The sequence below is a fragment of the Nostoc foliaceum FACHB-393 genome (assembly GCF_014698505.1).
GTDB classification, from domain to species: domain Bacteria; phylum Cyanobacteriota; class Cyanobacteriia; order Cyanobacteriales; family Nostocaceae; genus Nostoc; species Nostoc foliaceum_A.
This window is the reverse complement of record NZ_JACJTD010000039.1, coordinates 1-57,671: the sequence shown is the minus strand read 5'-3', so window position 1 is coordinate 57,671 and position 57,671 is coordinate 1. Positions and strand designations below refer to the sequence as shown.

The 57,671-nt window shown below is 42.8% G+C and carries 46 protein-coding genes and 1 rRNA gene (1 of these 47 running past the window's edge); 28 read left to right on the top strand and 19 right to left on the bottom strand.

The annotated features are described in order from the left end of the window. The 5 genes from H6G92_RS25865 to H6G92_RS25845 form a co-directional block, all read left to right on the top strand. Positions 1-1,143, top strand: the 3' portion of a protein-coding gene (locus tag H6G92_RS25865) for a PAS domain-containing sensor histidine kinase (RefSeq protein WP_190897165.1). Its footprint begins 207 nt before the window's first position; only the last 1,143 of its 1,350 coding nucleotides appear in the window; its start codon lies beyond the left edge, outside the window; it ends in the stop codon at positions 1,141-1,143. Between the two features lie 315 nt (positions 1,144-1,458). After that, positions 1,459-1,896, top strand: a complete 438-nt coding sequence (locus H6G92_RS25860) for an RrF2 family transcriptional regulator (RefSeq protein WP_190897163.1) — start codon at positions 1,459-1,461, stop codon at positions 1,894-1,896. Between the two features lie 30 nt (positions 1,897-1,926). Continuing rightward, a complete protein-coding gene (locus tag H6G92_RS25855) occupies positions 1,927-2,319 on the top strand; it encodes a pentapeptide repeat-containing protein (protein ID WP_190897161.1) in 393 nt (130 codons plus the stop codon). A gap of 97 nt (positions 2,320-2,416) precedes the next feature. Beyond that, the gene (locus tag H6G92_RS25850) at positions 2,417-2,902 is read left to right on the top strand and encodes a DUF2243 domain-containing protein (RefSeq protein ID WP_190897159.1); all 486 of its coding nucleotides are present in this window, start codon (positions 2,417-2,419) and stop codon (positions 2,900-2,902) included. A gap of 58 nt (positions 2,903-2,960) precedes the next feature. After that, complete coding sequence (locus tag H6G92_RS25845) at positions 2,961-3,569, top strand: DUF4129 domain-containing protein (RefSeq protein WP_190897156.1); 609 nt, start codon at positions 2,961-2,963, stop codon at positions 3,567-3,569. Positions 3,570-3,736: 167 nt separating this feature from the next. On the opposite strand, the gene H6G92_RS25840 is transcribed toward H6G92_RS25845, so the two are convergent. Next, complete coding sequence (locus tag H6G92_RS25840; protein ID WP_190897155.1) at positions 3,737-5,020, bottom strand: aspartate aminotransferase family protein; 1,284 nt, start codon at positions 5,018-5,020, stop codon at positions 3,737-3,739. A 128-nt stretch (positions 5,021-5,148) separates the two neighbouring features. Here H6G92_RS25840 and H6G92_RS25835 point away from each other — a divergent pair, with 128 nt between their 5' ends. Then, positions 5,149-5,319, top strand: a complete 171-nt coding sequence (locus H6G92_RS25835; RefSeq protein ID WP_206758846.1) for a hypothetical protein — start codon at positions 5,149-5,151, stop codon at positions 5,317-5,319. Between the two features lie 281 nt (positions 5,320-5,600). On the opposite strand, the gene H6G92_RS25830 is transcribed toward H6G92_RS25835, so the two are convergent. After that, positions 5,601-7,388, bottom strand: coding sequence for an ABC transporter substrate-binding protein (locus H6G92_RS25830; protein ID WP_190897151.1), 1,788 nt, complete (start codon positions 7,386-7,388; stop codon positions 5,601-5,603). Positions 7,389-7,847: 459 nt separating this feature from the next. On the opposite strand from H6G92_RS25830, the gene H6G92_RS25825 reads away from it, so the two are divergent. Beyond that, positions 7,848-8,864, top strand: coding sequence for a potassium channel family protein (locus tag H6G92_RS25825; RefSeq protein WP_190897149.1), 1,017 nt, complete (start codon positions 7,848-7,850; stop codon positions 8,862-8,864). Positions 8,865-9,161: 297 nt separating this feature from the next. Here H6G92_RS25825 and H6G92_RS25820 read toward each other — a convergent pair whose 3' ends face one another. After that, on the bottom strand, positions 9,162-10,178 hold the full coding sequence (locus H6G92_RS25820) for a heme-dependent oxidative N-demethylase family protein (RefSeq protein ID WP_390625491.1): 1,017 nt from the start codon (positions 10,176-10,178) through the stop codon (positions 9,162-9,164). A 97-nt stretch (positions 10,179-10,275) separates the two neighbouring features. Further along, positions 10,276-10,833, bottom strand: coding sequence for a methylmalonic aciduria and homocystinuria type D protein (locus H6G92_RS25815; RefSeq protein ID WP_190897147.1), 558 nt, complete (start codon positions 10,831-10,833; stop codon positions 10,276-10,278). 288 nt (positions 10,834-11,121) lie between these two features. On the opposite strand from H6G92_RS25815, the gene H6G92_RS25810 reads away from it, so the two are divergent. Beyond that, the gene (locus H6G92_RS25810) at positions 11,122-11,313 is read left to right on the top strand and encodes a hypothetical protein (RefSeq protein WP_190897145.1); all 192 of its coding nucleotides are present in this window, start codon (positions 11,122-11,124) and stop codon (positions 11,311-11,313) included. Here the strand turns inward: H6G92_RS25810 and H6G92_RS25805 are convergent. The 3 genes from H6G92_RS25805 to rsmH all read right to left on the bottom strand — a co-directional run bounded on the left by H6G92_RS25805 (position 11,310) and on the right by rsmH (position 13,286). Then, the gene (locus tag H6G92_RS25805) at positions 11,310-11,516 is read right to left on the bottom strand and encodes a glycogen debranching protein (RefSeq protein ID WP_190897143.1); all 207 of its coding nucleotides are present in this window, start codon (positions 11,514-11,516) and stop codon (positions 11,310-11,312) included. The genes H6G92_RS25810 and H6G92_RS25805 overlap by 4 nt on opposite strands. A 144-nt stretch (positions 11,517-11,660) precedes the next feature. Then, positions 11,661-12,314 carry a MotA/TolQ/ExbB proton channel family protein gene (locus H6G92_RS25800; RefSeq protein ID WP_190897141.1) on the bottom strand — a complete coding sequence of 218 codons (654 nt, stop codon included), beginning with the start codon at positions 12,312-12,314 and terminating at the stop codon, positions 11,661-11,663. A 75-nt stretch (positions 12,315-12,389) separates the two neighbouring features. Next, on the bottom strand, positions 12,390-13,286 hold the full coding sequence (gene rsmH / locus H6G92_RS25795) for a 16S rRNA (cytosine(1402)-N(4))-methyltransferase RsmH (RefSeq protein WP_190897139.1): 897 nt from the start codon (positions 13,284-13,286) through the stop codon (positions 12,390-12,392). Positions 13,287-13,701: 415 nt separating this feature from the next. Here rsmH and H6G92_RS25790 point away from each other — a divergent pair, with 415 nt between their 5' ends. The 3 genes from H6G92_RS25790 (at position 13,702) to H6G92_RS25780 (ending at position 19,462) form a co-directional block, all read left to right on the top strand. Further along, positions 13,702-14,886, top strand: a complete 1,185-nt coding sequence (locus H6G92_RS25790; protein ID WP_012411270.1) for an NAD(P)H-quinone oxidoreductase subunit H — start codon at positions 13,702-13,704, stop codon at positions 14,884-14,886. 219 nt (positions 14,887-15,105) lie between these two features. Then, complete coding sequence (locus H6G92_RS25785; protein ID WP_190897137.1) at positions 15,106-18,570, top strand: helicase-related protein; 3,465 nt, start codon at positions 15,106-15,108, stop codon at positions 18,568-18,570. Between the two features lie 331 nt (positions 18,571-18,901). After that, positions 18,902-19,462: a Uma2 family endonuclease gene (locus H6G92_RS25780; protein ID WP_190897135.1), complete on the top strand. Its 561-nt coding sequence runs from the start codon at positions 18,902-18,904 to the stop codon at positions 19,460-19,462. A 67-nt stretch (positions 19,463-19,529) separates the two neighbouring features. On the opposite strand, the gene H6G92_RS25775 is transcribed toward H6G92_RS25780, so the two are convergent. Beyond that, on the bottom strand, positions 19,530-20,483 hold the full coding sequence (locus H6G92_RS25775; RefSeq protein ID WP_190897182.1) for a DUF4351 domain-containing protein: 954 nt from the start codon (positions 20,481-20,483) through the stop codon (positions 19,530-19,532). 717 nt (positions 20,484-21,200) lie between these two features. On the opposite strand from H6G92_RS25775, the gene H6G92_RS25765 reads away from it, so the two are divergent. The 5 genes from H6G92_RS25765 to H6G92_RS25745 all read left to right on the top strand — a co-directional run bounded on the left by H6G92_RS25765 (position 21,201) and on the right by H6G92_RS25745 (position 29,157). Next, positions 21,201-24,713 carry an Eco57I restriction-modification methylase domain-containing protein gene (locus H6G92_RS25765; RefSeq protein WP_190897131.1) on the top strand — a complete coding sequence of 1,171 codons (3,513 nt, stop codon included), beginning with the start codon at positions 21,201-21,203 and terminating at the stop codon, positions 24,711-24,713. Positions 24,714-25,272: 559 nt separating this feature from the next. After that, complete coding sequence (locus H6G92_RS25760) at positions 25,273-25,809, top strand: GAF domain-containing protein (protein WP_190897129.1); 537 nt, start codon at positions 25,273-25,275, stop codon at positions 25,807-25,809. Between the two features lie 309 nt (positions 25,810-26,118). Further along, complete coding sequence (locus H6G92_RS25755) at positions 26,119-26,508, top strand: VOC family protein (RefSeq protein WP_190897126.1); 390 nt, start codon at positions 26,119-26,121, stop codon at positions 26,506-26,508. Between the two features lie 139 nt (positions 26,509-26,647). Further along, positions 26,648-27,886 (top strand): class I SAM-dependent methyltransferase, encoded by a 1,239-nt coding sequence (locus H6G92_RS25750; RefSeq protein WP_190897124.1) that lies wholly within the window; start codon positions 26,648-26,650, stop codon positions 27,884-27,886. Between the two features lie 392 nt (positions 27,887-28,278). Then, positions 28,279-29,157 carry an NAD(P)-dependent oxidoreductase gene (locus H6G92_RS25745; protein WP_190897122.1) on the top strand — a complete coding sequence of 293 codons (879 nt, stop codon included), beginning with the start codon at positions 28,279-28,281 and terminating at the stop codon, positions 29,155-29,157. 274 nt (positions 29,158-29,431) lie between these two features. On the opposite strand, the gene H6G92_RS25740 is transcribed toward H6G92_RS25745, so the two are convergent. Together H6G92_RS25740 and hslO are read right to left on the bottom strand one after the other, a co-directional pair. Next, positions 29,432-31,519, bottom strand: coding sequence for a chromosome segregation ATPase (locus H6G92_RS25740; protein WP_190897120.1), 2,088 nt, complete (start codon positions 31,517-31,519; stop codon positions 29,432-29,434). Between the two features lie 154 nt (positions 31,520-31,673). Beyond that, a complete protein-coding gene (gene hslO, locus H6G92_RS25735) occupies positions 31,674-32,579 on the bottom strand; it encodes an Hsp33 family molecular chaperone HslO (RefSeq protein WP_190897118.1) in 906 nt (301 codons plus the stop codon). 140 nt (positions 32,580-32,719) lie between these two features. Between hslO and H6G92_RS25730 the strand changes: the two genes are divergently transcribed. After that, a complete protein-coding gene (locus tag H6G92_RS25730; RefSeq protein WP_190897116.1) occupies positions 32,720-33,106 on the top strand; it encodes a hypothetical protein in 387 nt (128 codons plus the stop codon). 193 nt (positions 33,107-33,299) lie between these two features. Here the strand turns inward: H6G92_RS25730 and H6G92_RS25725 are convergent, their stop codons facing one another. Both H6G92_RS25725 and hisD read right to left on the bottom strand, forming a co-directional pair. Continuing rightward, complete coding sequence (locus H6G92_RS25725; RefSeq protein WP_190897114.1) at positions 33,300-33,725, bottom strand: universal stress protein; 426 nt, start codon at positions 33,723-33,725, stop codon at positions 33,300-33,302. Between the two features lie 448 nt (positions 33,726-34,173). After that, positions 34,174-35,475, bottom strand: coding sequence for a histidinol dehydrogenase (gene hisD / locus H6G92_RS25720; protein ID WP_190897112.1), 1,302 nt, complete (start codon positions 35,473-35,475; stop codon positions 34,174-34,176). Positions 35,476-36,216: 741 nt separating this feature from the next. On the opposite strand from hisD, the gene rpsT reads away from it, so the two are divergent. The 6 genes from rpsT (at position 36,217) to H6G92_RS25690 (ending at position 47,850) form a co-directional block, all read left to right on the top strand. Further along, a complete protein-coding gene (rpsT, locus tag H6G92_RS25715) occupies positions 36,217-36,516 on the top strand; it encodes a 30S ribosomal protein S20 (RefSeq protein WP_190897110.1) in 300 nt (99 codons plus the stop codon). 140 nt (positions 36,517-36,656) lie between these two features. After that, entirely contained in the window at positions 36,657-36,824 is a 168-nt protein-coding gene (locus tag H6G92_RS25710) for a hypothetical protein (protein WP_190897108.1), read from the top strand. Between the two features lie 46 nt (positions 36,825-36,870). After that, positions 36,871-37,656 (top strand): TatD family hydrolase, encoded by a 786-nt coding sequence (locus H6G92_RS25705; RefSeq protein ID WP_190897180.1) that lies wholly within the window; start codon positions 36,871-36,873, stop codon positions 37,654-37,656. A 747-nt stretch (positions 37,657-38,403) separates the two neighbouring features. Then, complete coding sequence (gene rpoB / locus H6G92_RS25700) at positions 38,404-41,703, top strand: DNA-directed RNA polymerase subunit beta (protein WP_190897106.1); 3,300 nt, start codon at positions 38,404-38,406, stop codon at positions 41,701-41,703. A gap of 129 nt (positions 41,704-41,832) precedes the next feature. Continuing rightward, positions 41,833-43,710, top strand: a complete 1,878-nt coding sequence (locus H6G92_RS41230) for a DNA-directed RNA polymerase subunit gamma (RefSeq protein ID WP_118169620.1) — start codon at positions 41,833-41,835, stop codon at positions 43,708-43,710. Positions 43,711-43,800: 90 nt separating this feature from the next. Continuing rightward, positions 43,801-47,850, top strand: a complete 4,050-nt coding sequence (locus H6G92_RS25690; protein ID WP_190897104.1) for a DNA-directed RNA polymerase subunit beta'' — start codon at positions 43,801-43,803, stop codon at positions 47,848-47,850. 146 nt (positions 47,851-47,996) lie between these two features. Here the strand turns inward: H6G92_RS25690 and H6G92_RS25685 are convergent, their stop codons facing one another. Then, a complete protein-coding gene (locus H6G92_RS25685; RefSeq protein WP_190897102.1) occupies positions 47,997-48,551 on the bottom strand; it encodes a Uma2 family endonuclease in 555 nt (184 codons plus the stop codon). Between the two features lie 322 nt (positions 48,552-48,873). On the opposite strand from H6G92_RS25685, the gene H6G92_RS25680 reads away from it, so the two are divergent. Next, positions 48,874-50,208 (top strand): hypothetical protein, encoded by a 1,335-nt coding sequence (locus H6G92_RS25680; protein WP_190897100.1) that lies wholly within the window; start codon positions 48,874-48,876, stop codon positions 50,206-50,208. 150 nt (positions 50,209-50,358) lie between these two features. Here the strand turns inward: H6G92_RS25680 and H6G92_RS25675 are convergent, their stop codons facing one another. From H6G92_RS25675 to H6G92_RS25665, 3 genes are all read right to left on the bottom strand, one after another. Beyond that, positions 50,359-50,796 carry a response regulator gene (locus H6G92_RS25675; protein WP_190897098.1) on the bottom strand — a complete coding sequence of 146 codons (438 nt, stop codon included), beginning with the start codon at positions 50,794-50,796 and terminating at the stop codon, positions 50,359-50,361. 230 nt (positions 50,797-51,026) lie between these two features. Beyond that, the gene (locus tag H6G92_RS25670) at positions 51,027-52,415 is read right to left on the bottom strand and encodes a DUF3370 domain-containing protein (RefSeq protein WP_190897178.1); all 1,389 of its coding nucleotides are present in this window, start codon (positions 52,413-52,415) and stop codon (positions 51,027-51,029) included. A gap of 31 nt (positions 52,416-52,446) precedes the next feature. Next, the gene (locus H6G92_RS25665) at positions 52,447-52,689 is read right to left on the bottom strand and encodes a hypothetical protein (RefSeq protein ID WP_190897096.1); all 243 of its coding nucleotides are present in this window, start codon (positions 52,687-52,689) and stop codon (positions 52,447-52,449) included. Positions 52,690-53,172: 483 nt separating this feature from the next. On the opposite strand from H6G92_RS25665, the gene hisH reads away from it, so the two are divergent. Further along, positions 53,173-53,808, top strand: coding sequence for an imidazole glycerol phosphate synthase subunit HisH (hisH, locus tag H6G92_RS25660; RefSeq protein ID WP_190897094.1), 636 nt, complete (start codon positions 53,173-53,175; stop codon positions 53,806-53,808). Between the two features lie 94 nt (positions 53,809-53,902). Next, positions 53,903-54,448, top strand: coding sequence for a 16S rRNA (guanine(966)-N(2))-methyltransferase RsmD (rsmD, locus tag H6G92_RS25655; protein ID WP_190897092.1), 546 nt, complete (start codon positions 53,903-53,905; stop codon positions 54,446-54,448). 113 nt (positions 54,449-54,561) lie between these two features. Here rsmD and petG read toward each other — a convergent pair whose 3' ends face one another. Further along, the gene (gene petG / locus H6G92_RS39715; RefSeq protein ID WP_063721252.1) at positions 54,562-54,675 is read right to left on the bottom strand and encodes a cytochrome b6-f complex subunit V; all 114 of its coding nucleotides are present in this window, start codon (positions 54,673-54,675) and stop codon (positions 54,562-54,564) included. A gap of 210 nt (positions 54,676-54,885) precedes the next feature. On the opposite strand from petG, the gene H6G92_RS25645 reads away from it, so the two are divergent. After that, on the top strand, positions 54,886-55,260 hold the full coding sequence (locus tag H6G92_RS25645; RefSeq protein ID WP_190897090.1) for a c-type cytochrome: 375 nt from the start codon (positions 54,886-54,888) through the stop codon (positions 55,258-55,260). A gap of 917 nt (positions 55,261-56,177) precedes the next feature. Continuing rightward, a complete protein-coding gene (locus tag H6G92_RS25640) occupies positions 56,178-56,951 on the top strand; it encodes a peptidylprolyl isomerase (protein WP_190897088.1) in 774 nt (257 codons plus the stop codon). A 138-nt stretch (positions 56,952-57,089) separates the two neighbouring features. Here H6G92_RS25640 and H6G92_RS25635 read toward each other — a convergent pair whose 3' ends face one another. Together H6G92_RS25635 and rrf are read right to left on the bottom strand one after the other, a co-directional pair. Beyond that, the gene (locus H6G92_RS25635; RefSeq protein WP_190897086.1) at positions 57,090-57,353 is read right to left on the bottom strand and encodes a helix-turn-helix domain-containing protein; all 264 of its coding nucleotides are present in this window, start codon (positions 57,351-57,353) and stop codon (positions 57,090-57,092) included. A gap of 215 nt (positions 57,354-57,568) precedes the next feature. Further along, positions 57,569-57,671 (bottom strand): 5S ribosomal RNA (rrf, locus tag H6G92_RS41375); the annotation flags it as partial.

Here is a 57,671-nt window from a genome sequence, read left to right as displayed (position 1 = left end):
GACTTGGTAGCACAACGTCAACGCTACCAGGAATTATTTGAGGAAGTACCAGACGCTTATTTTGTGACTACTACAAAAGGAGTAATTCAGGAAGCTAACTCAGCCGCCACCACTCTACTAAACATTTCCAAGAGTTTCCTGTTGGGCGAACTCTTAGAGATTTATGTGGTTGAGAAAGAAATAATTGCTTTTCATCTGAAACTAACTCATCTGCGTGATCGTGCCGAAATCCCAGACTGGAAAATGCAAGAATGGGAAGTAAACCTGCGACCACGTGACAGAACGCCAATTATTGCTGCGGTTAAGGTGGTTGCTATCCGTAATCAACAAGGTAACTTAGTCGGTTTGCGCTGGATATTGCGGGACATTAGCGAAAGCAAGCGAACCCAAGCCAAACTGCAATGGGCAGAACAGGCGATGCGCCAAGCGCTTGCCAAAGAAAGGGAGTTTAGTGAACTTAAATCCCGCTTGCTCACCATCACCTCCCATGAGTTTCGTACCCCTTTGGCTACTATCCACTCTTCTGCGGAACTACTAGAATATTATCGCCATCTATGGAGCGACGAGCGACAACAGACCCACCTGCGTCGCATTCAAACATCAGTTATGCACATGACTCAGTTGTTGAATGATGTATTGGTGCTGAGTCAGGATGAAACAGGCAAGCTAGAGTTTAGTCCAACACCCTTGAATTTGGTGGAGTTTTGCCGCGATCTCTTAGAAGAATTACAACAGAGCGATCGCTCACAACATGCGATCGCTTTTAGCAGTGAGTGCCAATGCACACAAGCTAACTTAGACGCTAAACTACTAAGGCAAATCTTGAGTAATTTATTCTCGAATTGTCTAAAATACTCTCCCATTGGTAGCACAGTTAAGTTTTCTGTCACCACTGCCAACGATCAAGCTATATTCCAAACTCAAGACTCTGGTATTGGTATTCCCCCTTGTGATATTGAATACATCTTTGAACCCTTCCATCGCGCTAGTAATGCAGGTAATACCCCAGGAATGGGATTAGGGATGTCCATCGTCAAGCAGGCTGTAGATTTACATGGCGGTGAAATTTTTGTCGAAAGTGCGATCGGTGCAGGAACTACCTTTACAGTCATCCTGCCATTTTCGATACATTTCCATGCATAAAGAAGACAGGAGGGCGGGGTTTTATACCCTTGTTCCCAAATCTTGGAGACGCTGTGCGAACGGTCACAGGCTTCAGGTCTGGAAGCAGCATTCCCTTCTGCCCCCAGCAATAACTGCCCTCTGCCTTTCCTGAGAATCAATAACTTTTATTTATTGAATTAAAAATAAAAAATAATTGCTGCTATGTTCAAAGGTCTTTAAAGTAGAGTTAGCCGGTCAATAATAAGTTGATTGTAAAGTTTTTCTTAACAATAGCTTAGGGAAACAAACTCAAGGACTTTGTATATTTAAGTGTGAGTTTAAAATATTACGCCTGTGGTCATCTCTAACAAATCAGAATACGCACTTCTAGCCCTGTTAGAGTTAGCAACCTGCTACCCTAACGGAGAAGCCCTGCAAATTCGAGAAATAGCGGTCTTACAAGACATACCAAACCGATATTTGGAACAACTTCTGGCAACACTAAGACGTGGAGGTTTAATTAAGAGTATACGCGGAGCCAAAGGTGGCTATGTTCTGGCACGAGATCCTGGAAAGATTACAGTGTTGGATGCTTTTAGCTGTATGGAAGGATCAGATATTGTTGTATCTGATTGTGAGCCTACTCCCAACACAGTAGAAGGTGAGCTAATTCAGGAAGTCTGGCAGGAAGCACGTCAGGCTGCTAACTCCGTTTTAGAAAAATATACACTCCAAGACCTTTGCGAACGAAGATCAATGCGAAAGCAGAAGGAACTCATGTATTACATTTAGGATGAAAGTAATAATCTGTGAGGCTGTTATATGCCTGAAGTCAACTCTCAACAGCCCATAAATAGTGCCGCTACTCTTGTAGAGAGTTATGCAGCAGGAAAACGGGACTTTAGTAAAGCAGAACTGGGTAATGCTGATTTGCAAGGCATTAACTTGAAAGGTTCTGACCTCAGTTATGCTGACTTGAGTGAAGCTAATTTGAGTGGCGCTAATTTAAGGGGAACTGACCTCAGCTTTGCCGATCTGGGTCAAGCTAATCTGAAGGATGCCGATCTCAGGGGAGCATTGTTAATGTCAGCTAATCTCCGCCAAGCCGATCTCAAAGGAGCGAACCTGGAAAAAGCAGACTACGATCGCAGCACCCATTTTCCCCAAGATTTCGACCCAGCCAAAGCGGGTATGCAGATTAAATTTAAAGATTGATTAAATTAAATTGAACGATCGTACTTGCCTCAAGATAGAAGATATTTCTCCTAAAAGAGTTGTATTTTGGTAAAAAAGCCTATCTATGAGGTTGACAATGGAGGCGAAAAGTGAAACTCCCAACCGACGCGCACCACTAATTACTGCTGGAATTTTTCTTGGTGTGGGTCTTGGAGGGTTTATTGATGGAATTTTACTGCATCAGCTCCTCCAGTGGCATCACATGCTCAGTAACATTCGACCTCTGAACAACACGGCGAATATAGATTTGAACATGGTATGGGATGGATTATTTCATACCTTGGATTGGGTATTCACCGTGATAGGAGTTGTCTTACTATGGCGTGCTGGAGGGCGTGATGATGTCCCTTGGTCATCACAGACCTTTATAGGGTCAATACTGATTGGGACTGGGTTGTTTGACTTGGTTGAAGGTTTAATTGACCACCAAATTCTCGGTATCCATCATGTGAAACCAGGGCCAAATGAGTTAGCTTGGGATCTGGGATTTCTTGCATTCGGTGCGCTACTTGTTGTTACCGGCTGGATAATGATAAAAAAGTCAAGAGTCATTAGTCATTAGTCATTGGATATAAGTTATTCCCCCTTCTCCCCTTGTCCCCAGTTCCCCACTCCCCCCTATGCCTACAGATACTTTTGAAAAAACTAGCTGGAGTTGGCAGTTGTCTCAATTCCAACAACAAGTGGGAGAATGGTGGGAATACCAGTTTTACCGCTTTGAACGAGTTCTGCCAGAATTGCCTACTGGATGGTCGATTAGCCCAAGGCTTGGTGAGTTGCTAAAATTCCTGTTTTGGCTGGTAGTAGGCTTATTTATAGCTTGGGTGGGTTGGCGATTATGGCGAGAATTCAGTCCTTATCTATATTCTTGGCTGAATAGAAGTGGCAATCTCACTGATTTTCGCGTAAAAGCTGGCTCCAGTGAGGCATCCGTAACCCTTTTGTTGGAGCGATCGCAACAATTTTACCGTCAAGGTAACTACCGTGAGGCTTGCCGTTGTATTTATTTAGCGATGTTGCAGCAGTTGCATCAAAACGCTATCGCACCCCACAAACTCAGCCGCACAGATGGAGAATATCTGCAATTGCTGCGATCGTCTGTGACTCCCATACAGCCTTATGAAACTTTAATTACTACTCACGAGCAATTATGTTTTGGTAATGCCGAGATTTTGCCAGACAATTATGAGCAGTGTCGGCAAGCCTATCGGGAAATTTCTCCAGAATGAAGAGAACGTGGGGACGCGGGGATAAGGATACTCAACGCATATATACTTTAAAAAATCAATAATTTTAGTGAAACTTAATATAAAACTAAGAAAAAGCGAGAGATAAGCATAAACACTTATCCTCGCTTTTTGATTACCTAAGCTGTGAGAGTTGCGATTTTGATTACCTAAGCTGTGAGAGTTGCGATCGCCTGATCCACAGCTTCCAAGGCAGTGTTTACTTCCGCTTCTGTGACAATTAGCGGTGGTACAAACCGGATTACTTTTGGCCCGGCTGGTACAAGTAATACGCCCTCGTTGATGGCAGCATTGACGACATCGGCTGCGGTTAGCGCAATGTCGGCTCGCAACTCCAAACCGTTGATTAAACCCCAACCCCGAACTTCACTAATGTGTTGAGGATATTTCGCTGCGATCGCTCTCAATCCAGATCGCAATTGTTCACCCCTATCTTGCACATTCTGCAAAATATTTTCCCGTTCCAATGTCTGGCAGACACTGAGTGCCACACCACACACAAAAGGATTTCCGCCAAAGGTGCTGGCGTGTTCCCCTGGTTGAAAAACATCACAGAATTTCTTGCTCATCATTGCACCGATGGGGATACCGCCACCTAAGCCTTTGGCACTGGTGAAAATATCCGGTTCAACGCCGAGATATTCGTAAGCCCATAATTTGCCACTGCGCCCCATACCAACTTGCACTTCGTCGAAAATCAACAAAACGCCAGTTTCGTCGCAAATCTGCCGGAGCTTTTTGAAGTAGGCAACATCTCCCGGACGCACACCGCCTTCTCCCTGCAATGGCTCAATCAGAATTGCTGCTACACGGTAATCGCCTTCATCTAACTCGCTAATCGCCACTTCCACAGCGTTAATATCGTTGTAATTTACGTAGTGGAAACCAGGAACTAAAGGATCAAAATACTTTTGATACTTCGGTTGTGCAGTGGCAGTAATTGTTGCCAAAGTCCGTCCGTGGAAACTGGCATTGGCGGTTAAAATAATCGGTTTTTCAATGTCTAATACTGTGTGGGCATATTTCCGCGCCAGTTTAATTGCGGCTTCGTTAGCTTCAGCTCCAGAATTGCAGAAAAATACGCGATCGGCACAGGAATGATCAACGAGCCATTTTGCTAATTCACCTTGTTCAGGAATGTAGTACAAATTAGAGACATGGTGCAGCTTCTGGATTTGACGTGTTACCGCTTCTACCATAACTGGGTGGGCGTGTCCCAAAGTACAAGTGGCAATTCCCGCTACAAAGTCCAGATATTCACGCCCCTGTGTATCCCAAACCCGGCATCCAGTACCCCGTTCTAGGGCTAAGGGAAACCGGCCGTAGGTAGACATGACAGCTTCATTAAAGCTATCTGCATCAAAGGGGCTAGATGCTACAGACCCTGAATCTGGGGGGATGGTGGCTTGGTCAACGAGAGTTTGTAGGCTCACTACCGCTCCTCCTGAGAGTTTTTCATCATATAGTTATTTACTAGTTTCCTAGAAATCCCTAAAAATTACTTTTTATTTAGCACAACTCGTACTTCTTCTTAAGCTAACGCTTATATAAGCTCAAAGGCATGGCGGTGGTGAAAAAAACTTTGTACTCAACACTTGAGCAAGAGGATGAGCGACAGGCAATTTGCATAGGCGCAGCCCGTCCTCGTTATCCTGACAATTCAGCGGCATCTGGAAAACCTCACTTCTATTTCTCTCTCCTAAAAAAAGCTACGGTGTACACACAAGTCTAATAACCTAGCCCTACAACGTTTTGATCCCCCCTAACCCCCCTTTTTTAAGGGGGGAATAGATTCAAAGTCCTCCTTTTTAAGGAGGATTTAGGAGGATCTACAACGATTTTGGTTTTGTACAGAGATGTGTGTACACCGTAGCCTAAAAAAAGAGAGACTTTGAATTTCCCCCTTCCCGCATCGAGAAGGGGGTTAGGGGGTTAGGTTAATCGTTACCTTTTCCACATAACGTGAAAAGTCAGCCTCGTTATCAAGGGTGATCTATACGAATTATGAATTAGTTATTTTTCTGTGATTTTCAGTTCATCAATATTCCAAAAAGTCGGCCCCAAGGCAGAAAACTTGATGGGATTGACACGTTCACGCACTGCCTGAAATGAGATTGGATTCACAAGGCAGAATATCGGTAACTGTTCAGCAACGATTTGCTGAAATCTGTCATAAATCGCCTTGCGCTTGCTCTGGTCTAGTTCTTTGACTCCTGCGTCAAAAAGACTGTCAATTTCTCTCTCCCATTCAGAAACTACCCATCCTTGGAGTGGGGGTTTTCCTGGTGGAGCACCTTGGTTGAACTGATGAAATGAGCCTTGACTAGTCCAAAATAAAGATAGAAGATTAGGTTCAACATCTGCACCGGGAACACCAAACGCACCTACATAACAATCCCAATCTCGACGAGAGAGCAGCTTTTGCAATACTACGTTAAAACTGACTACCTGCATATCTGCTTTGATCCCAATTTGACTGAGGTCTTGTTGGATTTGAACTGCGGCATCGATTCTTGATTGATCTTCCGATTTCACCAAGAGATTGAATTGCACCCGATTTCCATCTTGGTCTAACAGTTCTTTTTGGGAGTTGTACCTAAACCCAGCCTCTAACAACATCTGCCTAGTTTTCTGGGGATTATAATCATAAATTTTTAGCCCTGCTGCTGGGGACAAGTAATAGGGACTTTGAACAGCAATTGGCGAATGTTGGATTTCCCCTAAACCGCGATAGATATTAGTTTTCATGCGGTTGCGATCAATGGCATAAGCGACTGCTTGCCTAAAAACTAAGTTATTAAACCATCGAGATTTAATTGGATCTATAAAAGGCTTACCTTTGCGATCGCGACCTTGGTTAAGATTGAAACCCACAAAGCTAAAACCCGCAGTAGTTCCACCATTGTAAATAATGTATTTGCCTCGCTTTTCCTCTTTCTTGAGTAACCCAAATACTGCTGGTGTCACATTTAAATTATCCAGTTCCCCTGAGCGAAATCTGAGTAACTGATTTTCGGTAGAAGCAATAATTTGCCAGACAATACGTTCAATATAAGGCTGAGGATTTTTTTGAATATCTTTGCGCCAGTAATAGGGGTTGCGTCGTAAAATCACCCGTTCAGAAGGAGTATAGCTTTCTATTTTGTAAGGCCCATTGGAGATGATTTTTTGCGGATCAGTATTGGTTCCCCACATTGAAAGAAACTGAGGATTACCATTGGCATCATTGGATAATACAGAAGAACGCAAGGCATGAGCGGGCAAAATTGCTAGTCTTTCGGCGTATCTCAAAAAAGGGGCAAAAGGTTCCACAAAAGTAAACTCAACTCGCAGATCATCTAGTTTCTGCACTGATGGGAAAGTTTCTGTGTTACCAATACGTAAAAAATCTCTATATAAAGTGGGAATTTTTTTATTAAGATAAATATCTTTATAAGTAAAGACTACATCATCTGCCGTGAGAGGTTCACCATCTGACCATTTTAACCCTGTTTTTAATGTAAAAACAATTCGCTTTTGATCGGCAGATATTGACCAAGATTCTGCTAGTCCAGGCTCCAACTTTGTAGTAATAACATTCTCATCGATCAATCCCTTGTAAATTAAAGGAAAAACACTGTAGGGAGAGTCATTAATGGCATAGTTAAAAGTAGTTGGATCACTTAGCGAAACTAAAACTAATTGAGCTACCTGAGATGCTTTGCTTTTCATCTGTGTCGGGTGACAGCTTGTGAGCAAGAAACAACAAGATAGCAGCAAACCAACTACCAAATTCAGAGGTCGAACAACAGCAGCGATCATCTCTAGTTATCTACCTTACAGCTACTATCTACACAGTACAGTATGGTGATTGAGCAGTTAATAGCTGGGGCGATGCCAGCGGCGGGCAAGGCCTACGCACTGGGCAGTGTTTTCAGATGGTTTTACCAAGGCTGTTTTGGGGCAGCCATAAGGTAGTTTTAGTCTCAATACTGTTCGGTTAAGGCAAGAGACGCGATAAATCGCCGTCTCTACAATAATCAGTCTTTCGTCTTGACGGCGATTTATCGCGTCTTTGTAATGATTTAACGTAACTATTTCATTAATTTTACGTTGCGTAACTTAGTTTGATTTCTTCTTGCCCAGTTATTTAGTTTCAATATACTAAAAAGGACGAATGGTATAAAGTTAGTAGAAAACTAGAAAAATTAGGTTAAAAGTACTATTGTTACGTCATTTTCAACACTTGAGCAAAAATATAAACGTATCCAAAAGGAGTTAATGGCTGGGGCGATCGCTCTTGGCGGTGTTTTCTTCATTGGCACTTTGTGGTACTCGTTAGTGGAAGGCTGGTCATGGGAAGATGCAGCTTACATGACAGTCATTACCTTAGCCACTGTGGGATATAGTGAGACGCACCCACTGGGTAGCCGAGGACGATTGTTTACAATTGCCCTGATTTTGTTGGGTGTAATGAATATCGGTTACATTGTCAACAGATTTACAGAAGCGATTATTCAAGGCTACTTTCAAGAAGGAATTCGGCTACAGCAACAGAGGCGGTTAATGGAATCCCTAACAGAACACTACATCATTTGTGGATTTAGCCGGACTGGTCGTCAAATTGCCAAGGAATTTCGGGCAGAAGGTGTACCTTTTGTGGTGATTGATTCAGACATGGAATCTATACAAAGGGCGCAGATGGAAGGTTACACAGCATACCAAGGTGACGCTACCCTAGATGACACACTTCTGAAAGTTGGCGTTGAACGGGCGATTTGTATCGTTGCAGCCCTTCCTTCAGATGCGGAAAATTTATATATTGTTTTATCAGCAAAAACTCTGAATACAGGAATTCGGGCGATCGCCCGCGCAAGTACAGAAGAAGCTTTGCAGAAGTTACAACGCGGTGGCGCAGATGAAGTGATTTCTCCCTATATTACTGGTGGAAAGCGGATGGCTGCTGCGGCACTCAGACCCCAAGTGTTGGACTTTGTAGATGGGATTTTGACAGGTGCAGACCGCCAATTGTATATGGAAGAATTTTTACTTGACCCGGCTTTTTGCCCCTTTGTGGGTCAGAGTCTGCAAAAAGCGAGATTGCGATCGCAATCTGGGGCATTAGTTCTGGCAATTCGCCGCGTTGATGGGACTTTAATCGGTGGCCCCACTGGTGATACGGTTCTAATGTCGGGAGATCGGCTAATTGGTATGGGTACAGCTGAACAGTTGCGTAGTCTGAACCAAATTCTCGGCCCGATTAATTCCAAGCAACTACGGCGACCGAAAAATAGCTGATATTAGGGACTTCCAAATAAAAAAATATACCATCGCTATAGAGGCAGGGGGCAGGGGGCAGGGAGCAGGGGGAGGGATAGTCGTAGTGAAGTCCAGAAATTGGATAATTTAAGTTCTGGAAGTCCCTTATTTTTCCTTATTGACAGCCGAATCTCTGCAAATAGCATTTAATAGTTTATTTCATGTCCGCTTAATTAGTTATTATTCAGGGCATCTATGCAAAAATCTTAAAACTCTCTTTCCCCCTGCTCCCTGCCCCCTGCGGTCTTAATGATAAGTCTTTTACCGGACATGATATTAAGCCTCCTCTAGCCACTGCAAAATACTAGCCTTGCTCTCTACCAAACCTTTGTATACTAAAGCTTCTGGTGCCATAGACTGAATTGCAGCATACAGCTTAGACCTTAACACTGGGTTTTTTCTCACTACACCACAATCTCTAAAGTAAGTACGAATAGTAAAAAGTGCAGCTTCATACTCCGGTAGTCCCCAAATTACTTGGCGCTCAATTCGCAGATAAAGCTGGGGATGCTGTGGATCAAAGCTTCTACCTTGCCATTTACTAACTGACACACCAGGCGGCGGTTCGGGATGGTGGTTAAGGCGGGTGTCGGTACTCAAGCCCCAAGCAAAGCGCACCATTGGTTTGTGGGTAATCATTGTATTAGCGATCGCACTTGCACGCCGATTAATTTTTTCCATACCAGCCACAGGTGCATGTATCGTAGCGAAATCTCTACCAATTTTTTCCTCAGCTGACCAGTGATTGGGATAGCAGAGATGAACTGCACTCAGCCAGTTCCTACCATCAGCAGATCGGCAGATAATTGTCAGGTCTTCTTGTACCTGTGCTGCAAGTGCATCAAGAGTAGAGGCGTAAGCTGGAAAAACTGGACTACTTTGAACTTGCTGTAATTGCCAATTTGCATCTAGGTAAAAAGTTTCTCCGGTCAGCTGGCTGTGAAATTTCAGGATGTTATCTATTGACTTTTGACAGTTAAAATGCTGGGGGTGTTCTTGGGTGAGGCGATTAATTATTAAACGAGCGATCGCACCTGCTACAGTCTGAGAATAATTGCAGGTTTGATAGTACTTGTTCAACCGTTCCGCACGGGATAAAAGTTTAATCTGACGGTAGTGGGTAAAATCATCATCAATTTGAAATACCTGCTGATCAGACTGAGTATTACCAAAACAGAAACCAAAAGGCATCATCCCCGGCTTGACTTCGTAGCGTCCACTCATGAGAGGGAAATAGCAAGCCGCACTACTAGAGGCTTCGACTGTCCTAGCTTCCTGGAACAAGTTGTCTATAGACACAGATTCTATAATGCTGGTTTTTTATTCTCCTCATTTCCAATATATATGAAGGAATGAGGAAGATCAGGAAGAAATAACCAATGACTAATGACTAATAATCAATTTCTTTCCACCCATGTATAGATGCTATGCCTTTTGTAACCCATTCGATCACAATTGGGGGAGCTTCTGATATCAAGATGCTAGGATAAACTGCTGCACCCCAATCGGGATGCACTAACACACGGCATTGATTTTTAATCACTGGATAGTTGAGCAAAGCTTTGACAACTGCTGTGTCATCGTGGGGAATTGCTCCGGGATGAGACAGTAAAGGATAGCCTGTACGAGGGTCTATCAAGTCTGTTAAATAGCCGCGATCGCGCAAATTAAATGCCAAATCGCAGCCAAATCTCATAAACTTTTCTCGCAAGCGTTCTTTCTCTGACTCTACTTCTGCTGTTTTTTCGACTAATTGATAACGCGATTGTTGTAATACAATCACTACTCGTAAAAATGGCTGCCGTTTCCAATCTGGTAATATCCGTTCGCAGTTGGCACAGATATATTGACTGGGAGCATGAATTGAAATTTGAACCGCTTGTCCCGTTTCGCCAACTAAATTAATGGGACAGGCTTGCTCCGAAGTGTAAACTTTGGGATAGTTCACTAAATTGATTCGGCTTATACAAGTTTTTTAATTTAATCTACGGTATAGATGATACCTCTTAAAAGTTCAGAAAAATCATCAAATTTATATAATATGTTACTTTTTTGGGAAGTAGTTACTAATAATTTGAGAATTTTAATCCGAACTTTATCCTTTATTAACCTGTTTTAATGGGATTTGCTGCGATCGCTGTAGGCATTGGCATAAATGCAGTGGGTAGTAGACAAGCGATGCCTATGGCGGGCTACGCCTACGCTCCTGAAATATATTTGAGCAAAATCCCAAAAAATGACTTCCATCTCAGACGATTTGCAGTCAAAACCAAAATGGTATAACTGTCAGCAAAGCTGGAGTAAACAGGCTTCTGGTGAAGTAAAGCGTGTCGAAGTTTTACTCAAAGGTGAGCAAGAAAAACAAACTAATCTTATCTGCTTGGAAAAAGTTAGAGTTATTAGCCTACTTTCCATAGCACCCAATTAATTGAGTTTTAAAGAATTCACCGGCACTTCATCCCAAGAATCCACTGTCCGCAATTGTGCTACCCAACCTGCTGCCTTTTGTGTCTCGGTCAAATTATTCTGAAAGGAATCATGACACTCTTTGGCTTGAGATTCATTACAAGTGGCAATACAGGCATGAATCATCCCAGATGGATCAATTTGCTCATTTACCCAAATAATCATGAAATATTTCCTCAAGAACTGTAGCGAAAAAACCTATTCGTCATTTTAGAATACTATTAGGGCCGAAAATTGTAGAGCAACATCGGTAACAAATAGTGAACTAATCCAATTACCGATTACTAATTTTCATTACCCAGTTCCGCTTTATCTGGTAGGCACATAGGATTTATCTCCTCTTTCGTAGCGGCGGCGGTAGAGTAATTCTAACTGTCCACCATATTCTTGAATCCAGGCAATCTGGCGCTGGTAGAGTCCTCGGAAGGTATTTGCAAATAAAAGTGTAAAAATTGCCACTACCAACCCTGATGCTGTGGATACTAAAGCTTCACTAATTCCAGATGTTACACCTGTTGTTTTAGTACCTCCCACATCTCCGATATTTAGAGAGGCAAAGGAGTTAATTAATCCTAAAACAGTGCCGAGAAGTCCCAACAAAGGAGCAAGACCAATAATTGTCTCAAAAATATTTTGGGAGCGCTTGAGTAAGGGGATTTCGGCTTGTGCTTCACTTTCTAATGCCAAACGAAATTCCTCTGGTGTCGGCTCTTCCAATTCTAAAGCTGCTAAAAAAATTCGAGCAATCGGTAAATCAGTATTTTTCTGCAATTTATCTAAAGCACTAACTACATTATCAAGGCGATAAAGCTGTAGCACCTCTCGCACTACCTTGTTTTGCCGATTATTTATCCTTACCCAAAAGATGATCCGTTCGATAATCAGCGCTACTCCTAACAAAGAGAACGCTAGCAGAGGCCACATGACCACGCCACCTGCTGTAAACAGATTACTTATTTCCATTTATTATTTTTTAACTCTTCAACAACGCTAGGTTAACAGATCGTTGAAATGGAGCAGTTTAACGCTGCATTATAGTTACAGCAACTTTTCAGCTATCCTCAATTTGGCCGATCGCGATCGCGGATTCTGACTAATTTCCTCTTCTTGAGCAATAATCGGTTTTTTTGTCAATACCTTTAATAAAGGTGAATTTCTTAAACCGTGTTTCACTGGACGGTCTTCCAAACTGTGAAAACTGATAATCGCAATTCTGCCACCAGGGACAAGGGCATTTGGCGCTTTATCCAAAAAGGTTTCTAGAGATTTTAACTCATCGTTGACGACAATTCGCAGAGCTTGAAAAACCCGGGTAGCGGGATGAATTCTCCCATAACGGTATTTCGGAGGAACAGAAGAAGCGATCGCATCAGCTAATTCTGTAGTCGTGTGCAACGGTCGCCGTTCTACAATACGTCTGGCAATGCGCCGCGATAATCTCTCCTCACCGTACTTAAAGAAAATATCTGCTAATTCTGTTTCATCCCAATTATTAATCACATCCGCAGCAGTTAGCGATCGCCCTCGATCCATTCGCATATCCAAATTTGCAGCTTGGCGAAAGCTAAAACCTCGTTCTGCTTGATCTAAATGGTAAGAACTTACCCCCAAATCGGCTAAAATACCATCGAAAGTGTTAGGGGGAAACTCGTAGTCAGCAAAATTGCTATAAATAAATTGTATGCGATCGCTAAACTCTGCTAATTCTTTCCTTGCTGCGGCTAAAGCATCTTCATCTTGGTCAACTGCCGTTACCCGTACATCCGCCGCAGCTTCCAAAATCAAGCGACTATGACCACCACCGCCTACCGTTACATCTAAATAATGTCCGCCTGGACGAACCGCCAAACCCTCAATTACCTCCCGTCCCAAAACGGAAATATGAGAAAAAGCCAGTTCTTCTAAATCTAGCGGTGTTTGTAAATCTGATTTCATTTTTAAATTTTAATTTTATTTTTGTTTCTATTTGGTAAGACTTACACTAAAAACCTCTTAAACTCTTATTTCTCCGTGTCTTCTGCGTCCTATGTGGTTCGATTTAAGTCCTGTTTAGTACTCATTCCCAATCACCAACATCAGGATTTTAAATGCAACAAGAGATTAAATGAAAAAAAACCTGTGCCTAAATCCCTTGCATATCAAGCTTCCCTATAATAATTGAAGAGGTGCAACGAAATGAAACATCAGTTACAACACCTTCGCTGCTATCCTCTCTCCAACATAACCCTGTAGAGTCAAATTTATATAGATTGCCCCTACAAACCTCATTTTGGCAGACTAGATAAATCGGCTGTGGTTGGCATCTGGGCGGTTCAATTCAAAATTTTCACGAACGGAGAACACGAAATCTATGACCAGACTAGAAACCCGCACTGAACCAATGGTGCTAAACATGGGGCCACACCACCCCTCAATGCACGGGGTTCTGCGGCTAATCATGACTCTGGATGGCGAGGATGTCGTTGACTGTGAACCGGTCATCGGCTACCTGCATCGAGGAATGGAAAAAATTGCTGAGAACCGCACTAATGTAATGTACGTCCCTTACGTTAGTCGCTGGGACTACGCGGCGGGAATGTTCAACGAAGCCGTCACTGTCAACGCCCCAGAAAAACTTGCAGGTGTTGCTGTCCCCAAACGTGCTAGCTACATCCGCGTCATCATGCTGGAGTTGAACCGCATTGCTAACCACTTGCTATGGTTTGGCCCTTTCCTTGCTGACGTAGGCGCACAAACTCCCTTCTTTTACCAGTTTCGGGAACGGGAGATGATTTATGATTTGTGGGAAGCCGCCACAGGTTATCGGATGGTAAATAACAATTACTTCCGTGTTGGTGGAGTAGCAGCCGATTTACCTTATGGTTGGGTAGATAAGTGTCTGGAATTCTGCGACTACTTATTGCCCAAAGTTGATGAGTACGAACGTTTAGTAACAGATAACCCTATCTTCCGGCGACGTGTTGAGGGTATTGGTACCATCACCCGTGAAGAAGCAATCAACTGGGGACTTTCTGGCCCAATGTTACGCGCTTCTGGCGTGCAATGGGATTTGCGGAAAGTTGACCATTACGAATGCTACGACGATTTCGACTGGGATGTGCAGTGGGAAACAGCCGGTGATTGCTTTGCCCGTTACGTAGTGCGGATGCGGGAAATGCGCGAATCTGTGAAGATTATTCGCCAAGCAATTAAAGGACTTCCTGGCGGCCCTTACGAAAATCTGGAAGCAAAACGTTTAGCGGCAGGTAAAAAATCTGAGTGGGACGCATTTGATTACCAATTCATCGGCAAAAAAGTTTCCCCTACTTTCAAGATACCCAAGGGTGAAATCTACGCCCGTGTAGAAAGTGGCAAAGGTGAATTGGGAATTTATTTGGTTGGCGATGATAACGTCTTCCCTGCACGGTGGAAAATTCGCGCCGCAGATTTCAACAACCTCCAGATTGTTCCACATTTACTGCGCGGAATGAAGGTTGCAGATATTGTGGTGATTCTTGGCAGTGTTGACGTAATCATGGGGTCTGTGGATAGGTAGAAAATATCTATCTAAACATTTTTTAGAGCAGTTGTATTATGCAACTGCTCTTTTTTTATAATTTTTGAAGACGCGATAAATTTTTGAAGACGCGATAAATCGCCGTCTCTACAAAGGATTGATTATTGTACAGACGGCGATTTATCGCGTCTCTAATCTAGCTAGAAAAATTTTTTACTCATATAACAGATGTACGAAATATTTATAGAGTTTTAAATAATGCCCCGCATTTTTGACAACATAGATTTGCAACTGCTACCAATTTTACGAGAAACCCTCAAAGTCTCTTATCGGGCAGATTTTTGCGTTGGCTACTTCAACCTCAGAGGTTGGCGAAGAATTGATGATTTAATCGAACAGTATGTTGGTAGTGAAAATGCTTGTTGTCGTTTGCTAATTGGGATGCAAAGCTTACCCAGTGATGAAGTTCACGCGGCATTTTCCCTGAGTAGTGGTGATGGAAGGATTGATAACAGTAGCATCGTGCGGTTTAAAAAACGCATGGCGGCAGAATTTCGTCAGCAGTTGACTATTGGTGCGCCGACTAATCAGGATGAAGCGGGGTTGCGGCGGTTAAGTCATCAGCTAAAAACTCAGAAAGTAATTATTAGACTGTTTTTGCGGCATTCTCTTCACGCCAAATTATATCTTGTATATCGTAATGACCCCAACGCTCCAACTGTGGGATTCTTGGGTAGCAGTAATTTAACCCTTCCCGGACTGGCAAAACAAGGGGAGTTGAATGTTGATATTTTAGACCACGATGCGTGTAATAAACTGCAAAAGTGGTTTAGCGATCGCTGGCAAGATTACGGTTGTGTAGATATTTCCCAAGAATTGGCGGAAATTATTGACCAAAGCTGGGCTAGGCAAGAGTTAGTTTCACCTTACTACATCTACCTGAAGATAGCTTACCACTTATCCCATGAAGCGATCGCAGGACTTTCAGAATTCCGCATCCCCCGCGAATTTAATAACTTATTTGATTTCCAAAAAGCTGCGGTACAGCTAGCAGCCCGTCATGTAACTAGGCGTGGTGGCGTGTTAGTGGGTGATGTGGTTGGTTTGGGCAAAACTTTAGTTGGAACCGCCCTTGCCAAAATATTACAAGAAGATTGTTATTTAGAAACGCTAATTATTTGCCCAAAAAACTTGGTTTCAATGTGGCAAGAATATGTAAATAACTATCGGCTACTTGCCGAAGTTATGCCAATTAGTCAAGTACAAAATAAATTACCAAAACTCCGCCGTTACCGCGTTGTGTTAATTGATGAAAGTCACAACTTACGAAACCGCGAAGGCAAACGTTATCGAGCAATTACAGAATATATTGCTACTAACGAAAGTAAATGTATTTTATTATCTGCTACTCCATACAATAAAAGTTATCTTGACCTTTCCGCCCAACTGCGGCTATTTGTGCCAGAAGACCAAGATTTAGGATTAAGACCAGAAGCTTTAATTAATGAACTTGGTGGCAGTTCGATAGGAGAATTAGAGTTTATTAGAAAGCATCAATGTTCTGTCCGTTCTTTAGCTGCCTTTGAGAAAAGCGAACACCCTGATGACTGGCGAGAATTGATGAAGCGTTACATGGTGCGACGCACTCGCTCTTTTATTAAAGATAATTATGCCCACACAGATGAAACCGGACGGAAATATTTAGAATTTGCTGATGGGACACGTTCTTATTTTCCCCAGCGTCTACCTCGCAGTCTTAAGTTTCCTTTAGAAGGTTCTGACACTGACTTTTATTCTCGGCTTTACTCTGAGTTAGTAGTAGAAGTAATTAATCAACTGAACTTACCTCGTTATGGGCTAGGGAATTACGTTATTGCTAAACACAAACAGCCGCCTACAGACACCGAACAGCGTTTTCTTAATAGCTTATTCCGTGGCGGTAGGAGGTTAATGGGTTTTTCGCGCACTAATTTATTTAAACGTTTAGAAAGTAGTGGTGTTGCTTTTATTCAATCAATTGAACGTCATATATTACGGAACTTCATTTATTTATATGCCCTAGAAAATGGGCTTGATATTCCCATTGGAACTCAGGAAGCTGAGTTATTAGATACGAGTAATAATGATGAAGATGCTGATTCTGTAGCAGCAGCTTTGTTTGATACTGAAACGGAAGAAGATGATTCTGACCTAACCCCCCAGCCCCCTTCCCTAGTAGGGAAGGGGGAGAATTCAAAGCCTCTCTCTTTGCAGGAGAGAGGTTTGGAGAGAGGTTTTCCAGATTATGTGAAAAGTCAAGAAAATATTTTTCGTCAAAGAGCAGAATCAATTTACCAAGAATATACCACGCGATATCAAAGGCGATTTAAGTGGTTGCGTTCTACACTTTTTGATATTAAAAAACTGAAACGGGATTTATTAGAAGATGCCAAAGCACTGATTAATGTGCTGCAACAGTGTGGCGAGTGGAATTCTCAAAAGGATGAAAAACTTACTGCTTTAATCAAACTGTTAACAAAAACTCATCCAAAGGATAAAGTACTAATTTTCACACAATTTGCCGATACAGTCCGCTACCTTACAGAGAATTTGCAGTCGAGTCGTATTACTAATGTAGCTGGGGTGACAGGTCAATCTAAAGACCCAACAGTAATGACGGGAAGATTTAGCCCTGTGAGTAATGGAAAACGTGAACAAATTTCATCATCAGATGAGTTGCGGATTTTAATCGCCACCGATGTTTTAAGTGAAGGTCATAATTTACAAGATTGTGCAATTATCGTCAATTGGGATTTACCTTGGGCGATTATTCGCTTAATTCAACGCGCTGGAAGAGTAGACCGCATTGGACAAAATGCTGATAAAATTCTCTGTTATTCTTTTTTACCAGCCGAGGGAGTAGAACGGATTATTAATTTGCGGGGACGACTCCGCAAACGACTGCAAGAAAATGCTGAAGTGGTGGGAACTGATGAAGCATTTTTTGAAGATGATGATGCACGGGTAATTCTCGACCTCTACAACGAGAAATCTGGAGTTTTAGATGGCGAAGAAGATACAGAAGTTGATTTGACTTCAGAAGCGTTTCAAATTTGGAAAAAAGCCACCGATAATAATCCAGGTTTGAAAAAAACCATTGAAGAAATGCAAAATGTAGTTTATTCTACCCGCGCCCATACTCCGCAACCTGTGCAACCAGAGGGAGTATTGCTTTATATGAAAACCACTGAGGGAAATGATTCTTTGATTTATGTTGACCGCGATGGAAATAGCGTTACTCAATCACAATTAGCAGTGCTTCGGGTAGCGGCATGTGAAGAATCTACCCCAGCAATACCGAGAGATAAACAGCATCACGAGTTAGTACAAAAAGGTTCTGAATTGATTGCTGAAGATGAGAAAAATGGAGGTGGTCAATTAGGGCGACCATCAGGTGCAAGGTTCCGCACTTATGAACGGCTGAAGGGTTATGTTCAAGAAATGAAAGGAACACTATTTGTTAGTGAAGAACTTTTAAAAGCAATTGATGAGATTTATCGTTATCCTTTGCGACAGTCAGCTATTGATACTCTGAATCGTCAACTGAGAAGCGGTATTAATAGTCAGGTGTTGGCTGAGTTAGTAGTGGCGTTACGCATGGATGACCGTTTGTGTATTGTGACAGAAGAATTGGAGAAACGAGAACCTCAGATTATTTGTTCGCTGGGATTATTTGATAATTAAGCGAATGGAATTCGCGGCTACACAAACATAGACGCTTTGCGGCTTCCCGCAGGGTAGTCCACCTCCGTTGCAATACGGTTCGGTTAAGATCCCCCCGCCTACGGCGACCCCCTTAAAAAGGGGGTATCAAGAGGGTTTTAAGCCCCCCTTTTTAAGGGGGGTTGGGGGGATCTTCGAGGAATAAACACGTTAACCGAACCGTATTGACCTCCGTGGAATAAGAAAAAATTAAAGGCTTTTAACCTGCGGAGGCAGGTTTTGTCTGTATAGCCGCGACTTCTAGTCGCCAGAGCTTTAAAGATATAATTTAACTATTTTAGGAGTAATTTTTATGGTTATATTATCATCTAATCTTTCTTTAACAGAGTTTCTGAAATTACCAGAAACTAAACCAGCTAGTGAATATATTGATGCAAAAATCTACCAAAAACCAATACCGCAGGGAAAACATAGCAGAATCCAAACTCGTTTATCAACCGAGATTAATCAGGTAAGCGAACCTGAGCAAAAGGCTTTAGCATTAACTGAATTACGCTGCACATTTGGAGGACGTTCTTTAGTTCCAGATATTGCTGTATTTGAGTGGTCACGGCTTATTGTTGATAAAGATGAGGAAATTGCCAATAAATTTGAAGCTTATCCAGATTGGATAATTGAAATTCTCTCACCTGACCAATTTCCTAACCGGGTGATTGATAAAATTATTTTCTGCATTAATCATGGGACAAAATTAGGTTGGTTTTTTGACTCTAATGATAAATCTGTGATGGTATTTCAACCTAATAAGTTGCCAGAAGTAAAATATAATAATGATAAATTGGCTGTTCTTGATGAATTAGCAGATTGGCAAATTACGCCAGCAGATATATTTAGTTGGTTAAAGGTTAAATAGTAAATCAATATATCAATGCTAGGGTACGTTAGCCTTTGGCGTAACGCACCCTACTGGATTTTAAAAATTAAACTGTTTGATTGGCTTCCAACCAGTTAAGTAAATCCTCAATGGCTGTAAAATCCAATAAAGCCTCGCCAAGTGCTTCTAATTGCTCTAAAGAAAGAGTTTGAATGCGCCCCCGAACCTCTTGTGGTAACTCTCCTACCCGTTTTTGTAGTTGCCGTAACACGAGGGTTTGTCCTTGTTCTTGTTTTCCCCGCTCGTAACCAATGCGCTCCCCTGTGGTAATGTAGCTCATAGTTCGCTCCTGCTCAAATTGCTTAAACTCTTGCCAAAATTCTGCTTCTAAGGCTTTTGGTAAAATCATAACCCAATCAATAAATCGATAAAGGTTACGAATATCTTTTTCTTGCAATCCTAATTCATACAATCTGCGAATCAAGCTAAATTTCCAAGCTTTACGTTCTCCTGGCTTTTTATTTGTTTGCTGCGTCTTCAAATGCGCCGTTACTACAGTTGCAAATGGATTGTCGCTGGCTTCTAATTCTGTCCAACGATTTTGATAATCCAGCAGCTTGACAGTTCCAAATTCAAAGTTAAGCCTGGTATTGGGATAATTATAACTATATTGATTGGGTCGCCATTTCGGGTCTGTATCGCACAAAATCGCCAAACTTATGGCAGGTTTCCCAAATCTGTCAAAAATTCGCAGGTTGTAGGAAAACATTCTTTCTGCAAAGGTGTCTTCTGATTTTGCCTGGATTTCTACATGGATTAATAGCCAAACTTCTTGTCCTTGAATTTGCCAGACTTTAACTAATTTATCTGCATATCTTCTACCAAGTTCGGCTTCGCGGGCTATTTGTTGAAATTCCTTATCAAGAAATTCGTGGGGACGTTCCCAATTAATTATTTTTGCTGTTTGAGGAAAGAAAAATTGCATTGCTTGGGGAAAATAAGCTTCTAAAATTTCTTTCCAAGGGCTATCATTATCTGCTCTTTCCAGTTCCTCAGTCATCAGTTGATTGCTAGATGGTGTAGTCATCTTAAATCATTTGTGAACTCCAAAGTCAACCTCTATGGACGTAGCTGCGAATTACTTTTACTTCTCAACCTACGCTTATACCAAATGGCAAGAGACGCGATGAATCGCCGTCTCTACAATAGTTAGCCCTTTGTAGAGACGGCGATTTATCGCGTCTTTGTTATATTGCGGAAAACACCGAAATGAGAAAGCATTTAAGCATTTTGAGTAAGCAATATCTCCTTTTGCTTGCTAAATCTACCGAAATGAGAAAGCATTTAAGCATTTTGAGTAAGCAATATCTCTTTTTGCTTGCTAAATCTACCGAAATGAGAAAGCATTTAAGCTTTTTGAGTAAGCAATTAGGCATTTTGAGAAAGCATTTAAGTATTTTGAGAAAGCAATTAGGTATTTTAAGAAAGTAATTAAGCATTTTGGTAAAGTAATCAGCAAATATACTTGACGATTAAAAAGCTCACTTGCATATAAATAAGTCGGCTTTTAGATAACTCAATAACTTTCCGTAGTATCTCTGAAGCTTAACCAAGCATAAAGGATTTATAAAGTATCAAAAGCATGGTTAAAATTTAACTCCTATAAATAGGGTTTCTTAAAGTCCGCCAACGCGGACTTAGTTTTTAGAGCCACAGATTTATTTTCTGAGTGGCAAATTTACTATGCTCTTTTTTTATTCTTAAAGCATGGGAAATTATGTCGCTTAATTTTCAACGAACACGCGATTTACTCTATAACTTCCAATTTAGTGATTTGTTTATTGAGGAATTAGGTTGGTCGCAACCCTCAAGACAAAAACCTGTAAGTTTAAAAATTGACAACAAGAAATATCAATACCAGAAGATTGCTGAACTTTCGGGTGTTGCAATCTTTGAAGTCACCGCAGCAGATGGAAAAATACCAGAGGCTAAGGTTAGAGATGAGATTTACAAAGAAATTAATAAGCTGATAGCTGAAAATCTCCTAATTTTTATTACCGCAGAACGCACACGTAGTCTTTGGTATTGGGTGAAAAGAGAAGGAAGTAAAACCTCTGTTCGTGACCATTTATATGTGAAAGGTCAACCAGGAGACTTATTTTTAAGCAAGCTTGGTTCTTTAGTCATTGATATTACTGAATTAGAACATGGAGAACCGACTGTTGTCGAAATTGCTTATAAGCTACAACGCGGTTTTGATGTTGAGCCAGTAACTAAGAAGTTTTACAAGGAATTTCAAGAGCAACACCAGAAATTTTTGCTGTTTGTGAAAGGAATTGATAATGAGATAGATAGACGTTGGTATACATCGGTAATTCTCAATCGCCTGATGTTTGTTTATTTTCTCCAGCGTAAGGGTTTTATTGATAACAAAGATTTAAATTATCTACAAAATAAGCTTGAGCAGAGCAAACAAAAAGGTGAAGATCATTTTTATGGTGAATTTCTCAAAGCTTTGTTTTTTGAAAGCTTTGCAAAACCTGAGTTTGAACGCGATTTATCTGTTCAAGAATTGGTAGGAAAGGTTAAATACCTGAATGGTGGACTATTTCTCAAACATCATATTGAAGAGAAATATCAGATTTCTATTGTTGATGAGGCCTTTGAGCAAGTTTTAGATTTATTTGGGCGTTATTCTTGGAATTTAGATGATACGCCGGAAGGAAAAGACAATGAGATAAATCCTGACGTCTTGGGTTATATTTTTGAGAAATATATTAACCAAAAAGCTTTTGGGGCGTATTATACTAGACCGCAGATTACAGAATATCTCTGCGATAGAACTATCCACAAGTTAATTGTAGACCGTGTAAATGATGCGCTGTCTGATCAGTATAAGCCATTTGAGGATATTAACGAACTTCTTATCAAACTGGATACAAATGTTTCTCATCTACTAATAGAAAAGATTCTTCCTAATTTATCAATCCTTGACCCAGCTTGCGGTTCTGGTGCTTTTCTTGTGGCGGCGATGAAGACGCTAATTTTTATATATACTGCTCTTATTGGGACAATTGAATTACAGGGAGATCAGAAATTAAAAGACTGGTTAAAAAATGAAAAAACTGAGCATATTTCCATAGAGTATTTTATCAGAAAGCGCATTATTAGAGATAACCTCTATGGTATAGACATCATGGAGGAAGCAACAGAAATCGCTAAATTGCGTCTTTTCTTAGCGTTGGTTTCTTCTGCTAATGATGTGGAAGAGTTAGAGCCTTTGCCGAATATTGATTTTAATATTATGGCAGGTAATTCGCTGATTGGATTAATTAAAGTTGATGAAACAGCCTTTGATACAGTCGGAAATTCACTACAAGGTAATCTTTTACAGTCTTTAGCAGCCGATAGTTACAAAAAAATATTAGAAGAGAAGAATAAGTCGATTAAAATTTACAAAGAATATGTTTTTTTACCCCAAAACTTACCTCACACTGATACACCTAAAGATACTTGCTACAGACATCTACGCAGAAGTATTGAACAACTCAACAAAGAATCGCAGGAAAAGTTAAATCTTTTGCTGTTGGATGAGTTTAGTAAGCGTTTGGGTATCAAGTATGAAGAGGTTCAGTTAACTGGAAAATCACAGAAGCGGGTTTTGAAGGTTGAGGATATTGCAGCTTTGAAGCCGTTTCACTGGGGTTATCATTTTAACGAGGTTTTAGAACGCGGTGGTTTTGATGCAATTATCACTAATCCACCTTGGGAAATATTTAAGCCACAGGCGAAAGAGTTTTTTGCACAGCATAATGAACTGGTGACGAAGAACAAGATGGATATTAAGGATTTTGAGAAAGAGCAGAATAAGCTATTACAAAATCCAATAATTGCAAGTGCTTGGTTAGAATATCAAAGTCAATATCCTTATGTCAGCGCTTATTATCGTTCATCTGAACAGTATAAAAATCAGATTTCTATAGTGAATGGTAAAAAAGCAGGTACGGATATTAATCTTTATAAGCTATTTACAGAACAGTGTTTTAATCTTTTGCGTTCAGGCGGTGAGTGCGGAATTGTAATTCCTAGTGGAATTTACACGGATTTGGGGACTAAGCAATTGCGCGAGATGTTGTTTAGTCAAACTAAAGTTACTGGTTTATTCTGTCTTGAGAATCGTAAGACAATTTTTGAAGAAGTTGATAGTCGTTTTAAGTTTGTTGTCCTTACTTTTGTCAAAGGGAGTATAACAACGGAATTCCCTTCTGCATTTATGCGTTTGGATGTGCAGGAGCTTCAAAGGTTTCCTAGTGAAGATAGCTTGCAGATTAACGTAGATATGATACGTAAGTTATCGCCTGATTCGCTATCTGTGATGGAGTTTAAGAATGAGGTAGATATCCGCATAGCTGAGAAAATGAGTAAGTTTCCCTTGCTAGGTGAAAAGATTGATGGTAAGTGGAACTTCGTACTTACTCGTGAATTTGATAGAGGTAATGATAATAACTTTTTTCAACTACAAAAAACAGGAGAGACATTACCACTTTTTGTAGGGAAAATGTTTCATCAGTTTAATCTTACGGAAGAACCACCACCATACTGGATTAAAGAATCAGTTGGTAGATCAATATTACTTGGGAATAAAAAAGACAATAATGAAATTATTGATTATCAGCGTTATCGTTGGGTACATCGTCGTATTGCACGTAACACAGATTCAAGAACTTTAATTACTACAATTGCTCCCCGTCAAGTGTTTTGTGATAATAACAGTACAACTATAGATTTAAATAAATCTGGCATTTCTAATAGTGAAATGATTTTTCTTTGTGCAGTCTGTAATGCTTTTATATTGGATTGGCTTTTACGTCAAAAAGTAACTACCACTCTCAATATGTTCTATGTCTATCAACTACCCGTTCCACGTTTAACAAAAAACGATCGCAACTTCAACGATATTGTACAACGCGCCGCCAAACTCATCTGCACCACACCAGAATTTGACGAACTCGCGCAAGAAGTCGGTTTAGGTTCCCATCAACAAGGCGTTACCGACGAAACAGAATGCGCCAATCTCCGCGCAGAACTCGATGGAATGGTAGCACATCTTTACGGCTTAACCGAAGATGAATTTAGCTACATCCTCACTACCTTTCCGATTGTGAATGCAGCTGTTAAAGAAGCAGCATTGTCAGCTTATCGTAACTTTGCCCCAATGTTTGGAGAATCAGAATTAGTCTCTTGTTCTCATACAGAGTATGGAAACAAAGAATACTATCAGTATGACTAAGAGGTTGTTTGAAAAGTAATTTTCTGTATCTTTGCACTTATTGATCGCCCTTAACTCTCCTTCAAAAGGCTACGGTGTATACACAAGTCCTCTAGAGTTGCGTCACAGGCTTTTGATCCCCCCAACCCCCCTTAAAAAGGGGGGCAAAAAGCTCTCAAAGTCCCCCAATTTATCGGGGGATTTAGGGGGATCTAAAACCTTTTGCTACCGTTAAGAGGATTTTTCAAACATCCTCTAATATCTGTAACGAGAAATACAAACTAAATTGTTACATTAGAGTTTTAAGTATATTTATTGCCTCAAGCTAGGGAAAGACAAAACATATTATTTGTAAATTTCCAAAATTCTTAATACTAAATTTATAATTTTGAATTATCTTTGGTGCGAATTAAAAATTGTAGTTTCTTAATAATTTATTTAAAATTCCCCGTAGAGGTTGAATAGTATTATGTTTCGTTAAAATGGAATTGCTGCTATAAATAAAACAATGTATTTACATAAAGTCTAATAAATTACTATATAAATCCGGCAGCATTTACCTAGTCGTAATATTAGAACCGTGCAAATTCATCCTCACTCCGAATTTAACCATAGCCGCGATCGCCGTGAACAGGGTTTGCAAAAATTGCTCGACCGCCTTGTTAAATCAATTCAGCGCGATGAGTTAGTCCGGCAAACAACCAATCAACTCAGAGAATCGCTTCAGGTTGATCGGGTGGTGTTGTATTATTTTTACGGGCAGTGGGAAGGACAGGTGACTTTTGAATCTTTGAGTTCTCAAGAATTCTCAATACTTGGTTCCACTGGCCCAGATGATTGTTTTAACAACGAGTATGCTGCTTTATACTTAGCAGGACGGGTAAAGGCGATCGCTGATATTGAATTAGAGCCAATCCAGCCTTGTCACCGAGATTTTCTCCGCAATATGCAGGTTCGCGCCAACTTGGTTGCACCAATTGTTACTCCTAAAGGATTATGGGGATTGCTAGTAGCACATCACTGTCAAGGGCCTCATGATTGGTCGCCATCAGATATACAAATGATGCAAATAGGCGCACAAACTCTAGCAACAGATAGTAATATTCTGGAGAGTTAAAATAATTCGTAATTCGTAATGACGCTCGTTAGCGCAGCGTGCCGTAGGCAAGACTCGCTAACGCTGCGCTAACGTAATTTGTAATTCACGCCGTGTGCAACTTTCTTTCAGACCTAACCCCCAACCCCTTCCCTACAAGGGAAGGGGAGCAATAATCAAAGCCTATCGACCTTTCGGGGAGAGGTTTGGAGAGGGGTTTTAACAATAAGTAGTAGTTAAAAGGGCGGTTAGAAACCGCTTCTACACAAGGCTTTACCCGCCTCCGTGGGTTTGAAACCCTCAATTTTTTATAGATAAGGAGAAAGAATTATGAAATTTGGTTACACGGTCATTTGGGTAGACGATGTAGTTAAAACAGTTGAGTTTTACGAAAAAGCCTTTGGTCTGGTTCGTCGCACTCTCCAGGATAAAGGACAATCTATGTGGGCCGAAATCGAAACCGGAAACACCACATTAGCTTTCTCTTCTAGTAGCGAAGCACAAAAGTTATTTCCTGGTGGCTGCCATCCCAACGACGCCACACAACCACCGACATTAATCCAGATATCATTTATAACTCCTGATGTTGGCAGTGCTTACATGAGAGCGATCGGCGCTGGTGCAAAAACATTAGATGCCCCTAAATCTCAACCTGGGGGAAAAACAATTGCTCGTGTCCGCGATCTCAATGGTGTGTTGGTGTCGTTGGTAAGTGGCTGAAATGCTTACAAATGAATTTAGTCAAGATAGCTTTCCCATGCTTGTGATTCAGTCAATATAGAGAAAGTCACGGCTTAAACTGTCTGTTGAAGACTTAGAAGTTAAATTGAATTCATGACTCTTAACTCTTGACTTTCCTATGGATTCCAATCCAGCATTGTGTGCAGCGATCGCAAATCATATTACCACTAGTCCCCAACAACGAATTACTTTTGCCCAATTCATGGACATGGCATTATACCACCCTGAATACGGCTACTATTCCAGCGATGCAGTCAAAATAGGCTTTAAAGATAGTGATTTTTTTACTTCTCCCAACCTCTGTTCTGACTTTGGCGAGTTACTCGCAGAACAATTTTTGCAAATGTGGGAGATTCTAGGAAAACCTGTACCATTTTCTTTGGTAGAAATGGGAGCAGGTCAAGGATTGCTGGCTTTGCATATCCTCAAATATTATCAGCTAAACTACCCAGATTTTTTTGCAGCGCTGGAGTACATCATTGTTGAAAAGTCGCCAACATTAAGACAAGAACAGCAGCAACGCTTGCAAGATTTCCCTGTGCGTTGGTGCAATTTAGAGGAGATACCACCAAATGCGATCGCAGGTTGCTTTTTTTCCAATGAGTTAGTAGATGCTTTCCCCGTCCATCAATTCACTTTAGAAGCGGGAGAACTCCGAGAAATTTATGTGACAACACCACAAAACTTAACCCCTCAAGAAGGCAAGTATGAGTCCTTCTCCCCTCCCCTCATAGGGGAGGGGTTGGGGGAGAGGTCAAATTTTGCATTTGTGGAAGTTACAGGGGAACCTTCAACGCCCCAACTAGCTGAACATTTGGATTTAGTAGGAATCGATTTAACCCAAAGTGTATATCCAGATAGCTACCGTAGTGAAATTAATTTAGCTGCTCTAGACTGGTTGAGTATAGTAGCAGACCGCTTGCAGCGCGGTTATGTGTTAACAATTGATTATGGCTACCCCGCCAGTCGTTACTACAATCCCAGGCGATCGCAGGGAACGCTACAGTGCTATTATCAGCACCGTTTCCATGACAACCCTTATATCAATATTGGGCAACAAGATATCACTGCCCATGTTGACTTTACAGCTTTGGAACGCTGGGGTGAGAAGTGCAATTTAAAGAATATTGGTTTTATCCAGCAGGGATTATTTTTGATGGCGTTGGGGTTAGGCGATCATATTGCTGCCCTTTCTTATCAACAGCAACCCCTCTCACAGTTACTACAGCGGCGGGACGCACTACACCAACTTCTAGATCCCACAGGGTTAGGCGGCTTTGGAGTCCTAGTTCAGAGCAAAGGTCTGAACAATACAGAAATTTCTCAACCACTGAAAGGATTAACTTTGCCAGAGTAAACGTAAATTTGAAAAGTTAAAACTCTATTTAAGAATGCAGTATTAGTCTTATTTAGACTAGCATAACAGTGATTACTGTAAAGTTAAACACACTACCAAAGTAATAATTATGTCCACTCATGACCTGTTAATGCTAGCAACACTACTTACCCCTGGTATTTTACTTTCAGTGATAATCATGGTGACTTTTGCCGCCGGTGGTTGATTACCAGAGACGCGATTAATCGCGTCTCTATTGGGAGTAGAGAAACTGGGATTTGGGATTATATCTTAAGTCTCAAATCACTACTTCCCAACAAATTTGAATCAAACAATGCAAACGCAATGTCCACGATGGGCTATGACGCTTGATGACTCGCTATTGGTGACGCTGTATTAAAGGAACATGAAAAATGAAGGTGGCATTTCTGGGAACTGGACTGATGGGACTACCAATGGCTCAAAGGTTATTAGCCGCAGATATACAGCTAGTTGCCTACAATCGCACCCCAGAAAAATTAGCACCACTACAAGCAGCTGGGGCTGAAATTGTCACACATCCCCGCCACGCCATTCGTGCTGCTGAGTGCGTAATCCTCATGCTGACTAATGCCCCGGCTATTTATAATGTGTTGCTTTCAGATACTGCTTGGCAAACTCTGGAAGGACGCACGATTATCCAAATGGGAACAATTACTCCCACAGAAAGCCAGGAAATTAGAGATGCAGTTGTTGCTGGTGGTGGTGAGTATTTAGAAGCACCTGTATTAGGGAGTATCCCCGAAGCAAAAGCTGGCAACTTGAGTGTTATGGTAGGTGCCGAGCCAGAACAATATCAACGCCATTTAAAGTTACTCCAAAATTTCGGGACAGAACCTTTACTTATCGGCCCAGTGGGAGCTGCTGCGGCGCTCAAATTGGCACTAAATCAACTAATAGCTTCTCTAACAACTAGCTTTGCTCTGAGTCTAGCTTTTATTCAGCGTCAGGGTGTCGACGTGGATGTGTTTATGCAAATATTGCGCGACAGTCCACTTTATGCACCTACCTTTGACAAAAAGCTACAACGGATGTTAGATGGCAATTATGCTGATCCCAATTTCCCCACAAAACACTTGCTTAAAGATACAGAATTATTTATCTCGGAAGCCAAATCTCGGAGTTTGGATCTCAGCAGTATTAAAGGTGTGCGGCAAATCTTGCAAACAGCCGTGAAAATGTCATTTGCAGATGATGATTACTCATCACTATTTTCTGTAATTAAAGAATGGGGAGAAGGGATCGGGGAATAAATTTTTTGAGGGACACACATCTGTCAACTTAATCTAAAAGCCTGTCTAGCACAAGCTTTTAGAGATTGTCTCGTTTCCAGCCAGAAACTGGAAACGAGATTTTAAAGGGGTTTGGGCTTAAGTTGACACGTATGCTCAAAGGTGCGCCCCTACTTGAAAAATGTTGTGTATTTAAAACACATTGAAGAAAGTTTCTCCCTACACCCCGACATCCGTGATATACCCTTTAAAAATCCTGAATCAAAAGGTTTTAACTGAATCGTTTATAAGGATATTACTGCCCATTAATAGTAGTCGACGGAGGAAATGGTAGAGATTCAGGCTGAGGCTGAAGTTCCGGTTGAGGTTGAGGTTCCGGTTGAGGATTGAGAAATTCCTGCCAAGCCCTAATTTGCTCTTGCGCTGCACTGTAAGCAGCACTACCGCGTGGAATGGATTTGGCAATGTCAATGCCTCTAGCAATATCAGACTGACCTTGAGAGCGTGCTATTTCTAACAATTGCTGACTCCACTGATCAATAGCTAGATTCGCATCCATACGTAAGATGCTATTGTTTGAAACCCGATCTGCCAGCCGTATTGCTTCAACCAAAGCTTCTGGAGTGCCAGCCGCCCCAACTTCCTGGGCTTTTCTCCAGTTTTCTCTAGTGCGGATTTGCCCTTCCCAGTCATTTATTGCAGCTTGTGCCTCCCCAGAAAGCGCCCTTCCCGACGAGGCAATTTGTTGAGCTGCGCTAATGGCGGCAGTAAGATTTCCACTCTGTGCCAGTTCTTGTGCCTGATCCAAGTAGGGTTGGTCTTGAATTCGCTGAATCTTTCCTACCCAAGTACGAATTTTTTTCCGTGCTTCTGGATATAATGCCCGACCTCTACGAATTTCGCTAGCCTGGGCGATCGCAGCTTGTAAGGAGTTAATATCGTCGAATATTGCTATCTGTTCGGCGCGTTCTAAGTAAGGTTGGTCTTCAATTGTCTCCACTTGAGCACGCCAGCGACCCATTTCTTGTCTAGCTTCTGTGGCGCGGGGGTTACTAGCAGGAATCAGCTGTACTTGGGCGATCGCTGCTGTTAAATTATTAACTGTTCCCTGGCTAGCCAATATTCTCGCTTTTTCCAGATGGGCAACATCTTCAATTTCCAATTGCCAACGAGCAATTAATTGCTGTGCTTCGTTATACACTGGTCTGGAAGGATCAATTTGTTGTGCTTGAGCGATCGCTGCCTCTAAACCAGAAACGTTGCCTATCCAAGCACTCCTTTTCGCGTCAGCTATGGCGATAAAGTCATCTGTTTCGCCTTGTAGTTTCGTAATCTCTGGAATTTGTCTGGCAATATTCAGTGCTTCATCTGCATCCCGCTTATCTAGTTTTGCTTGTGCCAATTCCAGCATTTTGCGTCCAAATGCCGGAATTGCTTCCTGAGCTTTTTGATAAATGTAACTTTCTTGCCCAATGGACTCGGCTAACTTGATAGCTTCTAATAAATTATCAACAACTTGGCTTTTTGCTAAACTTTCAGCTTTTCCTAACTTATCGCCATCTTCCCGCGCTGTGGCAATTAGACGATTCAATTGGTCGTATTTAGTACCCGCCCAGTATTGATTGTCTACACGCAGCATTTTGGCGGATAACATGAACGCCGATTGCCAGCGCCGTTCCTTTACTTCTGCGATCGCACCGTTGTATGTTTCTTCTGCCTTTGACCAAATTGTCTGCCATTTGCTAATTTGCTCATCGACTAATTTATAAGCTGCCACATCTTCGGGTATTTTTTGAGCAGTAGCGATCGCTTCCTCTAAATTCCCAGTTTGGAAACTTTGATCAGCTAGCTTCAAGATATCCCGCGACCATTCTTCGATGAAACGATCAATTTCTCCATGTAATGGGTGATTTTCTGGTAGTTCCTTCACCAGAGCGATCGCTTGCAATAGGTCGTTTACTGTCTGTTTAGAAGCCGCCAACTGGGCACAGTGTAGCCGCACAGAAGCACTAGCTAGAGGCCAGAAAATCGAGGGGCAATTAGGAGCAGTTGGCAACTTCAGCAGCATTGCCATTGCCAAGAATCCCACACTGCCGGGAATTAACATTAGTAGTACCAGCCATAATGTCCAGCTTTTCATCCAGCGTGGCCACTTTGCAAAAGTACTACTAAGTTGGGCAGTTTCTTTTGAATTACTATTTATAGGTAATCCTTCCGTATGGTTTTTTTTTCGCCGCTTCACTGACTTGGAGGTAGAACCAGTAGCTGGGACATCAAATGGCTGAGTTTCACCGAATTGTTCTGTTCGGGATAATCTTTTGTTTTGATCTGGCTCTCTTCCACTGGCTGAAGACCAACTGTCTGGAATATCCCGCTCTGTCATCTCTCACACCAAAATAATTGAATCGCGCTCTGTTTTAAGTCGATAATTCCATTGTTGACATAGTAACTTTCTCATGATTAAAAAGCCACTTTTTTGATTATCTCTCTCTACAGAGTACCATTAGCAATCTAAAAAATCAGTGCTATTTTATACTTTATCCTAAAACAGTAGATTCAGTTTGCAAATCGGCAATTAGTTGAGCTAACTGATCGCTACTTGCCTGGTAAACGTTGCCGCAAAATTCGCAAGTTGCTTCAGCACCATCATCTTTAATTATCATATCTTGCAGTTCAGCTTCTCCCAAAATTTTCAGTGCCCCCAAAACGCGATCAAAAGAACAACCACAGTGGAAGCGCAATATTTGTCGTTCGGGAAAGATTGCCAGCCCCATGTCTCCCAATAAATCACCAAAGATTTCAGTCAAAGTCTTCCCAGCTTGCAACAATGGCGTAAATCCTGCTAGACCAGCTACCCGTGATTCCAAAGTTTCTACTAGGGCTTCGTCTCTGGCAGCTTTGGGCAATACTTGTATCAGTAATCCTCCAGCAGCCGTTACTCCACCTGCTCCCACAAACACACCTAGAACTAAAGCTGAAGGTGTTTGTTCGGAATTCACTAGATAATGAGCTACATCATCGCCAATTTCGCCAGAAACTAGTTCTACCGTACTAGAGTAAGGATAACCGTAACCGATATCCCGGACAACGTAGAGGTAGCCATCACCCACTGCACCACCAACATCTAGCTTACCTTTGGCATTGGGAGGCAATTCCACCGATGGATTTCCCACATACCCGCGTACCGTGCCATCTAAGCCTGCATCTACCAATATTCCACCCAAAGGCCCATCACCCTTTACCCGGACATTGACCCTCGATCCAGTTCGCTTCATACTAGAAGCCATTAACAAGCCTGCTGCCATAGTCCGACCCAGTGCTGCCGTTGCCACATAGGAAAGCTTGTGGCGTCCCCGTGCTTCTTCTGTTAAACGTGTGGTGATCACACCTACGGCACGAATTCCACCTTCGGCTGCTGTTGCACGAATTAACTGATCCGCCATGAATAACCTTACATTTCTTAACAAGTTCACTTTTTCTATTCTAAGTTCTCTGCTGGTAGAAAAGTGACGTAGTAATAATCAGTGATTCTATTTGCAATATTAGAAATAGCGATGTCTCACCTTTAGGTAATCCTAGAAAAATGCTGGGTAATTTTCAACAAAGCCAACTGCGGATCGAAATCGAAGCACCAACAGATGCAATTCGTGACAGTCTACTGCATCCGGTACAACTCGAAAAATGGCTCTTAGGGCAACGCTTTGCGCCAGGAATGCCAGAAGAACTACTTCCCGGATTCCAGTTTACAACTTGGACTGGCCCAGTCCCAATTCATCATCAAGTAGATGTTGTCAAATCAAACTGTCTCCGCTTGGTACTTAGCGGAGGCATTGACGGGTTCCACGAATGGTACTGGGGAGAAGGTTGGGTACAGTCCCGCTTGGAAGGAGTTTCACTTTTGCCCTTGAATTTGGGTCAAACTTTGAGTTTGTTGAGCTTGCGTCAGTTTCTAGCAACTCAAGGACGTTGAATTAACTGGATGTGAAGGGATTGGAGATTGGGGAATTGGTCAAACAGGGCATTGGGTATTAGTTATTCTCCTCGTCCCCAGTCCCCAGTCTTGTCAGAGGTGAAACCTTTTTAAATCACCAGATACCAGATATTTCTGATAGTGATTGCTGGTGTTGTAGTCATGGCATGATCTCATTTGCCTTTACCTGATTCTAATTCGGCTTTACCACCAATACCGAACAATTAGCCTCTTCCACAACTTGACTGCTAACAGAACGCTGGACAATTCGCTTCATCCCAATCAATCCCCGGCTGCCAATTATAATCAAGTCAGTTTTGTAAATATTGGCAAGGCGGATAATTTCTTCGGCAGGATCGCCAGTTACCAGTTCTAACTCACTTGTGACTGATAAGCTTTCCTGATAGGATTGCAGTTGTTTTTCAATATGAAAATAAGAGAAGGTTGGCGACTCTGGCTGAGGACGATCAGCGGGTAATTCCATCTCTGACTCTGGCGTAAGAAACACATGACAGAGAATAACTTTGGCATCTTTTGACAACGCCAAATTATCTAAAGTCTGAATCACTCGTTCTGAAATTTCCGAACCGTCCAGAGCTACCAAAATATTCTTTAGCACCGCTCTCGTCTCCTAAAGAGTAGACCCCTTACATCAGTATGTAGCAAAACTTGTTGGCAGCTACACTAAATTAATTTCCATTAATTTAGTGTAGCTACCCACTTAGTTTATATATTAGGGGCTGTCCTATAGGTCGGTTTCACCCCTTTTGACGCTGGTGCGTTGTAGTAACTTGCGTAGACAATATTTTCGCCAGTTCTTTGGGGAGGGTAACCCTCCTCTGAACTGTTCGCTGGCTTACTATACAGGTAAATCCTTGCTTAATAAGCCAGTGGATTAGGTGGGCAATGCCCAATTTGTAGATGACCGCAAAAGGCTTAAGGCATGGCAGCAACTAGCGTGCGTAGACGCGTAGCAGCTTGTCGCCAGACATAGCCATCCAAACTTTTATCTGGAATTTATCAAGTGACTTTTGCCAACAGTATTAGAAAAAATTAAGCATTCCCAGTCACTCTTCTTGCTGAATTCGGCGTCGGACTGAATCAGCATGGGAAGGTAAACCCTCTGCTGTTGCTAGCACATCAATTGCACCAGCCACATTTTGCAGTGCGGTTTGGGAGTATTGAATAATACTGGAGTGTTTGAGGAAAGTTTCCACCCCTAATGCCGAAGCATAGCGGGCAGCACCAGAAGTTGGCAAAGTATGGTTAGGGCCTGCCAAATAGTCTCCTACAGCTTCTGGTGTTGAGTAACCCAAAAAGATTGCCCCAGCGTGACGAATCTGTGGTAAGAGTGCCCAAGGGTCTTTAACTTCTAATTCCAGGTGTTCGGGGGCAAATTCATTTGAGAGTTCTGCTGCTGCTTGGAGCGATTCCACAAGAACAATCAACCCATAATGAGCGATCGCTTTTTCTGTGTCTATTCGCCGTGGATGATCCACTAGCTGTCTTTCCAAGGCTACTTGCACGTTTTTCGCCAAAGCAGCATCTGTCGTCAGCAAAATTGCTGCCGCCATTGGATCGTGTTCAGCTTGGGCCAGCAAGTCAGCAGCTACATGCACCGGATTTGCAGTTTCATCAGCAATCACCAGCACTTCGCTGGGACCTGCCAAAGAATCAATGCCGACGGTGCCATAGACAAGTTTTTTCGCTAGGGTGACATAAATGTTCCCAGGCCCAGTAATTACATTCACTTTTGGAATGGTTTCTGTTCCATAGGCTAAAGCGGCGATCGCTTGTGCGCCCCCAATGCGATAAATTTCTTGTACTCCTGCTTCTTGGGCAGCTACCAAAACTGCTGGGTTAATTGCACCCCCAGGTCCTGGTGGTGTCACCATAACCACATGAGGTACAGCAGCTACCTTTGCCGGAATTGCATTCATCACTACTGTACTGGGATAGGCGGCCCGACCACCAGGCACATACAACCCTGCTCGGTCTACAGGGGTGTAGCGTTTGCCCAGAACTATTTCATCGTCACCGAAGTGTACCCAGCTTTTTGGGACTCGCTGACGATGAAACGCTTCAACTTGGCGGCAAGCTAGCCGAACCGCGCCCAACAACTCTTTTGACACCTGCTGATAGGCTGCATCTAGTTCCGAGCCTGTAACTCGGAGTTCTTCTGCTTTCAGGGTTTGTTTGTCAAATTCGGCTGTGTAATGCAAAACAGCTTTGTCGCCTTGGCGTTTCACTGCTTGCAAAACTTCCCGCACCGTTGCTTCTTTGTGAAGCACCTGTTCGTCATGGGTGCGATCGCAGATCCGTTGTAGTTCTGCTCTGACGTCTGCCTGCTGAGTAATGATTCGCAGCATGGAGTAAGGACAATGCCAAAATTATAATATTCACACCTGAGATTTAGTATTGCTCTTGACCCACTGGGGTGTGCAAGCTGACTCTAATTCTCTTCTCTAGCTTAACCTGTATTTTTTTGATACTCTCAAGCCTGCCAGCACATGGTTTGCTTAAGAAGGCGACTTAATTACTCAGTCCGACCAGCCTCCATAGGCTAGCGGCAGGAAGAAGGCGTGCCATTTCCCGTTCCCCTTACGCCCTTGCCCTCACTCCTTACGGGGTGCAGGTGGTATGTTTACACATCCAATCCCCCAGATTTACAGGGGGTAGGGTCTGAGTATGATTTTTACTTATTTTCCTAACTTTTAGTAGTTAACATATGTACAGAAACGATAATAATATGATATCGGTTCTATACTTATGAACCCCCTAAAATTTAGATGTTTACAGTTCCTTGCCTTTGACAATACACTGTTTTACGGTCAGATTGGTCGTATTGGCAATCAGATTGCTTAACTAGGTGATGAGTTAGGATCACTGTTTTATTTGATGTACCTCATTTTAACGCATTTCCTAAATTGACGACACACCAAATTAAGGACTGGAGATTAGGGATCAGGGAAAGGGACTAAATTCTTCCCCCTCTAGTACCCAATTTCCAATGATAGTTTTTTTAGGAAATTATAACATTGGCAATTTGGATGCTATATTAGTAAGTCTAGTAGTGTGTGTACATATTAATAGTATTTTTGGAATTGACTGTGGCGAATACAAAGTCTGCTCTCAAGCGTGCCCAAATCGCAGAACGTAACCGACTGCGTAACAAAGCTTACAAATCAGCAGTCAAGACGCTGATGAAGAAATACTTTAATGCTGTAGCTGTCTATGCAGCTAATCCTACCCCAGAATTAAATCAAGAAGTACAGGCTCGGTTATCCGAGGCTTACGGCAAAATCGATAAAGCGATCAAACGGGGTGTCCTTCACCCCAACAATGGGGCAAGGAAAAAGTCGAGATTGGCTCATAAACTAAAACCCATAGCTCAAGCAGTTGCTGAATAGTTATTGGTGAGTCAGTGCTGTGTTCTGATTCAAGAAACCACTGCGTTACGAACTTTCCTAAAGTTCTAGCTAGTGGGGTGAAACGCCAAGGGGAATGGTAAGTTCAGTGCAGTCTTGAGGGTTTCCACACCACTTGCTCTATGGTTCTTAACCCGTCCGCCGCAGTGCTTCCCCATGAGCCACTGACGTTGTTTTGGCTGTGCCAAATTAAAATAATTGGCGGGCGTGGTTTACCTCTTGAGCCGCTTGGTGATCACAAAGCGGCAACCACAGTAGAAAAATTTACCCGCAGGGTCATTTGTCCTTAGTCGTGATAAGGGCTAATAATTTATGACTAATGACAAAGGGCAAAGAATGCAACTGATAGACACGCACGTACATCTCAACTTTGATAGTTTCCAGCCGGATTTAGCAACAGTGCGATCGCGGTGGCAACAAGCAGGAGTAGTACGTTTAGTACATTCCTGTGTTCACCCAGAAGAGTTTTCCAGAATTCAATCCATAGCACACGAGTTTCCCGAAATCAGCTTTGCCGTAGGATTACATCCTTTAGATACTGATAAATGGAATAGCGAGACAGCTGATAAAATCAAAACTTTGGCAAGTTCTGACTCGAATGTGGTAGCCATCGGGGAAATGGGGTTGGATTTTTATAAAGCTGATAACTATGACCATCAGCTTATGGTGTTTGAGTCGCAGTTGGCGATCGCATCTGAACTCAACCTACCAGTGATTATTCACTGCCGCGATGCTGCTGCCCAAACTAGAAAAGTGTTGCAAAAATGGCGGGAACTTAAAGGAGAAAGAGTGCGGGGTGTTATGCATTGCTGGGGAGGAACGCCAGAAGAAACTCAATGGTTTCTCGATTTAGGCTTCTACATCAGCTTTAGCGGGACGGTAACGTTCAAAAACGCCAAAGCAATCCAATCCTCAGCTGCGATGGTGAGTAGTGATCGCCTACTGATTGAAACAGACTGCCCATTTCTCGCCCCAGTTCCTAAACGAGGCGAGAGGCGCAACGAACCTGCCTACGTGCTTTATGTAGCCGAGCAAGTAGCTAAACTGCGTCAAGAAACGGTAGAGGCGATCGCCGATCAAACCACCCAGAATGCCTGTAAATTATTTGGTCTGTCAATATAAAGTGTCTTTGATCTCTTTTATTCAATTGTGCTAAAAAAATAAAACTCTAGGGGGACAAAAATATGCTAATATTATTCCCTCAAAAACATTTTGCTTGCGCCATAATGATAAAGGAAGGAACCTAAAATTTCTGAGCCTATTTTTCCGTGCTGTTATCGGCTTGGCCATCCTCCAAATCTCTACAAGCGGATGCTCTCCACACATGACTAACCGTGCCAACCCAGGTTGAGCTAGACTTTTGCACAACACCGGCTTGGTGTTTATTGAACCTATTCAAAATCGTTAAACGAAATTGCCTTGTGAGTACAATCCAGCAAAATGAAGTGATTCTGATTCAAAGCCGACAAGGTGCGGATCATTCCCTCAGTCTTAGGATATCTAGAATATCACTGAGAGTATAAATAGCGGGGTGGATTTAAGACACACCGTCTAGAGCTGCGTCAGCAAATTAACGCGCTTTTTGGAGGGGAAATGAAGAAAGTAGATAAAACTCAGGAATATCTCAACTGTATATTCTTCTTAAATCAAGACTATAGTGGGTTTTTGGCGTCTGAGTCCCCGATCGCGGGTGATTACCCCTTTGTCCAAATTGCTCATTCCAGCTTTAATCGCTGCGTTTGCCCACACCTGTAAATAGCAAGTGTGTAAGAAGAAGTTCCCAAACAGCTAAGGACACTGGCTAGCAGTGGGAAGCATCAAACAGCAGTGTCCAAGGGAAAATTTTACCAGGTTGACAAAGGAAGAGGCATGACTAAAGAAACATACATGGAACCCGCCTTTCTGTTGCCCGACTTAATTGAAATCCAGCGATCAAGCTTTCGTTGGTTCTTGGAAGAAGGGCTGATAGAAGAACTTAACTCCTTTAGTCCTATTACAGATTATACGGGCAAATTAGAACTGCATTTTTTGGGTCATAACTACAAACTCAAGGAGCCAAAGTACAGCGTCGAAGAAGCCAAACGGCGGGATAGCACTTATGCCGTTCAAATGTATGTTCCCACACGGTTGATTAATAAGGAAACCGGGGAAATCAAAGAGCAAGAGGTATTCATTGGAGATTTGCCTTTGATGACCGATCGCGGCACGTTTATTATTAACGGAGCCGAGCGGGTAATTGTCAACCAAATAGTGCGATCGCCAGGAGTCTACTACAAATCAGAAATTGACAAAAACGGGCGACGTACTTATTCAGCTAGCTTAATTCCCAACCGGGGAGCATGGCTGAAATTTGAAACAGACCGTAACGATTTGGTGTGGGTACGCATCGATAAAACCCGCAAACTCTCAGCGCAAGTACTACTAAAGGCTTTGGGTTTATCAGATAACGAAATCTTTGATGCCTTACGCCACCCCGAATATTTCCAGAAAACCATCGAAAAAGAAGGGCAGTTTTCTGAAGAAGAAGCCCTCATGGAGTTATATCGGAAACTGCGTCCTGGTGAACCACCCACAGTATTAGGTGGACAACAACTCCTAGATTCTCGTTTCTTTGACCCGAAACGTTATGACCTTGGTCGCGTTGGACGGTACAAACTTAACAAGAAATTGCGCCTTTCTGTTCCCGACACAATGCGCGTGTTGACTGCTGGCGATATCTTGGCAGCTGTAGATTACCTAATCAACCTAGAATATGACATTGGTAATATCGATGACATTGACCACTTAGGCAACCGTCGGGTGAGAAGCGTCGGAGAATTGCTGCAAAACCAAGTGCGGGTGGGCTTAAACCGTTTAGAGAGAATTATTCGGGAACGGATGACCGTATCCGATGCTGAAGTGCTAACCCCTGCTTCTTTGGTGAACCCCAAACCATTGGTAGCAGCAATTAAAGAATTCTTTGGTTCGAGCCAATTAAGTCAGTTCATGGATCAAACTAATCCCTTAGCAGAACTGACCCACAAACGCCGTCTAAGTGCCCTTGGCCCCGGTGGTTTAACCCGTGAACGCGCTGGTTTTGCCGTTCGGGATATTCACCCTAGCCACTATGGACGCATTTGCCCCATTGAGACACCAGAAGGCCCCAACGCCGGATTGATTGGCTCCTTAGCAACCCATGCACGGGTTAACCTGTATGGGTTCTTAGAAACACCATTTAGACCTGTAGAAAATGGGCGAGTCAGATTTGATCTGCCTCCAGCCTACATGACAGCCGATGAAGAAGACGATCTACGGGTTGCTCCGGGAGATATTCCTGTAGATGAAACCGGGCACATTATTGGGCCACTAGTGCCAGTCCGTTATCGTCAAGAATTTTCCACCACAACACCAGAACAGGTTGACTACGTAGCAGTATCTCCCGTACAGATTGTGTCGGTAGCAACCAGCATGATTCCCTTCTTGGAGCATGATGACGCTAACCGAGCGCTGATGGGATCGAACATGCAACGGCAAGCAGTCCCCCTGCTTAAGCCAGAGCGTCCTCTAGTGGGTACTGGTTTGGAAGCCCAAGGAGCAAGAGACTCCGGGATGGTGATTGTATCGCGTACCGATGGCGATGTCACTTATGTGGATGCTACAGAAATTCGCGTCCGTCCTAAACCTAATACCCCAGAAATTAAGTACACCCTTTCCAAGTACCAACGCTCCAACCAAGACACCTGTTTAAATCAGAAACCTCTCGTCCGTATTGGGGAACGGGTTGTTGCAGGTCAGGTATTGGCTGATGGCTCCTCCACCGAAGGCGGTGAATTGGCGCTAGGACAAAATATCGTTGTTGCCTATATGCCTTGGGAAGGCTACAACTACGAAGATGCGATTTTAATCTCTGAAAGACTGGTGCAGGATGATGTCTACACCTCAATTCACATTGAAAAATATGAAATTGAAGCTAGACAGACCAAACTGGGGCCAGAAGAAATCACCAGAGAAATTCCCAACGTCGGGGAAGATGCCTTGCGTCAGTTGGATGAACAGGGAATCATTCGCATTGGGGCGTGGGTAGAGGCTGGGGATATCTTGGTGGGTAAGGTAACACCCAAAGGTGAATCTGACCAACCGCCAGAAGAAAAACTGTTGCGGGCAATTTTCGGTGAAAAAGCGCGAGATGTGCGGGACAATTCCCTGCGAGTACCAAACGGTGAAAAAGGTCGCGTAGTTGATGTGCGCTTGTTTACTCGTGAACAAGGCGATGAACTGCCACCAGGAGCCAATATGGTAGTCCGGGTGTATGTCGCTCAAAAACGCAAAATCCAAGTTGGCGACAAAATGGCAGGACGCCACGGTAATAAAGGGATTATTTCTCGAATCTTACCAGCGGAAGATATGCCTTATTTGCCCGATGGTTCACCAGTGGACATTGTACTTAACCCCTTGGGTGTACCCAGCCGGATGAACGTCGGACAAGTATTTGAGTGCCTCTTGGGTTGGGCTGGTCAAACCTTGGGAGTGCGATTTAAGATTACTCCTTTTGATGAAATGTACGGTGAAGAGTCATCTCGCCGAATCGTGCATGGCAAATTGCAAGAAGCACGAGACGAAACAGGGAAAGACTGGGTATATAACCCAGATAACCCAGGCAAAATCATGGTGTATGACGGTCGTACAGGCGAACCCTTTGACCGAGCAATTACCATCGGTGTGGCTTACATGCTGAAGCTGGTGCATTTGGTGGACGATAAGATCCACGCCCGTTCCACAGGCCCATACTCACTGGTGACTCAGCAACCCTTGGGTGGTAAAGCACAACAAGGTGGTCAGCGGTTTGGAGAAATGGAAGTCTGGGCATTGGAAGCCTTTGGTGCCGCTTACACCTTACAGGAATTGCTCACAGTTAAATCTGACGATATGCAAGGACGGAATGAAGCGTTAAATGCGATCGTTAAAGGTAAGGCAATTCCTCGGCCTGGAACCCCAGAGTCCTTTAAGGTGCTAATGCGCGAGTTGCAATCATTGGGGTTAGACATTGCCGTACACAAGGTAGAAACCCAAGCAGACGGTAGTTCCCTAGATGTGGAAGTCGATTTGATGGCAGACCAATCAGCCCGTCGCACACCTCCTCGGCCAACATACGAATCTCTTTCCCGCGAATCGCTGGAAGAAGACGAGTAAATAATTCGTAATTGATAATTCGTAATTCGTAATTAATTCTTCAATTACGAATTACGAATTAGAAATTGTTAATTACGAATTAAAAATTGTTAATTACGAATTACGAATTACGAATTAGAAATTAGAAAGATGAGACCTGCCCAAACTAATCAGTTTGACTACGTAAAAATCGGCTTGGCTTCCCCTGAACGGATTCGGCAGTGGGGCGAGAGAACATTGCCCAATGGCCAAGTAGTCGGTGAAGTTACCAAGCCAGAAACGATTAATTACCGAACTCTCAAGCCAGAAATGGATGGCTTATTTTGTGAGCGCATCTTTGGCCCCGCGAAAGATTGGGAATGCCATTGTGGTAAGTATAAAAGAGTTCGTCACAGAGGGATTGTCTGTGAGCGCTGTGGAGTAGAAGTCACCGAGTCACGGGTGCGTCGTCACCGCATGGGCTATATTAAACTCGCCGCACCAGTAGCTCACGTTTGGTATCTCAAGGGTATTCCTAGCTATATTTCCATCCTGTTAGATATGCCCTTGCGGGATGTCGAGCAGATTGTCTATTTCAACTCTTATGTTGTCCTGAGTCCTGGTAATGCCGAAACTTTAACTTACAAACAACTACTGAGTGAAGACCAGTGGTTGGAAATAGAAGACCAAATTTATAGCGAAGATTCTGTACTGCAAGGCGTAGAGGTAGGTATTGGGGCTGAAGCGCTGTTGCGTTTGCTTGCCGATATCAATTTGGAACAAGAAGCGGAAAGCCTACGCGAAGAAATTGGCAACGCCAAGGGACAAAAGAGAGCCAAGCTAATTAAGCGACTGCGGGTAATTGACAACTTCATCGCTACTGGTTCAAAACCAGAGTGGATGGTAATGGCAGTTATTCCCGTGATTCCGCCCGACTTGCGCCCAATGGTGCAACTAGATGGCGGACGGTTTGCCACCAGCGATTTGAATGATTTGTATCGGCGGGTAATTAACCGCAACAACCGTTTGGCACGCTTGCAAGAAATTTTGGCACCAGAGATTATTGTGCGGAACGAAAAGCGGATGCTGCAAGAAGCAGTGGATGCTTTGATTGACAATGGTCGTCGGGGACGCACTGTGGTAGGGGCAAATAACCGACCACTGAAATCTTTGTCCGACATTATTGAAGGTAAACAAGGACGTTTCCGACAAAACTTGTTAGGTAAACGAGTTGACTACTCTGGACGTTCGGTTATTGTGGTCGGGCCAAAGCTGAAAATTCACCAGTGCGGTTTGCCTAGAGAAATGGCGATTGAGCTATTTCAACCATTTGTGATTAACCGCTTGATTCGTAGCGGCATGGTAAATAACATCAAAGCTGCGAAAAAGCTGATATCCCGCAACGATCCCAGTGTTTGGGATGTGCTGGAAGAGGTGATTGAAGGACACCCTGTAATGCTAAACCGGGCACCAACATTGCACCGCTTGGGTATTCAGTCTTTTGAACCAATTTTGGTAGAAGGTAGAGCGATTCAACTGCATCCTCTGGTGTGTCCAGCGTTTAACGCCGACTTTGACGGCGACCAAATGGCGGTACACGTCCCTCTCTCGTTAGAAAGTCAGGCTGAAGCGCGGTTGTTGATGTTGGCTTCTAACAATATTTTGTCACCAGCCACGGGTAGACCGATCATCACGCCTAGCCAAGATATGGTGTTGGGAGCCTATTATTTAACAGCAGAAAATCCCGGTGCGACAAAAGGAGCAGGAAATTACTTTTCTTCGCTAGAGGATGTAATTATGGCTTTCCAGCAAGATCAAATTGACTTGCACGCCTATATCTATGTGCGGTTTGACGGTGAAATAGAATCAGACCAACCGGATACAGAACCCGTGAAAGTGACGGAAAACGAGGATGGTACCCGCACATTGCTCTATAAGTTCCGTCGAGTCAGACAAGACGCTAAAGGCAATGTCCTTTCTCAGTATATATATACAACTCCTGGCCGCGTTATTTATAACAATGCCATTCAGGAAGCACTTGCAAGCTAAAAGTGAGGGGTGAAAAGTTAGGAGTTAGGAGTTTGTAATTAATAACTCCTAACTTCTAACTCCTAACTATTAATTTAGGACTAATGACTAATGACTAACGAAAAAATGATTTTTCGCAATCGGGTGGTTGATAAAGGTCAACTGAGAAATTTAATTTCTTGGGCCTTTACGCATTATGGTACGGCACGAACCGCAGTGATGGCGGACAAACTGAAAGATTTGGGATTTCGTTACGCTACCAAAGCCGGGGTTTCCATCAGTGTAGATGACTTGATGATACCACCAACTAAGCGATTGCTCTTAGAAGCAGCCGAGGAAGAAATTCGCGCTACTGAAACCCGTTATCAACGGGGAGAAATCACTGAAGTAGAACGCTTCCAAAAGGTAATCGATACCTGGAATGGTACTAGTGAAGCCTTGAAAGATGAAGTAGTCGTCCACTTCAAGAAGACTAATCCCCTGAACTCCGTATATATGATGGCATTCTCCGGGGCACGGGGTAACATCTCTCAAGTGCGGCAATTGGTAGGGATGCGGGGACTGATGGCAGATCCTCAAGGGGAAATTATCGATTTACCCATCAAAACCAACTTCCGTGAAGGACTGACTGTGACGGAATACATTATTTCGTCTTACGGTGCCAGAAAAGGATTGGTGGATACTGCCTTGCGGACGGCTGACTCTGGTTATCTTACCCGCCGTTTGGTGGACGTATCCCAGGATGTGATTATTCGGGAATTTGACTGCGGTACCACCAGAGGAATTCCCATTCGACCAATGACAGAAGGTGCTAAAACCTTGATCCCTCTAGGAACCCGCTTGATGGGACGGGTAATTGGCGAAGATGTGCTGCATCCAGTGACAAAAGAAGTAATTGCACCACGCAATACTCCAGTTACTGAGGACTTAGCGAAGAAAATCGAAAAATCTGGGGTGGCAGAAGTTATGCTGCGATCGCCCCTAACTTGTGAAGCTGCACGTTCTGTCTGTCAACACTGCTACGGCTGGAGTTTGGCCCACGCCAAGATGGTAGACTTGGGCGAAGCTGTGGGGATTATTGCCGCCCAAAGTATTGGCGAACCTGGTACCCAGCTAACCATGCGGACATTCCACACAGGTGGGGTGTTTACTGGGGAAGTGGCGCAACAAGTTCGTTCTAAAATCGATGGAACTGTTAAGCTTCCCCGCAAACTGAAGACCAGAACATATCGTACCCGCCACGGGGAAGATGCCCTCTATGTTGAGGCTAATGGCATCATGCTTTTGGAGCCAACAAAAGTAGGTGATGTTACCCCAGAGAACCAAGAGGTTCATCTGACCCAAGGTTCAACACTATATGTATTTGATGGAAATAAGGTAAAACAAGGTCAGTTGTTGGCAGAAGTTGCCCTTGGTGGACGCACAACTCGGACTAATACAGAAAAAGCAGTTAAAGATGTAGCCTCTGACTTAGCAGGGGAAGTGCAATTTGCCGAAGTAGTCCCAGAACAAAAAACTGACCGTCAAGGTAATACCACAACCACAGCCGCACGCGGTGGTTTGATTTGGATTTTGTCTGGGGAAGTTTATAACTTGCCACCTGGTGCAGAATTGGTGGTCAAAAATGGTGATGCGATCGCCTCTAATGGAGTTTTAGCAGAAACCAAGTTAAGCAGTTTGCACGGCGGTGTCGTGCGCTTGCCAGAAGCTACCCCTGGTAAGAGTACCAGGGAAATTGAGATTATCACCGCTTCTGTGGTTTTAGACCAGGCAACGGTGACAGTCCAAAGTTCTCAAGGTCGCAATAACTACTTAGTCTCCACTGGCAATAGCCAAGTATTTAACCTCCGGGCTACACCAGGCACAAAAGTGCAAAATGGTCAAGTGGTAGCTGAGTTAATTGATGACCGCTATCGCACAACCACTGGTGGTTTCCTGAAATTCGCGGGTGTAGAAGTCCAGAAAAAAGGCAAAGCCAAGCTGGGTTATGAAGTCGTGCAGGGTGGTACCCTTTTGTGGATTCCCGAAGAAAGCCACGAAGTTAATAAAGATATCTCCTTGCTGTTGGTAGAAGACGGTCAGTTTGTGGAAGCTGGCACCGAGGTAGTAAAAGATATCTTCTGCCAAAACAGCGGTGTGGTAGAAGTCACCCAGAAAAACGACATCCTGCGGGAAGTTGTGGTGAAGCCAGGGGAACTGCTGATGGTGGACGATCCAGAATCAGTTATCGGGCGAGATAACACCTTCATCCAACCAGGTGAGGAATTTCAAGGCAACGTCGCCACAGAATTGCGCTATATCCAGTATGTAGAGACACCAGAAGGCCCCGCCCTGTTGAGCCGTCCAGTAGTTGAGTTTGCCGTCCCTGATAATCCAGATGTGCCATCAACGACATCGGTAAGTCAACAAACCGGGCGATCGATTCAGTTGCGGGCTGTGCAGCGACTACCTTACAAAGATTCGGAACGCGTCAAATCTGTTGAAGGCGTGGAACTGCTGCGAACCCAGCTAGTGCTAGAAATTGAGCAAGAAGGCGAACAAGACCACAATGCTTCGCCTTTAGCAGCAGATATTGAATTGGTACAGGATACTGAAGACCCAGAAGTTCAGCGCTTGCAGCTAGTGATTTTGGAGTCCTTGGTAATTCGTCGAGACATTACTGCTGATGCCACCCAAGGTAGCACCCAGACAACACTTGAGGTACAAGATGGGCTTTCCATCGCCCCTGGATCTGTGGTAGCACGTACCCAAATCTTGTGTAAAGAAGGCGGGATAGTGCGGGGCGTCCGAAAAGGAACCGAAAATGTGCGTCGCTGCTTGGTCTTGCGCGATGCTGACAGGCTTACCATTAATACTAGTACTCAGCCAAAGGTGAAAGTGGGTGACTTGCTAGTAGAAGGTACAGAAGTTGCTCCTGGAGTTTTTGCCCCAGAATCAGGGCAAGTAGAAGATATCAAAAGTGCAGCTGCTGCATCAGCTGGGGAATCCGCTCTGAGTAATAAAAACTACGTTATTACTACCCGCATTGGTCGCCCCTATCGAGTCAGCCCTGGTGCTGTGTTGCAGATAGAAGATGGCGATTTGGTACAACGGGGTGATAACTTGGTGTTGTTGGTGTTTGAACGCGCCAAAACTGGAGATATTATTCAAGGTTTGCCCCGGATTGAGGAACTGCTTGAAGCTCGTAAACCTAAAGAAGCGTGCATTTTATGTCGCCGAGCGGGTGAAGTTAAGGTAGTTTACGCTGAAAGTGGTGATGAAGCGATCGCTATCAAGGTCGTAGAATCAAATGGCGTGGTAACTGATTATCCTCTAGGCCCAGGACAAAATTTGATAGTACCAGATGGAGCGACTGTGTTAGCAGGACAACCATTAACCGATGGTCCATCCAACCCCCACGAAATTTTGGAAATTTTCTTTAGCCTGGGTTCCGAAGATGGAATCTATGCTTGTGCTAGCCATGCTTTGCAGAAAGTACAGTCATTCTTGGTAAATGAAGTGCAAATGGTGTATCAATCTCAAGGGATTGATATTTCCGATAAGCATATTGAAGTCATTGTTCGCCAGATGACCAACAAAGTCAGAATTGATGATGGTGGTGACACCACCATGCTTCCTGGTGAATTGGTAGAACTGCGCCAAGTTGAGCAGGTGAACGAAGCTATGGCAATTACAGGCGGTGCGCGGGCACAGTATACTCCTGTATTGTTGGGTATTACCAAAGCATCGTTGAACACCGACAGCTTTATTTCCGCCGCATCCTTCCAAGAGACAACACGGGTACTTACCGAAGCAGCGATCGAAGGCAAATCTGACTGGCTGCGCGGCTTAAAGGAAAACGTGATTATCGGGCGATTGATTCCGGCTGGTACTGGCTACAATACTTATGATGAACCCGGTGCGATCGATGATTATGCTGCTGAAATTACCAGTAGTGTCTTGGATGAAGTTGATGATCCCCTGGATATGGTCTTAGATGATCGTACAGCTCGCACCTATAATTTAGATTCTCCTACTCTTGGGGAATCTGGTTTTGGTAGCAGACGTGCAGAAAGGTCAGTTCTAGATGACGAAGATGAATTAATCGCCGATGAAGTAGCAGACGACGACGATTACGAGGAAGAAGAGGAAGACGAGGAAGATGATTTCGATGACGAGTAGAGACTCGAAATTTTCCGTCTCTATTAAAAGGTAAAAACCAAAAAGGCAAAAGAAAATCTTCTTTTGCCTTTTTATTTTGCTCTCTAAAAACACATTTTTAAATCCTCAAGATTCTGGTTCTGGCTTTCGAGCTAGTAGTCAGTCAATTACGGCGATTCAAAAGTAACATCCTCATAGAAATCTGCAACAGAACACCGAAAATCTACACTAGCCAGATGAATGATATCTTCTTGTCCATATGGATAAAGTACCCATCGTTTCTCTGGGTTACGGCGAAAACACTCAACATTTAACCGAGTTTGACTTACAAGTACATATTCCTGAAGTGACTCCATCTGTCGGTAGTCAGCAAATTTATCACCTCGATCAAAGGCTTCTGTTATCGGAGATAGCACCTCTACAATTAAGCAGGGGTAACGTAGAAAGTTATCAAAAGCTCTATCTCGTTGGTCACAACTGACTATAATATCGGGGTAGTAATAGATGTTAATGGACTCAATATGTGCTTTGGTGTCTGAGATATAAGCCTGACAAGCACTCCCGCGCAAATGATTTCTCAACATTGAAGCAATATTAAGAGAAATAATGACATGAGCATTACTTGCCCCTGCCATTGCATAAACCTGTCCTTGTCTATATTCATGCTTGATAGGACTGGTTTCTTCTCCTTTTAGATAGTCTTCTGGAGATATAGGAATCATATTTGATTTCTGAAAAAATCTAAGTATTTGTAGGGTGTGTTAGGCGTAAGCCGTAACGCACCAAAGCCTTAAGAATGGTGCGTTACGCTGTCGCTAACGCACCCTACGTATCTTTTCAAAAATCAAATACTAGTCCTATATATAGCTAGAATTTGGAGTTGCAACCATCTGTAATAACCTTGTGTGATGCCTTGTATGTAGTTTAAGAGAAGCTTGACGGCTAAGTCCGCTAAGTACACGTCACCATAAATCTAGCAATAGCTAGATGCTGCAATTCTCTCAAGAGCTATAATCTACATCTGTTACACCGAGAGATTAACTTGTGGATGTCATATTAGAACGATCGCACCAATTAAAACAAGCCTTAGTTGATTTTGTTCTTGATGCTGAAGGCGAACTGGCACAAGCACTGGAAACTTATGCAGCCGCACAGTTGCGTCGTGGAAGTGGGGATAGTACACAGCAGGACTTAATCATCGATAGCTTTCTGACAACCGGAAAAGTTGGTGATAAGTCACCATTAGAGTTGTTTATTGAAAGCAATCCAGATTTAGACCAGAGCGATCGCAACCTGATCAACAGTTGGCATCATAGTTTTATTGGCTTATTTGCCATTACCAACATCTTACCTGATGGCTTTGAATTGACGAACTGGTTGACAGATAAACGCTACATCGTCAAGCCAAACAATACTCAAACATTACAGGCAATATCTCGATTGAAAGTCGGAGAAATCTTGCTCACTCGCATTTCTCCCGTTACCGATAGCTACTGGATGTTATCTGGCCCCTACACAATAATGGGTAAATTAGGTAAACCAAAACTTGCTGTAGCAATTGGTAATTTCAAAGAAAACTATAAAAGTAATCTTTACAGCGATGCTCCAGACTTGCTAGAAGAAGCTTGGCAGTCAGTAGAAAAATATCATCAGCAGTTTGTGGACTTTTTTGGTACTGATGAAATCACACTATCTGGATACCATTTGAATAAAAAAATAGCGGAATTTCAAGAAGTAATTACTGAAAAAACTTTTGCAGCCGCAGGAATTGATACTTCTAAATCTCTTGCTGAAGTGGCAGAAGCAGCTGGCATTGGCGACGAGGAAATAAAAGCCGCAGCAGAAGAGTTTGGTGCAGATTCCAACGTAGTCTCTGAAATTTTTAACAGCAAAGGCGGCAATAGCAAAATGGTGATGCCAAAGGTTGATTTGCCTGCTGAACTCAAAAAAGCAGAACAGGTAACGGCTCTTTCTCATCCCCGTTGGGGACAAATGTTTTTACCAACATATAGTAAGGTACAAGCAATCTTATCGGCAGAGGACTGGCAAAGTGTTCAAGGATCTGAAAAACTAGTTCGCTACTACCTTGAAGATAAAAGTATTAATGCCTTTATTTGGCATCGATTAGCGCAACAATATCCAACTCAATTAGAAAATGTGTTGCAAACATTTTTGCAACGTCCAGAGTTTAGGCTTGAAAGTGACTTGGATACACTTTTGCAAGAATTCTACAAACCTATTGAACCAGAGTTGCCAGACATTGCCAGTGTACCCATACATTTGCATAACTTATTTCAGGAAGCTTTAGGAGAAGTTAACAAATCGAAGCCCAAGGGTAAGGGGCAACAAAAGCCAGCAAAGGGTTTTCAACGAGGATAACAAATATATCCAACATCTCACTCTACCCACTTAGGGTTATATGGTTTCCAAAGTAGAGCCTTTTGTTGGAGCGTACAGTTAGCTGTACGCTCCAAGTGCCTATTGGGTAAAATCAGTGTCAAAAACGAGATGAAAACGGGATAGTTAGATTTAAACATCGATAGATAGCAAGTGAGCAATCTCACCTACGATTTCCTCTGGACTCTCAAGCTTGACTAGAAATCGATTAAAACCAGCATTCAAAGCCTTATAACTTGAAACCTCGCGTGTATAAGAAGTGATAGCGATCGCAGGCAACTGTCTTAGGGATTGACAAGAATGCACTCGAATTTGCTCAATTAACCAATTGCCATCATGATCGGGCAGCTTTACATTGCACAGCAGAATATCAGGATGAAGCGATTCTACTAAGGCAAGGGCTGCTTCTGCATCGGTTAAAGCCATCACCTCTGCACCTGCTGCTTCCAAAATGAAGATGAGTAAATCTGCAATATCTGGCTCATCCTCTACTAGTAAGATCAGTGTTCCAATAAGGTTCTGGAGCGAATTTAACTCAGTTTCTTGGTTGATTTTTTGATCGGTTGCCATGCCGTCCCTTTATTGCCTGCTATAGTCTGCTATTTCTATTGCAACCCATAGAGCGGAATAAGTATTCATCCTAAATACACAAACTCGGGGTGAAAAGCACTTCTATATAGTTAAATTTCTTAATATTTTGTCTATTTGGTGATGGCGTTTTTGTAGTACTCACGAACTTGACTAATATTTTTTGGTAATAGGTAATTGGAGAAAAGCTATTACCCATTACCCATGACTTATTATCGAGGTTCAGCTTGAGTTGACACTGTTAATACTTGCGGTGGTGTAGCATCCGGCGGATAGAGAAAGTCTACTTCTACCAAAGAGCGATCGCCTGCTTTCATATTTAATAAAACTAACGGTTGCCCTGGTTGACCTCTTTTTTGCACTAAATGCACAAATTGAGTTTGTGGCTGATTTTGGTCATTTTTGTAACGTACCCGTACTGTACCTCGGAAGAATACTTGACGGGCTGGTGTACTAAGAAAGCGTAACCCTGGTTTGACTAACTGATCCTCCTTTAGTGGTGTTTGTATTGATACACTAACAGTTTGAGGACTTTGAGTATTGTTGTATAGCGGCAACTTGAGATTATATTGAATTCCATAGTTGCCATGAGCGCGATATGCGGTATCAGGATAGCGCACCAGCATGGGTGCACTTTGAATTTGACCCGTTCCTAAGGTACCGCCATGCAGGGTACTCAGAGCGTAGGAAAGCACTTGGCCTGGCTGGGGAATAGTCAGATATCTAGCTTTAGGATTATCTACTAATAAGGCTCTCCATCGTGAGCCAGCAGCCACTCCAGCAACACGCCCATAAATTCTTGGCTTGTCAGTTTCCTCTAAGGGAGTGGGGGTTTTATCGCGTGGCCCAGACACATCACTATTATTGAGTAAATTTTGCCACTCTTCCAAAGTAGGCGATCGCTCACTGCCATCGGGATTCACACGCGCAAACATGGCTAGGCTGGCTGCATAGACAGTGCCATTACTTTGCAGTCGCATGAACGTAGACCGACCATTTAAGGGTGGTGTCAATCCCTGCACAGGAATTGGCAAATTTAGTAACATCCGACTTTGCCTTGGTGGAATCTCGATTTGGGCAGGGAAAATCTCTTGTCGCTGTCCTCTAAGCACATCAGACATAACGCGATCGCCTGGCCCGGCAAAAACTTTACCTAAAAGATTTTGGCTAAAGGATGGTAATTGAATAAATGGTGCATCCGGTTGACTCAAATAACTCGCCGCCTGCCAAATATTTACCTTCACTGGTTCAGAACCAGGGTTATGCAAAATTATCCCTAAATAGAGCGATGTCTCCGACGGGCTACGCCTACGCAAATTCTCTGGTGGTTCAGCCTTAGCAACGTGATGGGCAAAAATATCAAATCGTCCCCGAAAGGGAAAATTCAGATGCGCCGTTGGCACTTTTTTGTCATCTGGTGGAAAAGTGGAGAGTAAAATTCCTTCTTTCAACACCAATTCTGGACTATTGCTGTTAAAAGTTGGCACTGTATCCAAATGGCCTGGTAAAGGACGTACTTCTTGTAGTTGCACGAATTCTTCAGGTGGTGGTGTGGCAGGAGTTGATTGGGCAATTGGGAAAATTAGTAACAATGGCAACATATACTTAGATATTTCTTTCACCATACAGACATTAACAACTTGATAAAAGTGCCAATTTGTTAATAATTAATATGAAATCTGCAAGAATCCCCATCAAATTTTCTTGATTGAGAACCGAAACGTAGACAAATATACAACGTACCGTGAGTTTGTTTTGGCTTAAGTACTCTCTGCGAGACACTATGCGAACACAGACAAATTTACCGCAGTCGTGGCTAATCTCAATTGCCCCTGCTCCCACCACTAATTTTTCTAAATCAACTGCTCTCTGCAAAACAATTTCTCTACAGCTTAAGTAGAGCAGCGTAAATAATTCAAGGTTTGTAGTGAGAACTAAAGTCCTCAAATAAGAGCTGAAGCCCTGACTACAAAATAATTTTAATATTTTTTACATTACTTAATCTAATTTGATTTATTCGCGCCTACTTACTTAGCAATTGCTTCCACACTTAATTGTGTACGGCTTGCACCCATGCCACAACAGACGATGTAATCAGGTTTAATTGCATTGCATTGCATTGATTTTTTCATTACCTGAGTACTGGCAAGTTGCACATCTACGGGTAACTAGCGTAAAAAACTTAAGTCATCTGGTATCAGATCAAGTTTGGTAACTTCAAATAATAAATCATCAGAAGAATTCTACTGTTGATATTTTCGCCAATTGTCAAAAGAAATTAATAGAATTCTTTTCTTCATAACAAATATTATTTAGAATAGAAAAACCCTCCATAATAAATTTACAAGGAGCAGGTAAATGCCAGTAATTGCGGTCGTAGACTACGAGATGGGAAATTTGCATTCAGTCTGCAAAGGCTTGGAAAAAGCTGGGGCAACTCCTAATGTTACTTATTCACCAAAGGAATTAGAGCAGGCAGATGCAATAGTTCTGCCGGGAGTGGGAGCATTTGATCCAGCAGTGCAACACCTGCGAGCGCGTGGTTTGGAACAACCTATCAAAGAAGCGATCGCATCTGGTAAACCTTTCTTAGGAATTTGTCTAGGATTGCAAATTCTCTTTGAATCAAGTGCAGAAGGCACCCAACCAGGATTAGGAATTATTAAAGGAAAAGTGCGGCGGTTTCGTCCAGAACCTGACATTACTATTCCTCACATGGGTTGGAATCAACTGGAAATGACTCAGGCAAAAAGTATTTTGTGGGAGCATTTACCGTCCGATCCTTGGGTATATTTTGTCCATTCTTACTATGTTGATCCAATAGATCCGCAAATCCGTGCAGCAACCATCACTCACGGTACTCAAACCGTCACAGCTGCGATCGCCCATGAAAACCTGATGGCAGTGCAATTTCACCCCGAAAAATCCTCTAATATTGGATTGCAAATCCTGTCTAATTTTGTTGCTCAAGTCCGCGAAAAAATTCCTGCCTAATACTTTTTTTGTGATTTTTCTTTTGTTGTTTGTCCTTTTTCATTTGTTAATAAATGAAAATGGCTAATGACCAACGAATAACAACTAATCCATCATGAGCCTGAGGATTTACGGCAATCGCCAGCTAAAAACTTTACCAGGAAAAGAAACTAGGCCCACCAGTGCGCGGGTCAGGGAGGCAGTGTTTAATATTTGGCAGGGAGAAATTGCAGATTGTTACTGGCTAGATTTGTGCGCCGGTACTGGTTCAATGGGCGCAGAGGCTTTGTGTAGAGGAGCCAGCCTAGTAGTGGGAATTGAACAATCGAGCCGAGCCTGTGCCACCATCCAACAAAATTGGCAACAGGTAGCTAATGCAGAGCAAGAACTTCGGGTATTGCGGGGAGATATTGTCCAACAGTTAAAGAACTTATCAGGCAAGCAATTCAATAGAATTTACTTTGATCCACCTTATGCCAGTGGATTGTACCAGCCAGTATTAGAAGCGATCGCTCACTATCAACTTTTAGATACTAGCGGTGAAATCGCAGTTGAACACGCCTCACAAGGTTGGACACCACCAGAGATTCCCAATTTGGAAATTTGCCGCGAAAAAATTTACGGCAACACATCACTTACTTTCTACAGAATTGTGAAATGAGAAAAGAGGGGGCAGAAAAAGATCAGGGGGAGACAAAGGAGCAGGAGGAGAAAATTTTCCCTTGTCCCCCTCATCTCCCCACTCAAAACTCAACACTCAAAACTCAGCACTCCTTACCCTCCTAACTGATTGGGGCGCTTGTATTGCTTATAGGCAGCATAAAACAGTCCGGCGAGGGTGACGAAAACTAAACCAAGGACAATACCTGATAGCAGGGGTTCAACCACTGTAAATCTCCTCTTTGTATTTATTAAATATTCGTTGCCTGTTTTTGATTTTACCAAATTTGGTATGAATCCTGCGCTCTACAGCCTTTTTGGAGGGCAACTGCCCACAAGAAAATAGTCTTCTGTGCTTGCAGACACAATCAAGAACTTTTAAGCTATGTGTAGGAAATAAAAACTTTTTAGCACACCTAGACTTTCACAGCAAACCTTTTGGATAACCAGATTAGCAAACCTGAAATTTTGATTCAGCGGATCGTTTTATTGACGCTGGCTATACTGCTAGCAGTCCCTTTGGGCTTTTTTGGTGTTCAGTTGGTTCAAGCCTCCGATCCATACGTCAAGAGTGTTCTATCCTTAACAGGAAACTCAGTTCAAGGACACGCGATCTTTCAAATTAACTGTGCTGGTTGTCATGGCTTGGAAGCAGATGGGCGAGTAGGACCCAGTTTGCAAGCTGTCTCAAAGCACAAGTCTCGATATGGACTGATTCACCAAGTGATCAGTGGCGAAACGCCGCCAATGCCAAAATTTCAACCTAGCGCCCAAGAAATGGCGGATCTTTTGAATTATTTAGAGTCGTTGTAGACCTTAGATTTTTGGTTGCGGGATACATAAATCTCTCAGACAAAAAAGCAGCATATCCTATTTTGACTTTTTCCATCTCTAAGAGGTTGTTTGAAAAGTAGTTGGCTGTGATTTTAGGCACTTATTGATCCCCCCTAACCCCCCTTAAAAAGGCAGGGCTGATTCATTCGATCTCTTAGGGATTTTGTCAAGAGTATGAGTCAGAAATTTGCTTGAGTGGGAAAAAGAAAAACTACCACCCCAACCAGCATTCTTTAGTGCGTTCACCATTTTCTTGCCCAATCAGATTTTTTAGTCACCTGTTTTTTTTTGCTTGAAACGCTTGTAAATCAGCGCCTTTTAGGGAATGAAACAGCCTTGCCTTAAAAAGGGGGGAACCGGAATCAAAGTCCCCCAATTTATCGGGGGATTTAGGGGGATATAGAACGTTTTGTTACCATGAAGAGGACTTTTCAAACATCCTCTAAGAACTTTTAACAGAGGACGGGAATTTTTATAGATGTGCAAAGCAAGCGCGGTCTGTCAGCAGCAGTCCATATGCGGGGTGCACCTTCAGAATGAAACAAAGCTGAGTTAGAGCCAGCATTGCTGTTTAACTAAAAACTCCTTTGTTAGGAGAGGGTTATCTCAAAGCACCCTAGCTAAGTCTGATAACTTCATCTTCTAAGTTGCAGTGGCGACAAGTGTGATTAGTTTTTTGTCCTTGTCTTTACATCTGAATCGGATTTACGTATTATCTTTGATAAAAACTCATATAAACTGTATATTTTAAAGTATGTTAGTAAGTCACTATTTAATTATTGCGAAATTGAGGTACGCTAATCTCAATCGGTAGGATTAAGACAAAAGCTCCCAATGAATGGGCTATGGTTTAGCTTCTTTGACAGACCAGATATTCTTAAGATGCCCGAAAGCTAATGACTGAAGCCATCCAAATCGGTAATCGTACAATCACAGCTAGTGAACTGATTTCCTTACTGGCAAGTTACCAAATGCTGCCACAGTTGCAGCGCGAATTTATCATCGATGAGGCGATAGAGCAAAACTCACGCTCCGCGAAGGTAGCTATAGAGTGTACACCTGAGGAAGTAGCCCAAGCTAAACAGCAGTTTTACGCTGAAAAACAGTTCAAAAATCAAGAAGACGTCCAGGCTTGGATGGCACATCAAGGGCTGAATCCCGAACAACTAGAAGTTATTACCACTCGTAAGCTTAAAATTGAAAAATTCAAGCAAGCCACTTGGGGTAATAAACTGGAATCCTACTTTTTTCAGTCAAAGGCAAAACTGGACAAAGTAATTTATTCTCTGCTGCGAACCCAGGATGTGGGAATTGCCCAAGAACTTTACTTCCGGATTCAGGCAAAAGAAAACTCTTTTGCTGACTTAGCGCGAGAATACTCACTGGGGCCAGAAGCCCAAACTGGTGGCTTGGTAGGTCCAATTGAACTGAATGCACTACATCCAGTAATGGTGCAAATGCTTTCTAGCAGTCAACCAGGCCAAATATTGCCTCCTACCCGCATCGCTGAATGGTTTGTGATTTTGCGGCTGGAAAAATTTATCCCCGCACAACTGGATGAATTTATGAAAGCGCGGCTGCTGAATGAACTCTTTGAAACCTGGCTACAAGAACAGCAAAAGCAAATCATGTCTGAACCACAAGGCGAGGGGAGCATAGGAAGACAGTGAGAGGGCGATAAACCTTTAACCTAACCCTCTTCTGTAACTTTCCGGAGTCAGCAAGTAATAATTAAGTGAAATTATCCAGAAGCGTAATAGAGTTTAAACCCACATTCCACCCCCTAACTGTCACAAGTACATTAGTACTTAACAAATTTGTAGTAAATCAAATTCATAGCCTAACTCCCTTGGATGTTTATCTACTGTTTCTAATAACTTATCTATATAAACTTGGTTAGCTTTTCTATATTCTCTTTTTATTCTTCCGTCTTCTAAGCTTTCTATCGTATTTGGATCTCCATACACGCACCAATATGCTACTGTTCGACGATAGAAACCAATTATTAGCGCTATCTCTTCTTGCGTTCTCCCTTCATTCATCAATAATAGTATCAAAGCTCGCTCTCTCATTTCAACAGTGATCGCTTTGTTTTAACAACTGTTGTATGATGTTATTTTTGTTCTAAGCTTAGAAAGCCAATAGCCGGCATAACAATCTGTACCCGAAGTTATATTCATCTTTCTTATATGCAAATTGTAGGCGCAACAGCTTACCCCAAAGTATTGAGGGGATAGAACAAAAGCCTCCTCAAGAAATCATGAGGGGGCTTTGATAGAAAAATGAATCCTGGCATCGAGCTATTTTTGCGTAGGGCTACCCCTAAACTATCGTGGCCGCAGCAGCGTTTCACCTCTGAGTTCGGGAAGGGTTCAGTGTGGTTCCACCGC

Excerpts from the sequence above, each read along its gene's own strand:
- H6G92_RS25685 (WP_190897102.1), bottom strand. The coding sequence starts at position 48,551 with ATGATTCCTATATCTCCAGAAGACTATCTAAAAGGAGAAGAAACCAGT.
- H6G92_RS25775 (WP_190897182.1), bottom strand. The coding sequence starts at position 20,483 with ATGACTGAGGAACTGGAAAGAGCAGATAATGATAGCCCTTGGAAAGAA.
- H6G92_RS25750 (WP_190897124.1), top strand. The coding sequence starts at position 26,648 with ATGGATTCCAATCCAGCATTGTGTGCAGCGATCGCAAATCATATTACC.
- H6G92_RS25705 (WP_190897180.1), top strand. The coding sequence starts at position 36,871 with ATGCAACTGATAGACACGCACGTACATCTCAACTTTGATAGTTTCCAG.
- hisH (WP_190897094.1), top strand. The coding sequence starts at position 53,173 with ATGCCAGTAATTGCGGTCGTAGACTACGAGATGGGAAATTTGCATTCA.
- H6G92_RS25810 (WP_190897145.1), top strand. The coding sequence starts at position 11,122 with ATGACTTCCATCTCAGACGATTTGCAGTCAAAACCAAAATGGTATAAC.
- rsmH (WP_190897139.1), bottom strand. The coding sequence starts at position 13,286 with ATGAAATCAGATTTACAAACACCGCTAGATTTAGAAGAACTGGCTTTT.
- H6G92_RS25670 (WP_190897178.1), bottom strand. The coding sequence starts at position 52,415 with ATGTTGCCATTGTTACTAATTTTCCCAATTGCCCAATCAACTCCTGCC.
- H6G92_RS25855 (WP_190897161.1), top strand. The coding sequence starts at position 1,927 with ATGCCTGAAGTCAACTCTCAACAGCCCATAAATAGTGCCGCTACTCTT.
- H6G92_RS25830 (WP_190897151.1), bottom strand. The coding sequence starts at position 7,388 with ATGATCGCTGCTGTTGTTCGACCTCTGAATTTGGTAGTTGGTTTGCTG.
- H6G92_RS25640 (WP_190897088.1), top strand. The coding sequence starts at position 56,178 with ATGACTGAAGCCATCCAAATCGGTAATCGTACAATCACAGCTAGTGAA.
- H6G92_RS25780 (WP_190897135.1), top strand. The coding sequence starts at position 18,902 with ATGGTTATATTATCATCTAATCTTTCTTTAACAGAGTTTCTGAAATTA.
- H6G92_RS25710 (WP_190897108.1), top strand. The coding sequence starts at position 36,657 with ATGGTTCTTAACCCGTCCGCCGCAGTGCTTCCCCATGAGCCACTGACG.
- rsmD (WP_190897092.1), top strand. The coding sequence starts at position 53,903 with ATGAGCCTGAGGATTTACGGCAATCGCCAGCTAAAAACTTTACCAGGA.
- H6G92_RS25825 (WP_190897149.1), top strand. The coding sequence starts at position 7,848 with ATGGCTGGGGCGATCGCTCTTGGCGGTGTTTTCTTCATTGGCACTTTG.
- H6G92_RS25800 (WP_190897141.1), bottom strand. The coding sequence starts at position 12,314 with ATGGAAATAAGTAATCTGTTTACAGCAGGTGGCGTGGTCATGTGGCCT.
- H6G92_RS25785 (WP_190897137.1), top strand. The coding sequence starts at position 15,106 with ATGCCCCGCATTTTTGACAACATAGATTTGCAACTGCTACCAATTTTA.
- rpoB (WP_190897106.1), top strand. The coding sequence starts at position 38,404 with ATGACTAAAGAAACATACATGGAACCCGCCTTTCTGTTGCCCGACTTA.
- H6G92_RS25745 (WP_190897122.1), top strand. The coding sequence starts at position 28,279 with ATGAAGGTGGCATTTCTGGGAACTGGACTGATGGGACTACCAATGGCT.
- H6G92_RS41230 (WP_118169620.1), top strand. The coding sequence starts at position 41,833 with ATGAGACCTGCCCAAACTAATCAGTTTGACTACGTAAAAATCGGCTTG.
- hisD (WP_190897112.1), bottom strand. The coding sequence starts at position 35,475 with ATGCTGCGAATCATTACTCAGCAGGCAGACGTCAGAGCAGAACTACAA.
- H6G92_RS25690 (WP_190897104.1), top strand. The coding sequence starts at position 43,801 with ATGACTAACGAAAAAATGATTTTTCGCAATCGGGTGGTTGATAAAGGT.
- H6G92_RS25835 (WP_206758846.1), top strand. The coding sequence starts at position 5,149 with ATGGCGGTGGTGAAAAAAACTTTGTACTCAACACTTGAGCAAGAGGAT.
- H6G92_RS25765 (WP_190897131.1), top strand. The coding sequence starts at position 21,201 with ATGTCGCTTAATTTTCAACGAACACGCGATTTACTCTATAACTTCCAA.
- hslO (WP_190897118.1), bottom strand. The coding sequence starts at position 32,579 with ATGGCGGATCAGTTAATTCGTGCAACAGCAGCCGAAGGTGGAATTCGT.
- H6G92_RS25730 (WP_190897116.1), top strand. The coding sequence starts at position 32,720 with ATGCTGGGTAATTTTCAACAAAGCCAACTGCGGATCGAAATCGAAGCA.
- H6G92_RS25850 (WP_190897159.1), top strand. The coding sequence starts at position 2,417 with ATGGAGGCGAAAAGTGAAACTCCCAACCGACGCGCACCACTAATTACT.
- H6G92_RS25790 (WP_012411270.1), top strand. The coding sequence starts at position 13,702 with ATGACCAGACTAGAAACCCGCACTGAACCAATGGTGCTAAACATGGGG.
- H6G92_RS25805 (WP_190897143.1), bottom strand. The coding sequence starts at position 11,516 with ATGATTATTTGGGTAAATGAGCAAATTGATCCATCTGGGATGATTCAT.
- H6G92_RS25740 (WP_190897120.1), bottom strand. The coding sequence starts at position 31,519 with ATGACAGAGCGGGATATTCCAGACAGTTGGTCTTCAGCCAGTGGAAGA.
- H6G92_RS25635 (WP_190897086.1), bottom strand. The coding sequence starts at position 57,353 with ATGAGAGAGCGAGCTTTGATACTATTATTGATGAATGAAGGGAGAACG.
- H6G92_RS25675 (WP_190897098.1), bottom strand. The coding sequence starts at position 50,796 with ATGGCAACCGATCAAAAAATCAACCAAGAAACTGAGTTAAATTCGCTC.
- H6G92_RS25845 (WP_190897156.1), top strand. The coding sequence starts at position 2,961 with ATGCCTACAGATACTTTTGAAAAAACTAGCTGGAGTTGGCAGTTGTCT.
- H6G92_RS25755 (WP_190897126.1), top strand. The coding sequence starts at position 26,119 with ATGAAATTTGGTTACACGGTCATTTGGGTAGACGATGTAGTTAAAACA.